The following is a 42,502-nucleotide window of genomic DNA, read 5'->3' as shown; positions in this document are numbered from 1 at the left end:
ACCGCGCGACCGTTCTCGGTCACCAGTTCGCCATTGATCAAATGCGGGATAACGCTCATCGAACACTCCTGAATTCTTGTGCGCAGACGCCCGCTACAGACACCTGCTAATTGCATAGCTATATAGAAGGAAAAATCAGTCGAGCTTGTTCAGCACTTCGCCGACCGCGTCGAACAGACGATCAAGGTCTTGCGGCTTGCTGTTGAAGGTTGGGCCGAACTGCAGGGTGTCGCCGCCGAAGCGTACGTAGAACCCGGCTTTCCACAAGGCCATGCCCGCTTCGAAAGGACGCACGATGGCATCACCGTCGCGCCCGGCAATCTGGATCGCGCCGGCCAGGCCGTAGTTGCGGATGTCGATGACGTTCTTCGAGCCTTTCAGGCCGTGCAGCGCGTTTTCGAAATGCGGCGCGACTTCGGCGACGCTCTGCACCAGGTTTTCCTTTTGCAGCAGGTCGAGTGCGGCAAGGCCAGCGGCACAGGCCACCGGGTGTGCCGAATAGGTGTAGCCGTGAGGGAATTCCACGGCGTATTCCGGCGTCGGCTGGTTCATGAAAGTCTGGTAGATCTCGGAGCTGGCAATCACCGCGCCCATCGGGATCGCGCCGTTGGTGACTTGCTTGGCGATACACATCAGGTCCGGGGTTACGCCGAAGCTCTCGGCGCCGAACATCGAACCGGTGCGGCCGAAACCGGTGATCACTTCATCGAACACCAGCAGGATGTTGTGCTGATCGCAGATTTCGCGCAGACGCTTGAGGTAACCCTGTGGCGGAACCAGTACGCCGGCGGACCCGGCCATCGGTTCAACGAACACCGCAGCGATATTGGAAGCGTCGTGCAGTTCGATCAACTTGAGCAGCTCATCGGCCAAAGCAACACCGCCCTGCTCCGGCATGCCGCGGGAAAACGCATTGCTCGCCAGCAGTGTGTGCGGCAGGTGATCGACATCCATCATCGCCTGACCGAACATCTTGCGGTTGCCGTTGACGCCGCCGAGGCTGGTGCCAGCGATATTCACGCCGTGGTAGCCACGGGCGCGGCCGATCATCTTGGTCTTGGTCGCCTGGCCTTTCAGGCGCCAGTAGGCACGGACCATTTTCACCGCAGTATCGGCGCACTCGGAACCAGAGTCGGTGAAGAACACGTGGTTCAGATTGCCCGGGGTCAGTTCAGTGATTTTCTCTGCCAGTTGGAACGACAACGGATGGCCGTACTGGAAACCCGGTGAGTAATCGAGAGTGCCCAGCTGTTTCGCAACGGCTTCCTGAATTTCTTTGCGGGTGTGCCCGGCGCCGCAGGTCCACAGACCGGACAGCGAGTCGTAGATCTTGCGGCCCTTGTCGTCGAACAGCCAGCTGCCTTCAGCGCCGACGATCAGACGCGGGTCGCGTTGAAAGTTGCGGTTGGCGGTGTACGGCATCCAGTGCGCGTCCAGCTTCAGTTGACTGGCCAGTGGCGACGGCGCGTTTTCAGGCATGTTCATCGGGCAAAACCTCGCAGGGCATAAGCGTCAGGGAGATGGAAAGCGTTGTTGCAGCTAAATTGCCACGGCGATAAAGTCGGTGAAATCCAACTCTTCTAACCTTCAGTTAGATCATCGCTAAACAAAGAGAACAAAAAATGAGCAGCCGCCGCGCCGATCCACTGGCTCAGGTCAGTGACTTTGATATCCGTCTGCTGCGGATTTTTCGCAGTGTCGTGGAATGTGGCGGCTTCTCCGCAGCGGAAACAGTGCTCGGCATCGGCCGTTCGGCGATCAGCCAGCAGATGAGCGATCTGGAACAGCGCCTCGGCTTGCGCCTGTGTCAGCGTGGCCGGGCCGGATTTTCCCTGACCGAGGAAGGTCGTGAGGTGTATCAGTCGGCACTACAGCTGTTGAGTGCACTGGAGAGTTTTCGCACTGAGGTCAACGGACTGCACCAACACCTGCGCGGCGAGCTGATCATCGGCCTCACCGACAACCTCGTCACCCTGCCGCACATGCGCATCACCCATGCCCTCGCGCAGTTGAAGGAGCGCGGGCCGGACGTGCAGATCCAGATCCGCATGATTGCGCCGAACGAAGTTGAACAAGGTGTGCTCGACGGGCGCCTGCACGTTGGCGTGGTGCCGCAGGCCAGCGCCTTGTCGGGACTGGTATATCAGCCGTTATACAGCGAGCGTTCGCTGCTGTATTGCGCGGTGGGTCATCCGCTGTTTTACGTCGACGACAAGCAACTCGATGATCAACGCCTCGACAGTCAGGACGCGATTGCGCCGACCTTTCGTTTGCCGGCGGAGATTCAGGCGCACTATCAGGCGCTCAATTGCACTGCCAGTGCTTCGGACCGCGAGGGCATGGCATTTCTGATTCTGACCGGGCGCTACATCGGTTATCTGCCGGATCACTACGCCAGCCTTTGGGTGCAGCAGGGGCGTTTGCGTGCGCTCAAGGCCGGCACGCGTTATTACGATTTGAGTCTGGCATCGGTCACGCGTAAGGGGCGGCGCCCTCATTTGGTGCTGGAAAGTTTCCTGGAGAGTCTGGCCGCGACGCGATAGATAAGCGCGCAGAGCCCAGCCCGGCAGGGCCTCATCGACAGAATCCAGGAATAACCTGAGCAAGTGGACAGGTTTTTGCACAGAAGGGATAACTCTCCTTCAAGAAGCCAAAGCCATGCAGCCAGATTCCGATTCGTCCAGTGAACTGATCTACGGCCTCAACGACCGCCCCAAACCACTCGCCGCCATTCTCGCCGCGCTGCAACACGTGCTCGCGAGTTTCGTCGGCATCATCACCCCGCCACTGGTGATCGGTTCCGCGCTCGGGCTGACCGCGCATCTACCGTACCTGATCAGCATGGCACTGATGGTCTCGGGCGTTGGCACTTTTATCCAGGCGCGGCGACCGTTCGGCATTGGCGCGGGGATGATCTGTCTGCAAGGTACCAGCTTCGCGTTTCTCGGTGCGGTGCTGTCGGCCGGGTTTCTGGTCAAGCAGCGCGGCGGCAGCCCGGAAGATATCCTGGCGATGATTTTCGGCGTGTGCTTTTTCGGCGCAATCGTGCAGATCGTGCTCAGCCGTTTCATCGGTCAGTTGCGCCGAGTGGTCACACCGCTGGTGACCGGCATTGTCATCACGCTGATCGGCATCAGCCTGATCAAGGTCGGCATCACCGATCTGGGTGGCGGCTTCAATGCCCCGGACTTCGGCGCGCCGGGCAATCTGGCCTTGGGCGTGTTCGTGCTGCTGACGATCATTCTGCTCAACCGTTCGAACACGCCTTGGGTACGACTGTCGGCGATCATCATCGGACTGGTGCTCGGCAGTCTCGCTGCGTGGTTCAGCGGAAAATTAGTGCCACAGCCGTTGCCTGACTTGCCGCTGGTGAGTTTTCCTACGCCGTTCAAGTTCGGATTCAACTTCGACTGGACCGCTTTCCTGCCGGTCGCTCTGATTTACCTGATCAGCACCATCGAAACCGTCGGCGACCTCACCGCCAACTGCATGCTCGCCCGCCAACCGATCAGCGGCCCTTCTTATATAAGCCGCTTGCGCGGTGGCGTGCTCGGTGACGGCGTGAGCTGCATGATCGCGGCGACCTTCAGCGCTTTCCCCAACACAACGTTCGCGCAGAACAACGGCGTGATCCAATTGACCGGCGTTGCCAGCCGCTACGTCGGTCTGTACATCGGCGCGATCCTGTTCTGCCTCGGCCTGTTCCCGATGATCGGTGCGGTGCTGCAACAGATTCCGAAACCGGTGCTGGGCGGCGCAACGCTGGTGATGTTCGGCGCAGTGGCGGCGGCGGGCGTACGCATTCTCGCGCAGTCACCGCTGGACCGGCGCAGCATGTTGATCATCGCCACTTCGTTCGGCGTCGGCCTTGGCATCGCCGCGCAACCGAACCTGCTGCACCTGTTGCCGAAACTGGTGCAGAACCTGTTCGACTCGGCGATCACCAGCGGCGGGCTGACGGCAATCGTCCTGTGTCTATTGTTGCCGGAAGGCAAAACTGCTGAGACAAAAAGCCCCGCGTCATTGAACAAGATCGAACAGGCGTAACTGTTTTTCCGCGCTAGGACTTGTCGGATGCCTGTGGGTGCGCTATCAACGCAACTGGTTGCACCCACAGACAATCCCGGAAGTGCCTATGACCTTTGAAGTCCCAGCCCACGGCGGCAAACCCGCCAGCCGCATTCGTCAGAAGAACGAAGAGACCATTCTCAAAGCCGCCGAAGACGAGTTCGCCCGTCACGGGTTCAAAGGCACCAGCATGAACACCATCGCGCAGAATGCCGGGCTGCCCAAGGCCAACCTGCATTACTACTTCACCAACAAGCTCGGTTTGTATGTGGCAGTGCTGAGCAACATCATCGAGTTGTGGGACAGCACCTTCAACACCCTCACTGCCGAGGATGATCCGGCCGAAGCGCTGACCCGCTACATCCGCGCGAAGATGGAATTCTCGCGGCGCCAGCCACAGGCTTCGCGAATCTTCGCCATGGAAGTGATCAGCGGCGGCGAATGCCTGAGCGAATATTTCAATCAGGATTACCGCACCTGGTTCACCGGGCGCGCGGCGGTGTTTCAGGCGTGGATCGATGCGGGCAAAATGGACCCGGTCGACCCGGTGCACCTGATTTTCCTGCTGTGGGGCAGCACTCAGCATTATGCCGACTTCGCCACGCAGATCTGCCGCGTCACCGGGCGCAGCAAGTTGACCAAGCAAGACATGGAAGACGCCGGCAACAACCTGATCCGCATCATTCTCAAAGGCTGCGGCCTCACTCCTTCTCTATAAGACGTTTATGCCTTTCACCCTCAGCGGTTTTTGCGAATACCGCGAAGAGATTCGCAAAAGCCGCTTCATCACTCTGGCGACGCCGATCAGCAGCCCTGCCGATGCACAGGCGTTTTTCGAGCAGCACAGCGATTTGAATGCCACGCACAATTGCTGGGCGTGGAAACTCGGCGCGCAATACCGCAGCACTGACGACGGCGAACCTGGCGGCACCGCAGGGCGCCCTATTCTCGCGGCGATCGAAGCGCAGGACTGCGATCAGGTCGCGGTGCTGGTGATCCGCTGGTACGGCGGCATTCAACTGGGCACCGGCGGCCTGGCCCGGGCCTACGGCGGTGGCGCCAACAAGTGCCTGCAAGCGGCGGAAAAAATCGAGCTGATCAGCCGCGTGCCGCTGAGTTGCGCCTGCGGATTTGCCGAGTTGGCGCTGGTGAAGTTGCGCGTGGCGGATCTCGGTGGATTGGTGGTGGAGGAAAACTTCACGGCCAATGGGGTTGAGTTGAAATTGGCGGTAGGAGAAGCGCAGATCGAAGTGCTGCAAAGTCAGTTGGCGGATCTGAGCCGGGGGCGGATTTTGTTGCAGCGCTAATCCAAGATCAAAAGATCGCAGCCTTCGGCAGCTCCTACAGGGGGATCGCATTCCAATTGTAGGAGCTGCGGAACGCTGCGATCTTTTTGGGGCATTACATGCATTCCATTTTCTGCCGACTTGCCCACATCGGCTGTGCACCCGACTGTGGATAACCTGAGCACACACCGCTGTAACCCTTCTGTCATGCGGCTTTGCGCGATTTGTTCACTTTTCGTTCAATTGATCCGACGAAACGAAAAATCAGCGTAAAAACAGATAGTTAACATCGTTTATCACCATTAGAAGAAAGCATCGCAGTGCTTATGCCCGACCTCGGCGCTTGCGCACAATTACTGTGGAACAACCTGTGGATAAGCCGTTCATGACCGTCGCTGTCGCTGGATCTGCCTAGGCCCCAAGTGATTGCTCGTTTTTTAACCAACGTAGCACGAGCAAAACTGGAGCCTGTTCAATGGCTTTGCGCTGAATTGGTGCTCGATAGAAAGACAAAACGCCCGCTGATGCGCTGCTGTCGGCACTTGCGGACCGGCTCCGCAAGCGTTCCTGACTCAATGGCCAGGAAATTGCTTTATCCACAGGCACAACTCCAAGTCAGTCGAGCCTGTCATGTCCATCGCCCCTTCCCCGCCGCGCCTGCAACTGCGCCAGATCAGCAAACGCTACCCCGGTTGTCTGGCCAACGACGCCATCGACCTGAGCATCGCGCCGGGTGAAATCCATGCCCTGCTCGGTGAAAACGGCGCGGGCAAAAGTACGTTGATGAAGATCATTTACGGGGTCACCCAGTGCGACAGCGGTGAAATGCTCTGGCAGGGGCAGCGCGTGCAGATGCGCAACCCGGCACAGGCGCGGCAGTTGGGCATTGGCATGGTGTTCCAGCATTTCTCCCTGTTCGAAACCCTCAGCGTGGCGCAGAACATTGCCTTGGCGATGGGCGCGGCGGCCGGCACGCCGAAGCAACTGGAACCGAAAATTCGCGAAGTATCGCGGCGTTACGGCATGGCGCTGGAGCCGGAGCGACTTGTCCACAGCCTGTCGATCGGCGAGCGGCAGCGGGTGGAAATCATCCGTTGCCTGATGCAGGACATCCGCCTGTTGATTCTCGACGAGCCGACCTCGGTGCTGACGCCGCAAGAGGCGGACGAATTGTTCATCACCCTGCGGCGCCTTGCCGACGAGGGCTGCAGCATTCTGTTTATCAGCCACAAGCTCGGTGAAGTGCGGGCCTTGTGCCACAGCGCCACGGTGCTGCGCGGCGGTCGGGTAGCCGGGCATTGCCTGCCGGCGCAATGTACGGATCAGCAACTGGCACAACTGATGGTCGGCGAAGCGGCGGCATTGATTGGCGAGTATCCGAAAGTCAGCGGTGGCGCGGCGTTTCTGCAGGTGCAGGGTTTGAGCTGGCACAACCCGGATCCGTTCGGCTGCTCGCTGACAGACATCGACCTGCAAGTGCGCAGCGGTGAAATCGTCGGCATCGCCGGGGTCGCGGGCAATGGTCAGGATGAGCTGCTCGCCCTGCTCAGCGGCGAGCAGCCCTTGCCTCGTGCGCAAGCGGCGACCCTGCGCTTCGCCGAGCGAAACGTCGCTGACCTGCGCCCGGACGCGCGGCGCAAACTCGGTCTGGCCTTCGTGCCGGCCGAACGCCTCGGCCACGGCGCGGTGCCGGAGTTGAGTCTGGCCGATAACGCCCTGCTCAGTGCTTTCCAGCAAGGACTGGTGAGCCACGGGTTGATCCAACGCGGCAAAGTCGAAACCCTCGCGCAGCAGATCATCCAGCGTTTCGGCGTGAAGACCCCGGACACGCAAACCGCTGCGCGCAGCCTGTCCGGCGGCAACCTGCAGAAATTCATCCTCGGCCGGGAAATTCTTCAGCAACCGAAACTGCTGATCGCCGCGCACCCGACCTGGGGCGTCGACGTCGGTGCCGCCGCCACCATCCATCGCGCCTTGATTGCCCTGCGCGATGCCGGCGCGGCGATTCTGGTGATTTCCGAAGACCTCGATGAGCTGTTCCAGATCAGCGATCGCCTCGGCGCGCTATGCGGCGGGCGTCTGTCGGCACTGCAAGACACCGGCCTTACACAACTGAGCGATGTCGGCGCGTGGATGGCCGGCCAGTTCGATCACTCACCTCGCGCCGCTTCGGTTTAACGGAGTTTCAACATGCTGCTTTCCCTCGAACCCCGTGGCCAGCAATCGCGCCTGATGCTGTGGTGCTCGCCGTTATTGGCGGCGGCGCTGACCCTCGGCTGCGGCTCGCTGTTGTTCATCGCACTGGGCCACGACCCATTGCAAACCTTGCACACACTGCTGATCGCGCCCGTCAGCGATTTGTATGGAGTGTCCGAATTGCTGGTCAAGGCGCTGCCGATTCTGCTCTGCGCACTCGGCCTGGCGGTGGCCTATCAGGCGCGGATCTGGAACATCGGCGCCGAAGGCCAACTTCTACTTGGCGCATTGGCCGGCAGTGCTCTGGCAGTGAACGTTATCGACATGCAAAGTCGCTGGGCGCTGGTGCTGATTCTGCTGACCGGCACGCTGGCGGGCGCCGCATGGGCCGGGCTCACCGCATGGCTGCGCACGCGCTTCAATGCCAATGAAATCCTTACCAGCATCATGCTCAATTACATCGCGCTGAACCTGCTGCTGTTCTGCGTGCACGGGCCGTTGAAGGATCCAGCGGGCTTCAATTTCCCGGAGTCGGCGATGTTCGGCGACGCCAGTCGTTTGCCGCTGCTGCTGGAGGACGGCCGCGTGCATGCCGGCGTGTATTTCGCCCTGCTCGCGCTGGTTGCGGTGTGGGTGCTGTTGCAGAAAAGCTTCATCGGCTTCCAGATCAAAGTGCTCGGGCTGGACAAACGTGCGGCAGGTTTTGTCGGCTTTCGCGAGAAGCGCCTGATCTGGCTGGCGCTGTTGATCAGCGGTGCTCTGGCCGGGCTCGCCGGGGTCTGCGAAGTGACCGGGCCAATCGGCCAACTGGTGCCGCAGGTGTCGCCGGGCTATGGCTACGCGGCGATCACCGTGGCGTTTCTGGGACGGTTGAATCCGCTCGGCATTCTGTTCTCCAGTCTGCTCATGGCGCTGCTGTACATCGGCGGCGAGAGCGCGCAGATGTCGCTCAATCTGCCGCAAGCGATCACCCAATTGTTCCAGGGCATGATGCTGTTTTTCCTGCTCGCCTGTGACGTGCTGATTCTCTATCGGCCACGCCTGAAACTGCGCTGGAGCCGGCGCGCCTCGACCCCTGCCGTAACCGCCGGAGCGCTGTGATGGATATCGATCTGTTGAGCAATATTTTCTATGCCATGGTCCGCTGCGGCACGCCGCTGTTGCTGGTGGCATTGGGTGAGTTGCTCTGCGAGAAAAGCGGCGTCCTCAACCTCGGCCAGGAAGGCATGATGCTGTTCGGTGCGGTGATCGGTTTTATCGTCGCGCTGAACAGCGGCAACCTGTGGCTGGGTGTGCTGTTGGCGATGTTGGCCGGGATGTTGTTGTCGTCACTGTTTGCCCTGGTCGCGCTGGTGTTCAACGCTAATCAGGTGGCCACCGGGTTGGCGCTGACGATCTTTGGTGTCGGACTTTCGACGTTTGTCGGCGCGGCATGGGTGGGTAAGCCGCTGGCGGGTTTCGAGCCTCTGGCGATTCCGTATCTGAGTGAGATCCCGCTGATCGGGCGGATGCTGTTTGCCCAGGATCTGCTGGTGTATCTATCGTTCGCGCTGTTTGCGCTGGTGGCGTGGGTGATCATCAAAAGTCGTGTCGGCCTGATCATTCAAGCGGTCGGTGAAAACCCGGATGCGGCCAGCGCGATGGGCTTGCCAGTGCTGACCGTGCGTACCTTGGCGGTGTTGTTCGGCGGAGCAATGGCCGGGCTGGCCGGGGCCTATCTGTCGCTGGCGTACACGCCGATGTGGGCGGAAAACATGACCGCTGGGCGCGGCTGGATTGCCCTGGCACTGGTGGTGTTTGCCAGTTGGCGGGTGTGGCGGTTGTTGCTCGGGGCGTATCTGTTTGGCCTCGCCAGCATCCTGCACTTGGTGGCACAGGGATTGGGACTGGCGATACCTTCGAGCCTGCTGGCGATGCTGCCGTATGTGGCGACGATTTTGGTGCTGGTGTTGCTGTCCCGCGATGCCGTGCGCACTCGGTTGTATGCGCCGGTTTCGTTGGGGCAGCCGTGGCAATCGGGACATTAGTTGATGTCAGAGCGGGCGTCTTCGCGAGCAGGCTCGCTCCCACAGGGGATCTGAGTGAACGCGGGCATATGTGGGAGCGAGCCCGCTCGCGAAAGCGTCCGCACAGGCAACACTTGAACCACGCCCCGCAACTATTTCTGATCAAACACCCTCGAGAAACTCAAGACGCCTGGAGTATGCTCCGGGATCAAAGCCTGTTTTCGCCAAGCGCTGCAACTGTGGCTCGGTCAGGCGTGTCCATTGAAACCTGAATGCTGACTTTCAAGGAAACCCATCATGTCTCAGGCAAAAAACGCACTGATCATCGGCGCCTCCCGGGGCTTGGGCCTCGGTCTGGTGAAGACCCTGCTGGGCGATGGCTGGCAAGTGACCGCGACGGTGCGCAATCCGCAGAAGGCCGAGGCGCTGCAAGCGCTGGGTGACGTGCGCATCGAGAAGCTCGACATGGACGATCAGCAAGCGGTGATCGCTCTGAGCCAGAAGCTCAAGGGCGAAACCTTCGATCTGTTGTTCGTCAACGCCGGGGTCAAAGGCCCGGACGTGCAGACGCCGGGCGGCGCGACCCTGGCCGAGGTCGGGCAACTGTTTTTCACCAACGCGGTGGCGCCGATCAATCTGGCCCAGCGCTTCGTCGGGCAGATTCGCGACGGCAGCGGCGTGCTGGCGTTCATGAGTTCGGTACTCGGCAGCGTGACCATGCCCGATGCGCCGGAGCTGGCGCTGTACAAGGCGAGCAAGGCGGCGCTGAATTCGATGACCAACAGTTTTGTCACGCAACTGGGCGAGCAGAAACTCACCGTACTTTCGCTGCACCCGGGCTGGGTGAAGACCGACATGGGCGGCGAAGGCGCCGATCTCGACGTCGAGACCAGCACCCGTGGGCTGATTGACCAGGTCAATGCGTTCACCGGCAAGGGCGGGCATCACTTCGTCAATTACAAGGGTGAAACGATTGCCTGGTAAGCACTGAAAATCCCGATGTGGGAGCGAGCCTGCTCGCGAATACGAGCTGTCAGGTAAATCTGTATCGACTGGCATGACGCCTTCGCGAGCAGGCTCGCTCCCACAGGGGGATGATGGTGAATGGTCGGGTGGCGCTTGCCCGGCGCGGCGATTTGTTTGAAACTGCGCGCCTCGTCCTTCGCGGCGACCCTGGATCAGCAGACAGGGCAACACTGAGCTGGCAACCCTGAACCCAACTTTCAGAGGAGCCGGCCACAATGCCTGCGACCCGTACCTGGTTAAAAAATCCCCTCGCCATTTTCACCTCCAACGAGCTTGATGCCCGTGGCGGTCTAGTCGTGCAAGACGGTGTGATCGTCGAAGTCCTCGCTGCCGGTCAGCAGCCGTCGGCGCCATGCAATGAAGTGTTCGATGCCCGCGAGCATGTGATCCTGCCGGGCCTGATCAACACTCACCATCACTTCTATCAAACCCTGACCCGCGCCTGGGCGCCGGTGGTCAATCAGCCGCTGTTCCCGTGGCTGAAAACCCTGTACCCGGTATGGGCGCGGCTGACCCCGGAAAAACTCGCCCTCGCCACCAAGGTGGCGCTGGCCGAATTGCTGCTCTCAGGTTGCACCACGGCAGCCGACCATCACTATCTGTTCCCGGACGGTCTGGAAAACGCCATCGACGTGCAGGTCGAAACGGTGCGCGAACTGGGCATGCGCGCCATGCTCACGCGCGGCTCGATGAGCCTTGGCGAGAAGGACGGCGGTCTGCCTCCGCAACAAACGGTGCAGGAAGGTCAGGTGATTCTCGACGACAGTCAGCGGCTGATTCACGAGTATCACGAGCGTGGCGACGGCGCGCAGATCCAGATCGCTCTGGCGCCATGTTCGCCATTTTCGGTGACCCCGGAAATCATGTCGGCCAGCGCTGATCTGGCGAACAAACTCGATGTGCGTCTGCACACCCACCTCGCTGAAACCCTCGATGAAGAAGACTTCTGCCTGCAGCGTTTCGGTCTGCGCACAGTCGATTATCTGGACAGCGTCGGCTGGCTCGGCCCGCGAACCTGGCTGGCCCACGGCATCCATTTCAACCCCGACGAAATCGCCCGCCTCGGCCAGGCCGGCACAGGCATCTGCCACTGCCCAAGCTCGAACATGCGCCTGGCGTCCGGCATCTGCCCGAGCATCGAGCTGACCGACGCTGGCGCGCTGTTCGGTCTAGGCGTCGACGGCTCGGCGTCCAACGATGCCTCGAACATGATCCTCGAAGCGCGTCAGGCGCTGTACATCCAGCGCCTGCGCTACGGCGCCGAAAAGATCACCCCGGAGCGCGTGCTGGGCTGGGCGACCAAAGGTTCGGCGAGCCTGCTCGGTCGCACTGACATCGGCGAAATCGCCGTGGGCAAACAGGCGGATCTCGCGTTGTTCAAGCTCGATGAACTGCGCTTCTCCGGTAGCCATGATCCGATTTCGGCGTTGCTGCTGTGCGGCGCCGATCGGGCAGATCGGGTGATAATCGGGGGCAAGTGGCGTGTGGTTGATGGGCAGGTCGAAGGGTTGGATCTGAAAGGTTTGATTGCCGATCACAGCCAGGCGGCTCGGCAGTTGATTGCCGGCACCTGAGTCACCGCCGTTCAAAACTGTGGGAGCGAGCCTGCTCGCGAAGAGGGAGTGTCAGACAACATGTTTGTTGGATGACACACCGCTTTCGCGAGCAGGCTCGCTCCCACATGGGTATCAGCCAGCCCTAAAGGCCCAGTAGCGACAGCATGATAAAGGTCGCAAACAGCACAAAGTGCGTCATGCCCTCAATGGCGTTGGTCTCGCCGTCATTGAGGTTGATTGCGCTGACGATCAGGGTGATGAAGATCATCACCGTTTGCACCGGGGTCATCGCCATTTGAAACGGCTGGCCGGTGTACAGCGCCATCGCTTCCATCACCGGTACGGTCAGAATCACCGTCGACAGTGACGCCCCCATCGCAATGTTGACCACCGACTGCATGCGATTGGCCAGTGCCGCACGCAGTGCAGTCAGAATCTCCGGCGCGGCGGAAATCGCTGCCACCAGAATCGCCGTGATCACCGGCGGCGCGCCCGTGCCTTCCAGGCCCAGATCGAGGGTCTTGGACATCACCTCGGCCAGTGCGCCGATGATCACCACCCCCGACACCAGAATGCCGATCGACAGCGCCAGGCTGACCGGCTTCGGCTCCTGCTCGACCGGCTCTTTCTTGCGACGTTTGTCCGGGTAGCTGTAGCTGAAAAAGTAACTGTGCGGGCCGACCTGCATGCGCAGGAACAGCGCGTAGAGCACCATCATTGCGCCAATGGTGAACGCCGAATACATCTTCCAGTTGGCCTCGGGAATGAATTCCGGCACCACCATCGACACGCCCATCGCGGTAAGGATCATCACGCTGTAGCTGCGCGCCGAATCGTCGTTGTAGGACTGCTCGCCGTGTTTGATCCCGCCCATCAAAGCGGCGAGGCCGAGGATGCCGTTGATGTCGAGCATGACCGCTGAATAGATCGTGTCGCGCACCAGCGTCGCCGAGGCCTCGTTGCTCATCATGATCGCCAGGATCACCACTTCGACCAGCACCGCCGAGAGCGTGAGGATCATCGTGCCGTAGGGATCACCGACTTTTTCCGCCAGCAGTTCAGCGTGATGAGCGACGCGCATCGAGGCGGCGACAATAAAGGCGATCAGCAGCAGACCGCCGACCAGCGCGACGATCTGGCCGTTGTGCAGCAGCCAGTGTTCCAGTGGATAAGCAACGCACGCGGCAAGGACTGCCAGCAGCAGGAAGCTTTCTTGTTTGAGGGTCGAGAGCATGACGGGCCTTTTGCCGAAAAGAGCTGATGAAGCTACTGACTGCCGCGCGCCGCTAACGTTTCGTTACATCTTTACGCACCACGCGATGGCAGCTGGATTCAGGCATGCACTTTTATTGGCCTTGCCGGCCTCTTCGCGAGCAGGCTCGCTCCCACATTGAAATGCGTCCCTGTGGGAGCGAGCCTGCTCGCGAAGGCCGCACCGCGTTTTCAAATGAGTTTGTTGTCCTGTTGGTCAGCAATTTGCATTGGCCCTGAGCACACACAACAAAATGGAGTTCGGGTTCATGCCAATACGTCCGCTGCACAAACTGCTGTACGCCGCCATCGGTCTGGGAATCAGCCTGAGCGCCAGCGCTGCCGATCCGCTGAAGGTCGGTTTCGTCTACATCGGCCCGATCGGTGACCACGGCTGGACGTATCAGCACGAACAGGGGCGCAAGGCCCTGGCGGAAAAACTCGGCACGCAGATCACCACCAACTACGTGGAAAACGTCGCCGAGGGCGCCGACGCCGAGCGGGTGATCCGCAACATGGCCAAGGACAAATATGACCTGATCTTCACCACGTCTTTCGGCTACATGAACCCGACAGTGAAAGTCGCCAAGCAATTTCCCAAGGTGACGTTCGAACACGCCACAGGCTACAAGCAGGACAAGAACCTCGGCACTTACCTGGCACGCACTTACGAGGGCCGTTACGTCGGCGGTTTCCTCGCGGCGAAGATGACCAAGACCAAGAAGATCGGCTACGTCGCCTCGTTCCCGATTCCGGAAGTGATCCGCGACATCAACGCCATCCAGTTGGCCCTGAACAAGTACAACCCTGGCACCGAAATCAAAGTGGTGTGGGTCAACTCCTGGTTCGATCCGGGTAAGGAAGCCGACGCCGCCAACGCGCTGATCGATCAGGGTGTTGATGTGGTGTTCCAGCACACCGACAGCCCGGCGCCGATCCAGGCTGCCGAACGGCGCGGCGTGTATGCCGTGGGCTACGCCTCGGACATGGCCCACTTCGGCCCGAAAGCGGTGCTGACCTCTATCGTCAACGACTGGGCGCCGCACTACATTCAGGCGACGCAGAGCGTGATCGATCACACCTGGAAATCCCAGGATTACTGGGGCGGGTTGAAGGAAGGCACGGTGGAACTGCCGATCAGCGACCTGGTGCCGGCGCCGGTGAAAGCCGAAGCCGAGCAGTTGATCGCCGACATCAAGAGCGGCGCATTGCAGCCGTTTACCGGGCCGATCAAGGATCAGGCCGGTGTAGAAAAAATCCCGGCGGGCGTGAGCGCGACCAATGCGGAACTGGCTTCGATGAATTATTACGTTGAGGGCATGAAGGCCGAGATGCCGAAGTAGTCCCCCGATTCACCACACAAAACCCTGTGGGAGCGAGCCTGCTCGCGAAAGCGGTGTGTCATTAAACAAAAATGTTGTCTGACACTCCCTCTTCGCGAGCAGGCTCGCTCCCACATTGGAAACACAGCGTATTCAAGGATTGTGTATGGATCAGCTTCCGATCATTGATATCAGCCCGCTCTACAGCACCGATGAAAATGCCTGGCCCGCCGTGGCCGAGCAGATCGACCAAGCCTGCCGCGAGTGGGGCTTTTTCTATATCAAGGGCCATCCGATCTCGGCGCAACGCATCGACGATCTGCTCGGTCACGCCCAGCGCTTCTTCGCCTTGCCCGCCGCAGAAAAACTCAAGATCGACATCACCCAGACCCGCCATCATCGCGGCTACGGTGCGATTGCCACAGAGCAACTGGACCCGGACAAACCCAGCGATCTCAAAGAAACTTTCGACATGGGCCTGCATCTGCCGGACGAACATCCCGAGGTGCTCGCGGAAAAACCCTTGCGCGGCCCCAATCGGCACCCGGCGCAACCCGGCTGGGAAACGCTGATGGAGCAGCATTACCTCGACATGCAGGCGCTGGCGCAAACCCTGCTTCGAGCGATGACCGTTGCGCTGGGCATCGAGCGCGACTTCTTCGATACGCGTTTTGTCGAACCGGTCAGCGTGTTGCGCATGATCCATTACCCACCGCGTCACACCGCCAGCTCCGCCGAGCAACAAGGTGCCGGCGCCCATACCGATTACGGCTGCATCACCCTGCTCTATCAGGACAGCGCCGGCGGTTTGCAGGTGAAGAACGTCAAAGGTGAATGGATCGACGCGCCACCGATTGACGGCACGTTCGTGGTCAACCTCGGCGACATGATGGCGCGCTGGAGCAACGACCGTTATCGCTCGACGCCGCACCGGGTGATCAGCCCGCTGGGCGTGGATCGCTATTCGATGCCGTTCTTCGCCGAACCGCACCCGGACACGCGCATCGAATGCCTGCCCGGTTGCCAGGACACGCAGCATCCGGCGAAATATCCGACCACCACCTGCGCGCAATTCCTGCTGTCGCGTTTCGCCGATACCTACGCCTATCGTCGCGAGCAAGAGGCGGTTTGATCGATCACCTGGTCAGGTTTTGCCAATTGTTGCGGCCAGCCTCTGTAGAATGCCGGCATTGCACCTGATGAGAAAAGACTATGTACGACTGGCTCAACGCCCTGCCCAAAGCCGAACTGCACCTGCATCTGGAAGGTTCGCTGGAGCCTGAACTGCTGTTCGCCCTGGCCGAACGCAACAAGATCGCCCTGCCGTGGAGCGACGTCGAAACCCTGCGCAAGGCCTACGCCTTCAACAATCTGCAGGAATTTCTCGACCTGTATTACCAGGGCGCCGATGTGCTGCGCACCTCGCAGGACTTCTATGACCTGACCTGGGCCTACCTGCTGCGCTGCAAAGCACAGAACGTGATCCACACCGAACCGTTCTTCGATCCACAGACCCACACCGACCGGGGCATCCCGTTCGAAGTGGTGCTCAACGGCATCGCCGCCGCGCTCAAGGATGGCGAGACGCAACTGGGCATCAGCAGCGGTTTGATCCTCAGCTTCCTGCGCCACCTCAGCGAAGACGAAGCGCAGAAAACCCTCGATCAGGCGCTGCCGTTCCGTGATGCGTTTGTCGCGGTCGGGCTCGACAGTTCCGAGATGGGCCACCCGCCGAGCAAGTTCAAACGCGTCTTCGATCGCGCCCGCGACGAAGGCTTCCTCACCGTCGCCCACGCCGGTGAAGAAGGCCCGCCGGAATACATCTGGGAAGCCATCGACCTGCTGAAAATCCAGCGCATCGACCATGGCGTGCGCGCCATCGAAGACGAGCGCCTGATGCAGCGGATCATCGACGAGCAGATCCCGCTGACCGTGTGCCCACTGTCGAACACCAAGCTCTGCGTGTTCGATCACATGTCACAGCACAACATCCTCGACATGCTCGAGCGCGGCGTGAAGGTCACGGTCAACTCCGATGACCCGGCGTATTTCGGTGGGTACGTGACCGAGAACTTCCATGCGCTGCACGAGCATCTGGGCATGACCCAGGATCAGGCCAAGCGCCTGGCGCAGAACAGCCTGGATGCGCGGTTGGTAAAACCGTAAGCAACACCGCAAAACCAATGTGGGAGCGAGCCTGCTCGCGAAGAGGGAGAGTCAGTCAACATTTACGTTGAATGACACACCGCTTTCGCGAGCAGGCTCGCTCCCACATTCATATCGATGTTCACTCGGTAAGCTCTTCCAGGGTCTTGCCCCGCGTCTCCATCCCGAACAGCCACACCACGCCCGCCGCAATCGCGAAGCACGCCGCGCCGAGCGCGAACACCCCGCCCTGCCCGGTAATCGGGAACACCAGCCCGGTCACCAATGGCCCGAGCAGAGAGCCGACGCGGCCGATGGCCGAGGCGAATCCCGAGCCGGTTGCCCGTGCGGACGTCGGGTACAGCTCTGGCGTGTAGGTGTAGAGCACCGCCCACATGCCGAACAGGAAAAACTGCATCAACAGCCCGGTGCCGATCAGCAACGCCACGTTGCCGCCGAACACCGCACTCTGCCCATACAGAAACGCCATCACCCCGCCGCCCAGCAGGGTGACGATGCACACCGGTTTGCGCCCCCAACGCTCGACCAGCCACGCCGCCATGAGGAAGCCGGGAATCCCGCCGAGCGAGATCAGCACCGTGTAGTACACCGACTGCGTCACGGCGAAACCCGACTGCTGCAGCAATGCACTGAGCCAGGAAGTCAGCCCGTAAAAACCCAGCAATGCGAAGAACCACAGACTCCAGATCATCGTTGTACGCTGGCGATATTGCGGCGACCAGATCTGCTTGAGTGCCGAGAAGAAATTACCCGGTGGCGTCACCGTGCGTGGCAAACGAACCGGCTCCGGCAAGTCTGCACCGCCCAGCGAAGCACGCACTCGCGCTTCGATGCCGTTCAACACCTTGTCCGCGTCGACGTCGCGCCCGGCCTGTTCCAGCCAGCGCGGCGACTCAGGGATGAAAAAGCGGATCGCCAGAACGAACACCGCCGGCACCGCCAGTACCAGGAAGATATCGCGCCAGCCAATCAGCGGCAGCAGGAAGTACGAGAGCACGCCCGCTGCGACAAACCCCAGCGGCCAGAAGCCGTCCATCAGGGCGATGTAGCGCCCGCGCCGTTGTGCTGGAATCAGCTCCGAGAGCATCGACTGTGCGATGGGAAACTCCATGCCCATGCCAATTCCGAGCAGGATGCGAAACAGCGTCAGCGTCTCCACCGTTTGCGCCGTCGAACACAGGTAACTGGCCACGCCCCACAGCACGATGCTCCACTGAAACACCGGTTTGCGCCCGAAGCGGTCGGCGAGCATTCCCGACAGCGACGCGCCGAGCACCATGCCGAAAAAGCTCGAACTGGCCAGCAACCCCGCTTGCGCACTGCTCAGGCCGAACTCGGCTTTGATCGAGCCGAGCAGGAAAGTCATCATCGCCAGATCCATGGAATCGAAGAAAAACGCCAAGGCGATGATGATGAAAATGACGCGGTGATAGCCGCTGAGCGGCAGCCGTTCCAGGCGTTCAGCCGCACTGAAGCGTTGTGTATTCATGTTGTGCTCCCCCATCCGGAAAATCCCCGGATCGAGTGTGCGCGATGGTCATACAGAGGTCGTACTGGATGCGACCTGTTCACAGCCGTGGACGACGTCAGCCTTCAGCTCATCGCCGAGCAACGCTCTAGAACGCTGTTTCCAGCTCGGTTTCCTTGGCAAAGCGATGGATTTCGCGCTGGCCGGTGGCGGTCAACTGCAAGGCGCGGGAATCGTTGGGCAAGGTCAGCCAGCCGGACTGCATGAACAACTGCAACAGCGCCGCGCCCAGTGAGCCGCCCATGTGCGGACGGCGCTCGCTCCAGTCCGGGCAGGCGCAGGCGACCTGCACGTTGCGGTGGGCCAGGGCCTGGATGAACACTCCGCGCTGCGCCAGTCGGGTGGAGCCCTTGTGCGTCACCACCACCCGCTGCTCAAGCTGTTCGATCCAGCCGGCGTCGAGCAGGCGCTGATACAGGTCGGCCGCCAGGGTGCCGCCCAGATGATCGTCGCAGAACCGCGCGCGCAACAGCGAAGACGGCGCCGCCTGCGGCCTGACCATGGGAGTCGTGCGTTTCAGCGCATCAGGGATTTGCCGTGGCGCGCTGGCAATGGTGGCGCTGGCCAGTGCTTCGATCGCCGCGCCGATTTCCGGTGCCGCCAGGCGAAAGAAGCGTTTGCGCCCACGCATTTCGATGTTCAACAGCCCCCCTGCGGACAGGCGTCCCAGATGCGCACTGGCCGACGACGGCGAGAGCCCGGCCAGCAGCGCCAGCTCTTCGGCTTGCCGCGCCGAGCCATCCATCAACGCCCACATCATCGCGCTGCGCTTGGGGTCGGCCAGCAATGTCGCGATCTGGCTGATGCACGGTGCATGTTCCATATGTTCACTCCCTGTTGAATCGTATCGTCTACCGCTCGGAGACATCCTGGCCGGTTATGGGGCATCGGCCAACACGCGAAAATCGCCCGGGATCGGTGGCAAGGGATGCCACCGACACCAGCTGCTCCGGCACACAACCTGGCAGCAGAAGTAGCAACCGTCACCAAAAGCCGGCAACGCGTTACGGGGTCTGCGCGCCGGGTGTCAGTGCAGGCATGAGGCGGGCGCTAGTATAAGCGGGTTAAGCCAGACGTCCTGCGCCTGGGCCTGGGCAGGTGGCGATTGTTCCTGACAGAAATTTCTCTAATTGCCTGCGACTAATGATCAACTTTGAGGAAACCGGGAAATTGGCTACTCAATTCGGCGCATCGGCTGGCGAGCATCTCTCTCAGAAGGTTCACCGGCTTACTCAATTGTGCGCGATGGGCGCACAACAGATTCAGCGGTGCGCGCTCACACAGCAGTTCCGGCATCAGCACTTTGAGGCGTCCGGCGAGCACATCGGCGCCGACGTCGAGCCAGGACTTGTAAGCGATACCGGCACCGGCCAGCGCCCACAGCCGCACGACGTCGGCGTCATCGCTGAAGCGATCGCCGCTGACGGTCAGGCCGACTTCGCGCTTGCCATCGTGAAAACTCCAGTGGTCGTGGACGCGGCTGCCGAGCATGTACAAAAGGCAGTTGTGCTGGGCCAGTTGCTCGAGCTGGCGCGGCTCGCCATGCCGGGCCAGATAGTCGGGGGATGCGCACAACACCCGGCGATTGTGTGGGGCGATGGGCAAGGCGATCAGGCTGGAATCTTCCGGCTCGCCGTAGCGCAGGGCGATGTCCACCGGTTGCCGGAACAGGTCGGCGATGCGGTCGCCAAGCAGCAGGCGCACCGTCAGTTTCGGGTGTTCACGCTGGAACGCGTCGAGCCACGGCAGCAGCAGATTGCGACCGAAGTCCGAGGGCGCCGAAAGCTGCAAAATCCCGCTGACCTGATCCTGACCGCTGGCGAGCAGGCGACGCCCTTCGTCGAGATTGCTCAGGGCGGCGCGGGCATACTCAAGGAAGCCTTCGCCCTCGGCGGTGAGGCGCAGGCTGCGGGTCGAACGCGCCAGCAGCCGCGCACCGAGTTGCTGCTCGATGCGCTTCAACGCCGCGCTGGCCACCGCCGCGGACATGTCCATCACCCGTGCCGCCGCCGACAGGCTGCCCAGATCCGCCGCGCGGACAAACAACTGCAGGTCATCAAAACGCAGCATGCGCAGCCTCGATTATCAAAAAAATATTGAAAGAGACTGCTCTTTTAGCCGGTTTTATCGCGCAGAGAAATAGCCAATGATGGCCTCCATCGAATTCATCCCGATTCTGGAGTCCGCGCATGTCCCAGCCCTTTACCGCTATCGCCACCCTGACCGCCAAACCCGGTCAGCTGGACGTTCTCGAACAGGCGCTGCGCGCCCTCGTCGAACCGAGCCGCGCCGAGCCCGGTTGTGGCCAGTACGACCTGCACCGCGACCTTGCCGATCCGCAGGTTTTTTATGTCATCGAACAGTGGGCCAGTGACGAGATTCTTGAGGCGCACAACGCCAGCGCGCATTTTCAGAAGTTTCAGGCCAGCGCCGGCCACACCATCGAACACTTCCAGCTCAAACGCCTCGGCAAGATTGCCTGAATCCTTCTTCTATCAACTGTACGGAGCCACTTATGAAAGCCATTGCCTATTACGCGTCCCTGCCGATCAGCGACACCAAGTCCCTGCAGGACATTGAACTGCCAGAACCGGGCGCAGGCCCGCGCGACCTCTTGGTGGAGGTCAAAGCCATTTCGGTCAACCCGGTCGACACCAAAGTGCGGCAGAACATGGCGCCGGAAAACGGCGCGGCGAAAGTGCTGGGCTGGGACGTTGCCGGTGTGGTGAAAGCCGTGGGCAGCGACGTCACCCTGTTCAAGGCCGGTGACAAGGTGTTCTACGCCGGTTCGATCGCCCGGGCCGGTGGCAACAGCGAGTTGCACGTGGTCGATGAGCGCATCGTCGGTCACATGCCCAAGTCCCTCGGTTTTGCCGAAGCCGCCGCGCTACCGCTGACCGCCATCACTGCGTGGGAATTGCTCTTCGAGCGCCTGCAAATCAGCGAGGGCAGCAGCGATGAAGGCCAGAGCCTGCTGATCGTTGGCGCGGCGGGCGGAGTGGGCTCGATCCTTACCCAATTGGCCAAGCAGTTGACCGGCCTGAAAGTGATCGGCACCGCTTCGCGCCCACAGACCCGTGACTGGGTCAGCGAACTCGGTGCCGATCTGGTCATCGATCACAGCCAGCCACTGAGCGAAGAATTGAAGCGCGCCGGCATCGCCAGCGTGACCCACGTCGCCAGCCTGACCCAGACCGATCAGCATCTGGCGCAACTGGTCGAAGCCCTCGCGCCGCAAGGCAAGCTGGCGCTGATCGACGATCCGAAGTCACTCGACATCAGTCTGCTCAAGCGCAAGAGCCTGTCGCTGCACTGGGAGTTCATGTACACCCGCTCGCTGTTCGAAACGCCGGACATGATCGAACAGCACAAGCTGCTCAACCGCGTCGCCGAACTGATCGACGCCGGCACTTTGAAGACGACTTTGGGCGAGCACTTCGGTGTGATCAACGCAGCCAACCTGCGACGTGCCCATGAGCTGCTGGAAAGCGGCAAGGCCAAGGGGAAAATTGTTTTAGAAGGTTTCTAAAAAAATAAAGCCTCGCAACCGCTCGTGATGCCAGAGCGGTTGCGGGGCTTTTTGCCGTCAGTCGGTTGCTTGACCCTTGTCACAATTACGCGGGTATCGAGGTCTACAATCGAAGCCTCTGCGATACATCTTTTACGCAAGGGAGGTCAGCAATGAAGATCCTGATAAAAGAAGTGGCAAAGTCTCAATGGCAGGTGCGCCTGGACCAGCACGTCGTAACCTTTCGCAGTGAAGCCGAGGCTCTGGCCTTCACTCGCACCCTCGAAGCGCGACTCTGCGCGCCCCACCGAATCCCCGAACCCAGCCAGCAGCGCGCCGCCGGCTGAGCTCCAAAGTCGAGCGTTCAGACCTGGGCTTGCGCCAACGCCCGGGCATTCTGCAAACGCCGGGTGAGCAGCGCGACGCTCACCACCAGCAAACCGCACAGGCTGATGACCATCGCCATCGGCACGGCGCTGCCATCGTGCAACACCCCCACCAACGCGGCGGCACCGGCGGCGATGCTGAATTGCAGGCAACCGAGCATTGCCGATGCACTGCCGGCACGGGCGCCCTGACCGTTCATTGCGCAAGCTGAGGCGTTGGGAATGATGCAGCCGAGGCTGGCAATGCAGATGAACAGCGGAATCAGCAACGGCCACAACGCCTCTGGACGCATCGCGCTGACCGCCAACAGCGTCAGCCCGGCGAGGAAATACACCCACACCGCGCGCACCAGCAAGAACGCCGGGCCACGCTTGGCCAGCAGACGCGCATTGACCTGCGCCACCAGAATGAACCCCGCCGCGTTGGTGCCGAACAGCCAGCCAAAATGCTCGGCGGGTACACCGTAGAGCTTGATGAACACAAACGGTGAGCCAGCGATGTAGGCGAACATGCCGGCGATCGCGATGCCGCCGGTCAGGGCGTGGCCGAGGTAGACCGAATCCTTGACCAGTCGCGCGTACTGGCGCAACGCACCGGACAACGGCTGGCGCGGCACGTGGGCCGGCATGCTTTCCGGCAGCCCCAACGCCACCGCCAGACCCGCCGCCGCACTGAACCCGGTGAGCACCAGAAAGATCGACTGCCAACCCGTGGTATTGACCAGCAGCCCACCGAGCATCGGCGCCAGAATCGGCGCCAGGCCCATCACCAGCATCAATTGGGAAAACACCTTCGCCGAGCCCACCGCGTCGCACTTGTCGGCAACCACCGCGCGGGAAATCACCATCCCCGCACAGCCACCGAGTGCCTGGACGAAACGCGCGCCGATCAGCCATTCCAGGCTCGGCGCGTAGGCGCAGGCCAATGACGCCAGAGTAAACAGGGCGACACCGCTGAGCAGCGGAATGCGCCGGCCGAAACGATCGGAAATCGGTCCGTAAGCCAGTTGGCCCAGCGACAGACCGAGGAAGTACGCCGCCAGCGTCAGCTGGACATGCTGCTCATCGGTGCCGAACGCCAGCGCCATGGCCGGGAAGGCAGGCAAATAGAAGTCGATCGCCAAAGGACCGAAGGCGCTCAAGGCGCCGAGTATCAAAATCGTGCGGAAATTCATCAGGCATCCAGGTGGGCAAGTCGCAGCCCGACAGTCTAGCCGCGCCCGGACGCCTTGAACATTCCGATAGCTCGCTAACGATCAATTTCAGACGAGCTTCACCTCATAACCCTCTTCGCGAATCGCTGCGATGACCTGATCGGCACTCAGCGCGCTCTCGACGCCGACTTCCCTGGCCGCCAGATCGACGCGCACGCTGGCTGCCGGATCCAGCGCCTGCACCGCAGTGGTGATGGCTTTGACGCAATGACCGCAGGACATGCCTTGAACGTTGAACACTTGCATGGGAAGACTCCTTTGAGTGAGGTTGCCGGCAGTCTCGAGCTTGCCACGATGGCAAGGTCAAGTTCTGCGAAAAACTGCCGGGCTGGCAATCGGCGCCGCGCTCGGCCAAGCTGCATGTATCAATGACTGAAATTCAGGAGATTCAGCCATGCGCTGGTCAGCTTTGGGCCTGTTTGGCTTGCTCAGCCTTTTCGCCGCCGTCCCGCAGGTGCAAGCCGCCGGCGAGGATTACGCGGTACTGATCATTTCCCGCGAGCGCCTCGAAGTGGCGACCTCGTGCGAGATCGGCGTGTACATCCAGGACCAGCTCTCGGCGCGCCTGTTCCAGGAGCAGAGCACGTCGTTCAACTTGCCGCCGGGCAAGGTTTCGCTGCGCTTGAAACTGCTGCCGGGCCAGGCGCCGGGTTGTAATCCCGGGATGCTCGCACCGGGCTCGCAGGAAGTCGTGCTGCATGCCGGGGATGTGCTGAAGTTCCGCCTGGCGATGAATGCCGAAGGCGTGTACCTGAAGCCGGCCGGCCTCGGTTACTGAGCCAAGCGCCGACCCGTTGCCGATCGTTCCCACGCTCTGCGTGGGAATGCAGCCATGGACGCTCTGCGTCCCGAAGCGTGACGCGGAGCGTCACAGGAGGCATTCCCACGCGGAGCGTGGGAACGATCAAGCAGGCTCGCTCCCACAAGAATGGTGCTTGACCTTGCCCGCATGGCAAGGTTGATCCTGTAGACATCCACTACAGGGAGCGCGACCGATGTCCGAATCCACCACTTTCGATCTGCCGATTGCCGGCATGACCTGTGCCAGCTGCGCCGGGCGTGTCGAGCGAGCCCTGCGCAAGGTCAGCGGCGCCAGAGCCGTCAGCGTCAACCTCGCCACCGAACAGGCGCGGGTACAGGCGCCCGGCGACAGCCTGCCGGCGCTGATGCAAGCCGTGGAGCGCGCCGGTTACAGCGTGCCCCGGCAAACCGTCGAATTGAGCATCGACGGCATGACCTGCGCCTCCTGCGTCGGTCGCGTCGAACGCGCCCTGAGCAAAGTCCCAAGCGTGAGCAGCGTCAGCGTCAATCTGGCCAACGAACGTGCGCACATCGAATTGCTCGGCCAGGTCGATACGCAAACCCTGCTCGACGCGGTGAGCAAGGCCGGTTACTCGGCCAACGTCTGGCAAGCTGAACGGCCACAGTCCGATGACCAGCAAAAACGCCTGCACCGCGAGCGCTGGGCATTGATCTGTGCGATCGCCCTCGCTCTGCCGCTGGTGTTGCCGATGTTGCTGCAGCCGTTCGGCATTCACTGGATGCTCCCGGCCTGGGCGCAATTCGCCCTCGCCACCCCCGTGCAATTCATCTTCGGTGCACGCTTTTATGTGGCGGCGTGGAAAGCCGTGCGCGCCGGCGCCGGCAACATGGACCTGCTCGTCGCCCTCGGCACCAGCGCCGGTTATGGCCTGAGTGTCTATGAATGGACCAGCGCCGCCGGACGCATGCCGCATCTGTATTTCGAAGCCTCGGCCGTGGTCATTGCCCTGGTATTGCTCGGCAAATATCTCGAGAGCCGCGCCAAACGCCAGACCGCCAGCGCCATCCGCGCTCTTGAAGCGTTGCGGCCGGAGCGGGCGATTCAAGTCATCGACGGGCGTGAGCAGGACGTTGCGATCAGCGCCCTGCGCCTCGACGATCTGGTGCTGGTCAAACCCGGCGAACGCTTCCCGGTGGATGGCGAAGTCGTTGAAGGCCAGAGCCACGCCGACGAAGCGCTGATCAGTGGCGAAAGCCTGCCAGTGCCGAAACAGCCGGGCGACAAGGTCACCGGCGGCGCGATCAATGGCGAAGGTCGTTTGCTGGTGCGCACCCAGGCGCTCGGCGCGGAAACCGTGCTGGCGCGGATCATTCGTCTGGTCGAAGACGCGCAAGCGGCGAAAGCTCCGATCCAGAAACTGGTGGACAAGGTCAGCCAGATCTTCGTGCCGACCGTGTTGCTGATCGCCCTGGCCACGCTGATCGGCTGGTGGCTGTACGGCGCGCCGCTGGAAACTGCGCTGATCAATGCCGTCGCCGTACTGGTGATCGCCTGCCCGTGCGCCCTCGGCCTCGCCACCCCGACGGCGATCATGGCCGGCACCGGCGTCGCCGCACGCCACGGCATTCTGATCAAGGATGCCGAAGCGCTGGAGCGCGCCCATGAAGTCAGCAGTGTGGTGTTCGACAAGACCGGCACGCTGACCTCGGGTACGCCGCGTATCGCGCACTTCAGCGCGGTCGATGGTGACGAAAACAATCTGCTGACACTGGCCGGTGCCTTGCAGCGCGGCAGCGAGCATCCGTTGGCCAAAGCCGTGCTGGATGCAGCCGCCGAACGCGGCTTGAACGTGCCCGACGTCAGCGACAGCCAGTCGCTGACCGGGCGCGGCATCGCTGGCACGCTGGATGGCCGGCGCCTGGCGCTGGGCAACCGGCGGATGCTCGACGAAAGCGGGTTGGGTGCCGGTGAATTGAGCTCATCCGCCGAGGCTTGGGAAAGTGAAGGCCGCACATTGTCGTGGTTGATTGAGCAAAGTCCCGAGCCGAAGGTGCTTGGTCTGTTCGCCTTCGGTGACACGCTGAAACCCGGCGCTCTACAAGCGGTGCAACAACTCGCCGCACGGGATATCCAGAGCCACCTGCTGACCGGCGACAATCGCGGCAGCGCACGGGTGGTGGCCGAGGCCTTGGGCATCCGCAATGTTCACGCCGAAGTGCTGCCTGCCGACAAAGCCGCGACGGTGGCCGAGCTGAAGAAAACCGGCGTGGTTGCCATGGTCGGCGATGGTATCAACGATGCCCCGGCCCTCGCCGCTGCCGACATCGGCATCGCCATGGGCGGCGGCACCGACGTCGCCATGCACGCGGCCGGCATCACGTTGATGCGCGGCGATCCGCGACTGGTGCCGGCGGCGCTGGAGATCAGTCGCAAGACCTACGCGAAGATTCGCCAGAACCTGTTTTGGGCTTTTGTCTACAACCTGATCGGCATTCCGCTGGCGGTGTTCGGCTTCCTCAATCCGGTGCTGGCCGGTGCGGCGATGGCGTTGTCGAGCGTCAGCGTGGTGAGCAATGCGCTACTGTTGAAAACCTGGAAACCCAAGGACCTGGAGGAACACCGATGAACATCGGCCAAGCAGCCCGGCAGAGTGGCCTGAGTGCAAAAATGATTCGTTACTACGAGTCGATCGGTTTGCTCAAAGCGGCCAATCGCACCGACAGCGGTTACCGCGTATACGGCAGCGATGACCTGCACACGCTGGCGTTCATCAAGCGCTCGCGGGATCTGGGCTTTTCCCTGGAAGAGGTCGGCAAGCTGCTGACCCTCTGGCAGGATCGCCAGCGCGCCAGCGCTGATGTGAAAGCACTGGCGCGCCAGCACATCGACGAGCTGAACCAGAAGATCCGCGAGCTCGGCGAGTTGCGTGACACCCTGCAGGACCTGGTCGAGCATTGCAGCGGCGACCATCGCCCGGACTGCCCGATCCTCAAGGAACTGGCGTCGGGCTGCTGCGCGCAACCCGCCCGCGCCTGATCCGCAAAAGCGTCACCACGCACAACGTACCCAGGGGAATGCCGTGGAACAGCATGACCACGGCCCCCGGCGTCCACCACGCATAGAACGGCGCAGCGACCAACATGCCGATGCCGAAACCGCTCATCTGCAGCAAGGTCAGCACGCTGAAAATCGGCAGGCGCAACGCCGCAGGTTCCCGTTGTAGCCGTGACATCAGGCTGACTTCGGAAACCCCGTCGCCAAGCCCCGCCGGCAAGGCGAACACCAGCAGACCGTAGAGGCTGTGCTGCTGGAACATCAGAATGAAACCGCAGGACATCAGCGCCACGCCGCAGAAAAATCTTCTTTCGAGGTGGCTGTTCTCCGAGCCCTTGAGGTGACTGGCGATGCGTGCGCCGAGCAGTTTGCCGCTGGCCCATACCGCAAGCGCCAGGCCCAAGGTCGTACTCGCCGCCTCCGGCGTGAGCAGTTTCGAAATGATCGGGAAGCCGACGTTGTGCGCGGCGCTGCCCAAGGTATCAGCCATAGTCACCGCGAGCATGGCCGCGACCACAGGCGCCGAACGCAGGCCCTGCCGTAGCGCAAACCATTCACCGCGCTCCGGCTGTTCGATGACATCGTTTTTTTCGAAACGCAGCGGCACGATCAGCAGAGCCGCGAGCACATAGGTCAGCGCGTTTAGGGCGAAGACCGTTTCGAAACCAAAAGCAGCCACCAGCAACCCCGACACCAGACTGCCGCCGACCATGGCGGCTGAAGAGGCTGAAGTGATCCAGGCGTTGGCCTTGAGCAACTGCGCCGGCTCGATCAAACGCGGCAACTGGCTGTTGAGGCCGATGGCGAACATCGAATTGCCCAAGCCGAGGCCGAAGGCAATCAACGGCAACAGCCACGCCTGCTGACTCGCCGGAGTGATCAACAGCAGCCCCAGCAGCGCCGCACGCAACAGATCGAACGCAATCAGCGGCGCGCGGCCCTGCCAGCGTCGGTAGAAGCGTGTGCCAATCAGACTGGCGAAGATTCCGCCACCGACGCGGCTGGCAAGGAAAACGCCGACGCTCATGGCGCTGTTGCTTAACAGATAAACGTAGGTGGCCAGCGCGACCATGTTGAGGAAGGCGCCGAAATCGGAGATCAGCCGGGCGGTTACGATCAGGTGGGTGTTGCGTGGGGTGGTCACATTCAGTCCTTGAGTGTGGTTGGAGCGCTGGACAGTAGACGCGAATAAGCCAGGATCCGAAAGCCCCCTCACCCTAGCCCTCTCCCAAAGGGAGAGGGGACCGATTGGGGGATATTTGGGAGATACACCGACCTGAACGTTTTTCTTTGAATCCATAATCGACTCGGTTTTTTCAGGTCGATGTATGGCTAAAGACACCTCGGTCGGCCCCCTCTCCCCTCCGGGAGAGGGCTGGGGTGAGGGTACTTTTTGACTCAAACAAAAAACCCGGCCGAAGCCGGGTTTTTCATCACGCGATCACTGCATCCACGGCGGTGGAGGCGGTTCTTCGGGTTTGCCTTTCGGCGCGTCGTCCGCCGCGCGAATGGCCTGCTTGCGTTCCTCGTCGAGGCGCGCCGCTTCGATTTCGCGCAGCACCCCGCCGACATCCGCCAGGTCCTCCGGATCGTCGAACTCACCGGTCAGCACACTGTTCGGGTGCAAGGTGCCGGCTTCGTACAACGCCCACATTTCCTTGGCGTACTTGGTCTTCTTCAATTCCGGCGCGAAGCGACCGAAGTACGAAGCCATGTTGCCAACGTCACGCTCGAGCATGCTGAACGCGTGGTTGTTGCCCGCTGCGTCGACTGCCTGGGGCAGGTCAATAATCACCGGACCGGTCGGGGTCAGCAGCACGTTGAACTCGGAGAGGTCACCGTGCACCAGACCGGTACACAACATCAGCACGATCTGCGAAATCAGGAAGGCGTGATACTCGCGCGCCTGATCAGGCTCCAGCACCACATCGTTCAGACGCGGCGCGGCGTCGCCGAATTCGTCGGCCACCAGCTCCATCAACAGCACGCCGTCGAGGAAGTCATAGGGTTTGGGCACTCGCACGCCGGCGCCGGCCAGACGGAACAGCGCCGCCACTTCGGCGTTCTGCCAGGCGTCTTCGGTCTCTTTGCGACCGAACTTGGACCCCTTCGCCATGGCCCGCGCCTGACGACTGTTACGAACCTTGCGGCCTTCCTGATACTCGGCCGCCTGGCGGAAACTGCGTTTATTCGCCTCCTTGTAGACCTTGGCGCAACGTAACTGATTGCCGCAGCGCACTACATAAACAGCTGCCTCTTTGCCACTCATCAGTGGACGCAGCACTTCGTCGACCAGACCGTCCTCGATCAGGGGTTCAATGCGTTTTGGAGTCTTCATCAGCTTTTATTGTGGGTCCTTTATTACCAAACACGCGAATGTCACTCGTTATACGGCAATCCTCGCCCGACGGGGAGGGGTTGCCGACCTGTGAACCTTGAGGATGCACACACTGTGCCGGATCAATCGCAGCGACCCGGGCGAATCATAGCCGAGACCGTGGCATTGATTGGTATCGGTCGGCAAGGGCATTTGCGACAGAATCTGACATGCACATGCACCGGAGCACCTGTGGGAGCGAGCCTGCTCGCGAAAGCGCTCTGTCAGCAGAGAATGATGGCGACTGACACGGCGCCTTCGCGAGCAGGCTCGCTCCCACATTGGAATACTGCTTAGCGTTCAATGATCGCGGTGACACCCTGCCCGCCCGCCGCACAGATCGAAATCAACCCTCGCCCCTTGCCCGCCGCATCCAGCAGCTTGGCCAAATTCGCGACAATGCGCCCGCCCGTTGCGGCGAACGGATGCCCCGCCGCCAGCGAACTGCCTTTTACATTGAGCCGACTGCGATCAATCGAACCCAGCGGTGCCTCGAGCCCCAGGCGGGTTTTGCAATATTCGGGATCTTCCCAGGCCTTGAGCGTGCACAGCACTTGCGCGGCGAAGGCTTCGTGAATTTCGTAGTAATCAAAATCCTGCAACGTCAGCCCATTGCGCGCCAGCAAGCGTGGCACGGCGTACACCGGCGCCATCAGCAGGCCCTCGGCACCGTTGACGAAATCCACCGCCGCCGCTTCACCGTCGCGCAAGTAGGCAAGAATCGGCAAACCGCGCTCTCTGGCCCATTCTTCACTGCCGAGCAACACCACCGAAGCGCCATCGGTGAGCGGCGTGGAATTGCCCGCCGTCAGCGTGCCCTTGGCGCTTTTCTCGAAGGCCGGTTTCAGCGCGGCGAGTTTTTCCAGGGTCAGGTCCGGGCGCAGATTGTTATCGCGGGTCAGGCCGAGGAATGGCGTCATCAGATCGTTGTGCCAGCCTTCGCTGTAGGAAGCGGCGAGTTTGTGGTGGCTTTCGAGGGCCAGTTGATCCTGTTCTTCGCGGGGGATATTCCAGGTCTGCGCCATCAGTTCGCAGTGCTCGCCCATCGACAGGCCAGTGCGTGGCTCGCCGTTGCGCGGGAATTCGGGGATCAGGTGCTGGGGGCGCAACTGCAAAAGGGTTTTCAGTTTGTCGCCGGTACTCTTGGCGCGGTTGGCGTGCAGAAGAATCCTGCGCAGGCCTTCGCTGACGCTGATCGGCGCGTCGGAGGTGGTGTCGACGCCGCCGGCAATGCCGCAGTCGATCTGGCCGAGGGCGATCTTGTTCGCCACCAGCAACGCCGCCTCCAGACCGGTGCCGCAGGCTTGCTGGATGTCATAGGCCGGTGTCGTCGGAGACAAGCGCGAGCCGAGCACACATTCGCGGGTCAGGTTCATATCCCGTGACAATTTAAGCACAGCGCCCGCCACTACCTCGCCGATGCGCTGGCCGTGCAGGTTGTAGCGCTCGATCAGGCCTTCCAGCGCGGCGGTGAGCATCGCCTGATTGCTGGCCGTGGCGTACGGCCCGTTGGAGCGGGCGAAAGGGATGCGGTTACCGCCGATGATCGCGACGCGGCGCAGCTGGGTCATGGATAACTCCTGTGGAATTTGCGGATTCACATGGAAACCTGTGGGAGCTGGCTTGCCAGCGATGGGGGCGGCACTCCCAACCCTTCAGCGGCTGACACTCCGCCATCGCGGGCAAGCCCGCTCCCACAGGGTCAGTGGTCTACTCTGCTAAACCAGCGTAGGCCTTATTGCGCCGATCGAACGATTGATTGCCGTAGACAGTCCACACTTTGAACCCCAACTTCTGGAGAGCGTTCCATGTCTGACCGCTATATCGACTTCGCCAACTCATCCTTCGGCCATCGTCTGGTCGGGGCCTTGGGCCTGCCGTCGCCGGTGCGGCTGGAACGCTGGCAGGCGGGGCGTCTGCGGCCGATCGAGGGCGCCCTGTTGATCGGTGGCGGGCCGCTGGCCGAACGGATCAGCGTGTTTGCCAATCGCTTGACCGACGCGATCTACAGCTACGGCACCGAGCCCTCGCTGGCCACCGCGTGGATCCCCGGCCACGGGCCGAAACTCAAAGCGGTGGTGTTCGACGCCAGCGATCTGCAACACACCGACCAGCTCAAGCAGTTGCGCGAGTTCTTCCAGCCATTGATGAAGAACCTCGACCATAGCGCGCACCTGGTGATTCTCGGCCGCGCGCCGGAAACCTTGGGTGATCCGTTCGCCTCCAGCGCGCAGCGAGCACTTGAAGGCTTCTCGCGCTCGCTGGCCAAAGAGCTGCGCGGCGGTGGCACCTTGCAGTTGATCTACGTCGGCGAAGGTGCCGAGGATCAATTGGAAGGCCCACTGCGATTTTTCCTCTCGCCGAAAAGTGCATTCGTTTCCGGCCAGGTTATTCGCCTGACCGCGTGCGCCACGCCAGTGACCGACTGGACCCGACCGCTGGCCGGGCGCAAGGCGCTGGTCACCGGTGCTGCGCGCGGCATCGGCGCGTCGATTGCCGAAACCCTCGCCCGCGATGGCGCCGAGGTTATCCTCCTCGATGTGCCGCCGGCCAAGACCGACCTCGAGGCCCTTGCCGCGCGCCTCGGCGGCCGGGCGATCACCCTCGATATCTGCGCCGATGACGCCGCCGCGCAATTGATCGAACAGCTGCCCGACGGCCTCGACATCCTCGTGCACAACGCCGGCATCACCCGCGACAAAACCCTGGCCAACATGACCCCGGAATTCTGGGACGCGGTGCTGGCCGTCAATCTCAACGCGCCGCAAGTGCTGACCAAGGCGCTGCTCGACAGCGGCACCCTGCGCGACAACGCACGGGTGGTCCTGCTCGCCTCGATCAGCGGCATCGCCGGCAATCGCGGGCAGACCAACTACGCAGCGAGCAAGGCTGGCCTGATCGGTCTGGCCCAGGCATGGGCGCCAACGCTGCTGGAACGCGGCATCAGCATCAACGCCGTGGCCCCCGGTTTTATCGAAACCCAGATGACCGCGCACATTCCGTTCGGCCTGCGCGAGGCCGGGCGGCGCATGAGTTCGCTGGGCCAGGGTGGCTTGCCGCAGGACGTCGCCGAAGCCGTGGCGTGGCTGGCGCAACCGGGCACGGGCGCGTTCACCGGCCAAGCGCTGCGGGTTTGTGGGCAAAGTGTTCTGGGGGCATAAAGATGAGCATCGAATGGCACACGCTGGATCGCGAACCGAGTCTGCCGGGGCTTTATTCGCGCGCAGCGACGCGACGCAAAATCACCGGTACGCAACTGCCCGACAGCGGCCTGCGCTGCTGGGTTGATATCGACGGCAAGCGGCTGGCGGCTTATCGCAAGGTCTGCGGTTTCGTCGATGACGGCCTGCTGCCGCCGACCTATCCACACATCCTCGCCTTTGCCTTGCAGATGCAATTGCTCACGGCCAAGGATTTTCCGTTCCCGCTGCTGGGGCTGATTCACCTGAGCAACCGCATCCGCGTGCTGCGGCCGATGGGCGCGATCAGTCGCGGGCAAGTCAGCGTGCGTGTGCACAACCTGCAACCACATGCCAAGGGCGCGACGTTCGATCTGTTGACCACCCTCGACGATCAGCTCGGGCCGCTGTGGGAAGCCGAGAGCCGCATGCTCTGTCGCGGGGTAAAGCTCGAGGGCGAGGCGCTGGCTCACGACTGGCAGCCGTCGCAGGATTTGCTTGAGGTGACGCGCTGGACTGCACCTGCTGATATCGGTCGCCAGTATGCGAAAGTCTCCGGCGACTACAACCCGATTCACCTCAGTGCGGCGAGCGCCAAACTGTTCGGGTTTCCCACCGCGATCGCCCATGGACTGTGGAACAAGGCACGGACACTGGCGGCACTCTCCGATCACCTGCCCAAAGCCAACCTGGAAATCGCCGTGCACTTTCGCAAACCGGTGCGCCTGCCCAGTGAAGTGATATTGCTGGCCAGTGCCGCGGGCTCCAGCGGTGAGTTGCGTCTGATCGGTGCCGGCGACCTGGAACATATGGTCGGTCAGTGGCAACCGATCGCCTGATCTGGCGGGGCGGAAAAACCCGTTAATTGTGTATATATCACTTAAGTTTTTCCGCGCCCTGCCCGCTGCTTTGCAAAAAACCGAGCCTTGAATTTCAAGGCTTTTTTTTGCCCGTTTATTACCGGGGTATTAGTCCTTCGGCATAGCGCCGAGCCCTCTATATAAAGGGGTTAATACCAACTTGAGAATGGTGAAAAACCTGCCCTCGACTGAGATTACAGCCACGGACGAGGCATCGCCGACGACAGATCGGCGAGCCATCGAAGGCAACGTAACGTTGTGACAGGTGCAGGAATCTCAATCATGAAAACTCAAGTGATGTGGTCCAAATCGGCAATCGCGCTGGCACTGATTCTTTCGGTCGGCCTCGTCGGCTGCAGCAGCGGCGGTGGCGGTCATCGCAGCAGTTCGGGCAGCTCGACGGCGGACGGCACGGCGGGCACCGATGGCAGCGGTGGCGCGGGCGGCGGGACCGGCGGCGATACTGCCGGCACTGGCGGCACTGGCGGCGGAACCGGTGGTACTGGCGGAACCGGCGGCGGCACCGATCCGACCAATCCAACCAATCCGACAGACCCGACCGATCCCACCAACCCGACCAATCCCGCTGCACCTTCGCTGGTGACCACAACACTTGTTCAGGATGTCGGCAAAACCGTCAGCGGTGTCGGCGATGGCGTCGGCCAGATCGGCGATTCGCTGAGCACTGTTCCGGTCGCTGGCGGCATCGTGCAAAGCCTGGCCAACACCACCGGCAACGTGGTCAGCACCTTGGGCGATGGCGTCACTGATGGCATCGGCAAACTGGCCACTGACCCCAATGGCCTGACCACCACCGTCGCCTCGGTTGGCGGCGTGGTTTCCGATGTTGGCGACGGCGTGTCGGACCTCAGCGTCAAACTCAACACAGCGACCCGCAGCGTTCCTGTCGTTGGCGGTGTAGTCACCCGCGTGGCGCCGCTGGTCGATGGCATCGGCGAAAAAGTCACCATGCTTGGCGACACCCTCAACACCTCAATGACCAGCGGCCCGACCAGCCAGTTGACCGACAAGGTCGGCAGCGGCCTGGTACCGGTGATCGCCATGGTCGAAAGCACCACCGACAAACTCGGCGATGCCACCGGTCTGGGTGATCCGCTCAAAGGGGTGATCTCCAAGGTGGGCGGCACGGTGAACAGCCTTGGCGGCAAAGTCACCGACGCAGGCAGCGGCAATGCCCTGACCAACACCCTCGGCGGCGCCCTGAGCAACACCGGCACGGCGGTCGGCAAAGCGGGTGGTCTGGTGTCCAATGGCACTGGCTCGGGCAGTGGCGGCATCGGTGGCGGGCTGGGCGGCACCGGTCTGCTGCAAACTGTCGGTGGTGCGGTGGTCAACGTCGGCAGCGGTCTGAATGCCGGCAGCACCAGCGGCGTGGTCAGTGCCGGCGGCGTCACCGCCGGCGGGCTGGGCAACACGATTGCTTCGATCAACACCGTACTCGGTGGTTCGGGCACACCGATTACTGCATCCACCTCGCCGCTGGCCAGCGTCGGCGCCGCAGTCGGAGCCGGCCTCAATCCGGTCACCAGCGCGGTGACCACTGTCACTCAACAGGTCGGCGCCGCTACCGGTCTCGGCACTCCGGTGGCGGGTATCACAAGTCAGGTCGGCGCTGCGGTGGGCAATCTCGGCGGGGCGATCGCCGCAACCAACAACCCGGTCACCACAGCGGTCGGCGGTCTGGTTACCAACGTCGGCGGCACCGTGGCAGCGGTCGGTGGTCTGGTCAACAGCGGCACTGCCACTGGCGGCGGCACGGCAACCGGTGGCCTGGGCGGGGTACTCGGCGGCCTGACCGGCGCGCTGGGCGGCAACAAACGCTAAATTGCACCTGGCCGATTCGACGGCCTTACCTACAGCGCCTACGCTTGGTTGAGGGCGGAAGATTCCCACGAGTCTTCCGCCTTTTTTCTAAGGAAAAATCTGCCCTGTGCTGTGTTCTGACCATGGAGTGTCCTATGCGCGTACTGGCATCCCTGCTGTGCCTGAGCCTCAGTTCCGCTGCCCTCGCCGACACCTTGCCCAGCTTTCTCAACAGCAACGAAACCATCCGCAACCTGCCCGTTCCCAACCTGCCCGCCGACGCCTATCGCCCGAGCGCGGCGCCGCTGCAAGTGCCGGACCCGGGTGCGACCGCCGCGCAGCCACTGCTGATGGAAACCAAGGTCAACCTGAAGACCGTGCAGATCGAAGGCGGCACGATCTACCCGCTCAACGAACTCGCGGAAATCTACAAGCCCCTGATCGGCCGTCAGGCCAGCCTTGCCGAACTGATCGAAGCCACGCGCAACATCACCCGTCGCTATCAGCAGGACGGCTATCTGTTGTCCTACGCGTTCCTGCCGCAACAGAACTTCGATGATGGCGTGGCCCGCGTGGTGCTGGTCGAGGGCTACGTGCGCGATATCCAGATGCAGGGCGACATCGGTCGGGTCAAAGGCCTGCTTGATAAACTCGCCGCGAAAATCCAGGCCGAACGCCCGCTGACGCGCAAGACCTTCGAGCGCTACACCACGCTGATGAGCCGCATTCCCGGCGTGACGATTCAAGCGCAAGTGCCACCGCCGGGCACCACCGATGGCGCGACCACCCTGGTTGCCCAGGCCAGTCGCAAACCGTTCACCAGCACCCTGAGCACCACAGAAGACAACCGTAACGGCCCGCAGGCGTTGCTCGGTGTCAGCAGCAATTCGCAGACCTCGATGGGCGAACAGTTGAGCCTCAGCGGCCTGTTCCCACCGGGTGACGACAAAGAGCATTACTACCGTCTCGACTACAGCCAATTCCTCGATACCGAAGGCACGCAGCTCAACGTCTCGGCCTCGCGTTACCGCGCCGACCCGGACACCGAAGTGCTGGTCGGCGGTGGCGGACGCCTGAGTACCCACCGCGAGAACGATCGCTACTCGATCGGCTTCAGCACGCCCCTGATCGCCTCCGCCAACGAACTGCTGACGGCCGGCTCACGTCTGTATGCGGTCGATGACAAGACGCGCTACGACGGCATCAACTTTCCCTTCAGCACCGAACTGCGCACCGATGTCCGCGCCCTGGCTTTCGAAGGCGACTGGCGCAAGGCCGACGCCCGCCAACTGCGCATCCTCAGTGCCGGCGTCTACCAGGGCTTCGACAGCCTCGGCGCACACACCAACTACGACGACATCGACCTGGATTTTTTCCGCGTCAGACTCTCCGGCGTGCAGAGCGACAAGTTCCTCGACAACTGGCAAGGCGTGCTCTCGGCGGCGCTGTACTGGAGCGACGACACCTTGCCCGACAGCGAACGCGCCGTATTCGGCGGACAGAACTTCGGCCGTGGCTACCCCGACGACCAGGCCTCGGGCGACAAGGGTTGGGGCGTGGCCTACGAGGTCAACTACAGCTTCAACCGCGACGGCAACTGGGTGCGCATCCTGCAACCCTACGTCGTTGTCGACCGCTCGCGCAGCTGGTTCAACCAACTGCCGGTGCAGGCCAACAACCTGTCATCGACCGCCGTCGGGCTGCGCTTTGGTGATGCCAAGTATTACAACGTGGCGCTGGAAGTGGCGAAGGCGATGTCGGATGAAGCACTGGATACGTTCAATCGCAAGCCTCGGTACAGCATCAGTTTCAGTTATCAGTTGTGATGGTCGAGCGGTGTGTCAGTCAGGATTTTTTTGACTGACGCACCGCCTTCGCGAGCAGGCTCGCTCCCACAGATTCGGCGGTGTTCATGGTTGCTGAGTACAACCGCCGTCCCTGTGTGAACGAGCCTGCTCGCGAAAGCGTTCGGCTATTCAACCGATTTATCGCAGCGCTTAAACCAGCCGTTTAAACACAGGCCACGCTACCTCGCAACAGGCTACAAATCCTTGCGCCATTGCCTACGGCTACGCCAGAATCCGCCGGCTTGTGCGCCTGGGGCGCGGGTTCTATCGTTTGCCTGCCACTGCTCATCAGTGGTCGGGTTTAGTCGCCCGCTTGTCCACGACGCACAGGTTCCTGTCAGCCAGGTATTGCATACCTGCACTTGATGGTGGCTGTGCGCAGGGCGCCTTCGGGCGCGCCGATTTCGTGGCTCATCGGTCGACTAACCTGCGTGCAGCTGCCTCCCTTTCGTTTAGTCGCGAACCGGTTGCGGCCCTACTCCATCAGGAGACTGAGCCCGTGAAGAAGATAACGCCCGATCCACCCCTTGCCGATCCGACTTTCGCCGACCCGCTCGTCGAAGCGCAAAAACTCAAGGAAGCCGCCGACCGCGCCATCGATTACTACCTCAACCCCCGCCTCATCAAAGACCCCGCCGCACCGCGCAAACCCAGCACCCTGTTCATCGTCGACCCGGCTGCGGACAACGAAACCCTGTTGGTCCATGCCTGCGAATCACTGGCCTCGGCGAGCATCATGGCCAGCGACCTCGCCGGATTTATCGATGGACCACAGCGCAACTCCCTGTTGGGAATACAGCAGGTGATCATGCTGGGCGAACTGGCGGTCAACCGCGTACTGGACAGGCTTGTGCCGGAGTGACAAGAGCAAGGGGCTGGTTGCGAAGGTGGTGAGACAGGCAGAGCGTTGTTGGCTGACTGGCCGCCATCGCTGGCAAGCCAGCTCCCACAGGATTCATGTACATCAGGCAGGAATGGGTTGGCTGCCAGGGCGCTATCGCGAGCAGGCTCACTCCTACAGTTTTGATCGTGGGTGTTCAGTGAGAGACTGGTGGCTGGCAGGGCGCCTTCGCGAGCAGGCTCGCTCCCACAGTTTGAATCGAGTACATCAGTGAGAGACAGGTCGGCTGGCAGGCCGCCTTCGCTGGCAAGCCAGCTCCCACAGGATTGATGTACATCAGGAAGAAAATGGTCGGCTAGCAGGGCGCAATCGCGAGCAGGCTCACTCCTACAGTTTTGATCGTGGGTGTTCAGTGAGAAACAGGTCGGCTGGCAGGGCGCTTTCGCGAGCAGGCTCGCTCCCACAAAAGCAAAAGCAAAAGCAAAAGCAAAAGCAAAGCAGCGCAGCTGCCCGCGGCGAAGCCGCACCACTCAACAATGAGCGCAAGCTCGAGTGCTCTTGATCTTGATCCACCGGCGACGTCGGAAGGCTGAGTGGAGGGATTGATCCGGGCGTGGGAGCGCAGCGACCGTTCGACGAAGTCGAACACAGCGAGTGTAGGTGCAGCGAAGCAAACCGGAGCCGCTGCGCCCGGATCAGTCCCGGAGCGAAGGAACCCGAGCCTGCGAGGGCCGAACGCAGGAGCTAGCGTTTTTTGCTTACTTTTTTAGGCGCTTGTAAAAAAGTAAGTCGCCGTCAGGCGAAACCGCCAGCCGCAGCACCCGAAGCAACGGATACTCACCCAAACCCCCACCAACACGGTCGGCCCAAAGGCCGCCGAGTTCACCCACCCTGAACCTTAGGCTTGGGAAAAAGATTATCGAGAGTCTCCAACAACCGAACGTGATAAATCGGCTTGCGAAAAAGATCCAGCACCTGCAACCGCAACATATCGCTGACATCCTCCATATCCGCATGCCCCGACATCACAATCACCGGCAAATGCGCCCGCGACGTATGCTCACGCAACCGCCTGATCAGCGACATGCCCGACTCCTCCGGCATACGCAGATCAGTAATCACCAAAGCAATATCCGGATGCCGGGTCAGATGATGCAGCGCGAGCTTCACCGACGTCGCGGTATGACAGACAAACCCCTCCCCCTCCAGCAACTCCGCCAACTCCAGCAACGCGTCTTCTTCATCATCAACCAGAAGCAGCTGTTGGCGGGGCGACGAAGACGCGTTCATAGGCAATACCTGAATACTGAAAGGTAAATCCAGTGTAGTGCGATATCAGCCAGGTGCAGTGTTCACAAGATCAGGGCGTTGGCCGAGTCACAGCCGTACCATCGAGCGAGGTCAGAATATTGTTGAAGATCGCCAATACCCTGTCTCCAAGCGGAGTGACGAACGCCACAACCACCACAGCCACCATCGCCACCACAATCGCATACTCGATCGCCGAAGCACCCTCTTCACTGCGGGCAAACGCGCGAGCCTTGGCGATCACATAATCAAAAGTCATACGAAACATAGGTCCACTCCTTCGCGCCTCTGGCGCCGACATCACCACCGCGGCAAGGTTCCACCGTGCCACCTGAGCATTGTCAACAAACCCCCGCCCAACAACTGTAAGAACGCATTAATCACAAAGCATTAATCCCATCGTTTTTCCGCCGTTTCCGGCTGTTAAGGGGCCAAAGTCATACTTTGGTACGGTTATTTCGCCTGTCACTAATGGCGCTTTTGCTTGGATCAGCTAGCTTGGAAATAGCGAAATAGTTGCATGTTCATAGCTGCCGATTCAGTCCGCCTTTCGCAAGCAAATGCAGTCGGTTGTGCAGCAGGAAAGGGAGAGCCGTCATGAACAGTCGCGTCACCATGGGCCTAGCCACGTTGCTGTTGCTCGGCGCGGTTTTGGTCGGTTACTGGGGGCTGGTGCTCAGTCGTCAGCCGGCCCCGGTCGCCGAGGCGCCCGTCGCCCCAGCGGTCAGCATTGAACAGACTGTCGCGATTGCCGAAGACCAGACCCGCCAACCGGTGGTGGTGCTGCTCCACGATGTAGCGCCGTTCACGCCGTTGACCGCCGCCGATGTGACCGTGGAAAAACTGCGCAGCGCACCGGCCGGCAGCCTGACCAGCATCGAACAAGCAGTCGGCCGCACGCCTTGGCGCCACCTCAGCGCCGGCACCTGGCTCAATGACGAAAGCTTTCAGGCCGGCGGCGCGCTGGCACGGATGATTCGCCGCGACGAGCGCGCGCTCACCGTGGCCGTCGATGAAGTGATCGGTGGTGCCGGGCAATTGCTGCCAGGCGATTACGTCGATGTGCTGCTGTATTTGCGCGAGGACGCGAGCAATCTGCAGCAGTCGGCGCAGATCGCCGTTCCGGCTTTGCGCGTGCTCGGGGTCGGCGATCAGTACGGCCTGACCAACGACGGCCAACCGGCAACGCCCAGCCTCAGCGCCGAAGAAAAACTCAAACAGGACCAGCGCCGCATCGCCGCGCGGACTGCGGTGCTGGCGGTGCCGGAACAACTGCTCAGCCGCCTGATGCTTGCCACTCAAGTCGGCACATTGCGCCTCGCGGTGCGCAGCAGCGAAGAACAACGGCTGGCCAAATATTGGGCCGGCGAAGCGCAATCGCCCGCGCATCTGGACCGCGCCAACAGCCAGCTCTTCCAGTTCACTCAACTAGCCCTGGGCAGCGCGCAAAGAGCACCTGCCACCGCCAGTGCCGGCGCGGCGCCCAGGCCTGCGGTGGAAATCATTCGCGGCAACCAGATCAGCCAACAAACCCCATGACTGCGCAAGGATTCACGTGCATGCAGAGTCGACTCAGACCGACATTGAAACCGGCGCTCCGGGCCTTGCTGTTGTTGGGATTGACGATGGATACCGCCCTCGCTGCGGTGGGCAATTGCTCGGCGCTGCCGCGCCTGCCCTCGGTGATCGAGATCGGTGAAGGCTTCCAGCAGGACATGCAGTCACCGGTGGCAATCACTCGGCTGGCAGTGGGCGACCCGAAAATTGCCGACGTGCATGCCAATGGCGGTTCGTCCTTTTTGCTCACGGGCGTCGGCCCCGGCGCGACCAGCCTGATGGTCTGGACCGCCTGCTCGGCGCAGCCGCAGCAAGCCATGGTCTTTGTCCAGGGCGCGGCGACCACGGCGCTGACCAGCAGCGTGCCGTCCGACGATCCGACGCTGCCATCGCAGGTGCAGACCGACATCCGCTTCGTCGAAGTCAGCCGCACCAAACTCAAGGAAGCCACGGCGTCGCTGATCGGCACGCGCGGCAATTTCCTGTTCGGTTCGCCCGGCACGCTGCCACCGATCGACGGCGTGCCGCAGCCGCGCCTGCCGGTGGATAACTCGCTGTTCAATTTCTCCTGGGTCGGCGGCAAGACCATGGCGATCATCAACGCCCTGGAAACCAGCGGCTTCGCCTACACCTTGGCGCGGCCGAGTCTGGTGGCGTTGAACGGGCAGAGTGCGAGCTTCCTGGCCGGCGGGGAAATCCCGATTCCGGTGCCCAGTTCCGGCAGCGACAGCGTGTCGATCGAGTACAAGGAATTCGGCATCCGCCTGACCCTGACGCCAACCATCATCGGCCGCGACCGCATCGCGCTGAAGGTCGCCCCGGAGGTCAGCGAACTGGATTTTGCCAACGCGGTGAACATCGCCGGCACCACCGTTCCGGCGTTGACCATCCGCCGGACCGACACCAGCGTGTCGCTGGGTGATGGCGAAAGTTTTGTCATCAGCGGTTTGATCAGCACCACCAACAGCTCGCAAGTGAACAAGTTTCCCGGCCTGGGTGACATTCCCGTCCTCGGGGCGTTCTTCAAGGGTTCGCAGATCAAGCGCGAGGAGCGCGAACTGCTGATGATCGTCACCCCGCACCTGGTCCAGCCACTGGCGGCGGACGCGCGACTGCCGTCGTTGCCGGGCGAGAAACTGCGCAATTACGACCCGAATTTCTATCGCATGTTCTTCCTCGAGAACGGCAACTTCGACAAGCGCAGCGGGTTGTCGCAATGAACCAGAATCTCAGCCAGACCTTCCTCGCCATCACCCGCAACAGCACCGATCTGGAATGGCTGCAAAGCGCACTCGCGCCACTGGGCCAGGTGGTCAGCGCCGGTGCCGGCAGCCTCGACGAACTGCTCGCACTGGTCGATGTGACGTTCGCCAATCTGG

At 61.7% G+C, this 42,502-nt stretch carries 39 protein-coding genes (2 of these 39 cut by a window edge); 26 read left to right on the top strand and 13 right to left on the bottom strand.

Translation table 11 applies throughout. The features are described from left to right. Together AB4O45_RS16760 and aptA are read right to left on the bottom strand one after the other, a co-directional pair. Positions 1-59 carry the beginning of a CoA-acylating methylmalonate-semialdehyde dehydrogenase gene (locus tag AB4O45_RS16760; RefSeq protein WP_041479657.1) on the bottom strand. Its footprint begins 1,435 nt before the window's first position, so the window shows 59 of its 1,494 coding nt (coding positions 1-59); it begins with the start codon at positions 57-59; the stop codon falls past the left edge of the window. Positions 60-135: 76 nt separating this feature from the next. Then, entirely contained in the window at positions 136-1,485 is a 1,350-nt protein-coding gene (gene aptA, locus AB4O45_RS16755) for an omega-aminotransferase AptA (RefSeq protein WP_150638104.1), read from the bottom strand. A gap of 137 nt (positions 1,486-1,622) precedes the next feature. On the opposite strand from aptA, the gene AB4O45_RS16750 reads away from it, so the two are divergent. The 9 genes from AB4O45_RS16750 to AB4O45_RS16710 all read left to right on the top strand — a co-directional run bounded on the left by AB4O45_RS16750 (position 1,623) and on the right by AB4O45_RS16710 (position 12,156). After that, positions 1,623-2,543 carry a LysR family transcriptional regulator gene (locus AB4O45_RS16750; protein WP_460160325.1) on the top strand — a complete coding sequence of 307 codons (921 nt, stop codon included), beginning with the start codon at positions 1,623-1,625 and terminating at the stop codon, positions 2,541-2,543. Between the two features lie 115 nt (positions 2,544-2,658). After that, on the top strand, positions 2,659-4,047 hold the full coding sequence (locus tag AB4O45_RS16745; protein ID WP_041479656.1) for a uracil-xanthine permease family protein: 1,389 nt from the start codon (positions 2,659-2,661) through the stop codon (positions 4,045-4,047). Positions 4,048-4,135: 88 nt separating this feature from the next. Beyond that, positions 4,136-4,786, top strand: coding sequence for a TetR/AcrR family transcriptional regulator (locus AB4O45_RS16740; protein ID WP_016771809.1), 651 nt, complete (start codon positions 4,136-4,138; stop codon positions 4,784-4,786). Positions 4,787-4,793: 7 nt separating this feature from the next. Continuing rightward, positions 4,794-5,375, top strand: coding sequence for an IMPACT family protein (locus AB4O45_RS16735; protein ID WP_125917571.1), 582 nt, complete (start codon positions 4,794-4,796; stop codon positions 5,373-5,375). A 609-nt stretch (positions 5,376-5,984) separates the two neighbouring features. After that, positions 5,985-7,532: an ABC transporter ATP-binding protein gene (locus AB4O45_RS16730; RefSeq protein ID WP_460160324.1), complete on the top strand. Its 1,548-nt coding sequence runs from the start codon at positions 5,985-5,987 to the stop codon at positions 7,530-7,532. A 12-nt stretch (positions 7,533-7,544) separates the two neighbouring features. Then, positions 7,545-8,651 (top strand): ABC transporter permease, encoded by a 1,107-nt coding sequence (locus AB4O45_RS16725; protein WP_056787784.1) that lies wholly within the window; start codon positions 7,545-7,547, stop codon positions 8,649-8,651. Next, positions 8,651-9,577 (top strand): ABC transporter permease, encoded by a 927-nt coding sequence (locus tag AB4O45_RS16720; RefSeq protein WP_460160323.1) that lies wholly within the window; start codon positions 8,651-8,653, stop codon positions 9,575-9,577. The genes AB4O45_RS16725 and AB4O45_RS16720 overlap by 1 nt, the downstream gene beginning before the upstream one ends. 276 nt (positions 9,578-9,853) lie before the next feature. Further along, entirely contained in the window at positions 9,854-10,540 is a 687-nt protein-coding gene (locus tag AB4O45_RS16715; protein ID WP_039764086.1) for an SDR family oxidoreductase, read from the top strand. 257 nt (positions 10,541-10,797) lie between these two features. Next, on the top strand, positions 10,798-12,156 hold the full coding sequence (locus tag AB4O45_RS16710) for an 8-oxoguanine deaminase (RefSeq protein WP_460160322.1): 1,359 nt from the start codon (positions 10,798-10,800) through the stop codon (positions 12,154-12,156). 124 nt (positions 12,157-12,280) lie between these two features. Here AB4O45_RS16710 and AB4O45_RS16705 read toward each other — a convergent pair whose 3' ends face one another. Next, positions 12,281-13,372: a calcium:cation antiporter gene (locus tag AB4O45_RS16705; protein WP_460160321.1), complete on the bottom strand. Its 1,092-nt coding sequence runs from the start codon at positions 13,370-13,372 to the stop codon at positions 12,281-12,283. 286 nt (positions 13,373-13,658) lie between these two features. On the opposite strand from AB4O45_RS16705, the gene AB4O45_RS16700 reads away from it, so the two are divergent. From AB4O45_RS16700 to AB4O45_RS16690, 3 genes are all read left to right on the top strand, one after another. Further along, positions 13,659-14,732, top strand: coding sequence for a BMP family ABC transporter substrate-binding protein (locus AB4O45_RS16700; protein ID WP_016771815.1), 1,074 nt, complete (start codon positions 13,659-13,661; stop codon positions 14,730-14,732). Positions 14,733-14,877: 145 nt separating this feature from the next. Beyond that, entirely contained in the window at positions 14,878-15,843 is a 966-nt protein-coding gene (locus AB4O45_RS16695; protein WP_460160320.1) for a 2-oxoglutarate and iron-dependent oxygenase domain-containing protein, read from the top strand. A gap of 80 nt (positions 15,844-15,923) precedes the next feature. Then, positions 15,924-16,877, top strand: coding sequence for an adenosine deaminase (locus AB4O45_RS16690; RefSeq protein ID WP_024011466.1), 954 nt, complete (start codon positions 15,924-15,926; stop codon positions 16,875-16,877). Positions 16,878-16,998: 121 nt separating this feature from the next. Here AB4O45_RS16690 and AB4O45_RS16685 read toward each other — a convergent pair whose 3' ends face one another. The 3 genes from AB4O45_RS16685 to AB4O45_RS16675 all read right to left on the bottom strand — a co-directional run bounded on the left by AB4O45_RS16685 (position 16,999) and on the right by AB4O45_RS16675 (position 20,475). Further along, positions 16,999-18,366, bottom strand: coding sequence for an MFS transporter (locus AB4O45_RS16685; protein ID WP_256811731.1), 1,368 nt, complete (start codon positions 18,364-18,366; stop codon positions 16,999-17,001). A 127-nt stretch (positions 18,367-18,493) separates the two neighbouring features. Continuing rightward, positions 18,494-19,228: an ArsR/SmtB family transcription factor gene (locus AB4O45_RS16680; RefSeq protein ID WP_041479646.1), complete on the bottom strand. Its 735-nt coding sequence runs from the start codon at positions 19,226-19,228 to the stop codon at positions 18,494-18,496. A 317-nt stretch (positions 19,229-19,545) separates the two neighbouring features. Next, positions 19,546-20,475, bottom strand: a complete 930-nt coding sequence (locus AB4O45_RS16675) for a LysR family transcriptional regulator (RefSeq protein ID WP_016771820.1) — start codon at positions 20,473-20,475, stop codon at positions 19,546-19,548. A gap of 119 nt (positions 20,476-20,594) precedes the next feature. On the opposite strand from AB4O45_RS16675, the gene AB4O45_RS16670 reads away from it, so the two are divergent. The 3 genes from AB4O45_RS16670 (at position 20,595) to AB4O45_RS16660 (ending at position 22,260) form a co-directional block, all read left to right on the top strand. Beyond that, positions 20,595-20,888, top strand: coding sequence for a putative quinol monooxygenase (locus tag AB4O45_RS16670; RefSeq protein WP_460160319.1), 294 nt, complete (start codon positions 20,595-20,597; stop codon positions 20,886-20,888). A 32-nt stretch (positions 20,889-20,920) separates the two neighbouring features. Then, on the top strand, positions 20,921-21,934 hold the full coding sequence (locus tag AB4O45_RS16665; RefSeq protein ID WP_460160318.1) for a zinc-binding alcohol dehydrogenase family protein: 1,014 nt from the start codon (positions 20,921-20,923) through the stop codon (positions 21,932-21,934). A 152-nt stretch (positions 21,935-22,086) separates the two neighbouring features. After that, positions 22,087-22,260 carry a hypothetical protein gene (locus AB4O45_RS16660; protein WP_016771823.1) on the top strand — a complete coding sequence of 58 codons (174 nt, stop codon included), beginning with the start codon at positions 22,087-22,089 and terminating at the stop codon, positions 22,258-22,260. Positions 22,261-22,277: 17 nt separating this feature from the next. Here AB4O45_RS16660 and AB4O45_RS16655 read toward each other — a convergent pair whose 3' ends face one another. Further along, positions 22,278-23,474 (bottom strand): multidrug effflux MFS transporter, encoded by a 1,197-nt coding sequence (locus AB4O45_RS16655; protein ID WP_150741600.1) that lies wholly within the window; start codon positions 23,472-23,474, stop codon positions 22,278-22,280. 87 nt (positions 23,475-23,561) lie between these two features. Further along, complete coding sequence (locus AB4O45_RS16650; protein ID WP_150638131.1) at positions 23,562-23,759, bottom strand: cation transporter; 198 nt, start codon at positions 23,757-23,759, stop codon at positions 23,562-23,564. A 148-nt stretch (positions 23,760-23,907) separates the two neighbouring features. On the opposite strand from AB4O45_RS16650, the gene AB4O45_RS16645 reads away from it, so the two are divergent. From AB4O45_RS16645 to cueR, 3 genes are all read left to right on the top strand, one after another. Beyond that, positions 23,908-24,291: a hypothetical protein gene (locus AB4O45_RS16645; protein ID WP_024011458.1), complete on the top strand. Its 384-nt coding sequence runs from the start codon at positions 23,908-23,910 to the stop codon at positions 24,289-24,291. A gap of 217 nt (positions 24,292-24,508) precedes the next feature. Continuing rightward, entirely contained in the window at positions 24,509-26,902 is a 2,394-nt protein-coding gene (gene cueA / locus AB4O45_RS16640; protein WP_460160317.1) for a copper resistance metal-translocating P1-type ATPase CueA, read from the top strand. Further along, on the top strand, positions 26,899-27,312 hold the full coding sequence (gene cueR, locus AB4O45_RS16635; RefSeq protein WP_016771827.1) for a Cu(I)-responsive transcriptional regulator: 414 nt from the start codon (positions 26,899-26,901) through the stop codon (positions 27,310-27,312). The genes cueA and cueR overlap by 4 nt, the downstream gene beginning before the upstream one ends. Here cueR and AB4O45_RS16630 read toward each other — a convergent pair. From AB4O45_RS16630 to AB4O45_RS16620, 3 genes are all read right to left on the bottom strand, one after another. Continuing rightward, positions 27,266-28,474: an MFS transporter gene (locus AB4O45_RS16630; RefSeq protein WP_460160316.1), complete on the bottom strand. Its 1,209-nt coding sequence runs from the start codon at positions 28,472-28,474 to the stop codon at positions 27,266-27,268. The two genes, cueR and AB4O45_RS16630, sit on opposite strands and share 47 nt — an antisense overlap. Before the next feature lie 297 nt (positions 28,475-28,771). Beyond that, on the bottom strand, positions 28,772-29,668 hold the full coding sequence (locus AB4O45_RS16625) for a PA4780 family RIO1-like protein kinase (protein WP_016771829.1): 897 nt from the start codon (positions 29,666-29,668) through the stop codon (positions 28,772-28,774). 332 nt (positions 29,669-30,000) lie between these two features. Next, complete coding sequence (locus AB4O45_RS16620) at positions 30,001-31,278, bottom strand: acetyl-CoA C-acetyltransferase (RefSeq protein ID WP_460094258.1); 1,278 nt, start codon at positions 31,276-31,278, stop codon at positions 30,001-30,003. A gap of 237 nt (positions 31,279-31,515) precedes the next feature. Between AB4O45_RS16620 and AB4O45_RS16615 the strand changes: the two genes are divergently transcribed. From AB4O45_RS16615 to AB4O45_RS16595, 5 genes are all read left to right on the top strand, one after another. Then, positions 31,516-32,868 carry a 3-oxoacyl-ACP reductase gene (locus tag AB4O45_RS16615; protein WP_460160315.1) on the top strand — a complete coding sequence of 451 codons (1,353 nt, stop codon included), beginning with the start codon at positions 31,516-31,518 and terminating at the stop codon, positions 32,866-32,868. 2 nt (positions 32,869-32,870) lie between these two features. Beyond that, a complete protein-coding gene (locus AB4O45_RS16610; RefSeq protein ID WP_150638144.1) occupies positions 32,871-33,725 on the top strand; it encodes a MaoC family dehydratase in 855 nt (284 codons plus the stop codon). A 303-nt stretch (positions 33,726-34,028) separates the two neighbouring features. Next, positions 34,029-35,591 carry a collagen-like triple helix repeat-containing protein gene (locus AB4O45_RS16605; protein WP_315436076.1) on the top strand — a complete coding sequence of 521 codons (1,563 nt, stop codon included), beginning with the start codon at positions 34,029-34,031 and terminating at the stop codon, positions 35,589-35,591. A gap of 134 nt (positions 35,592-35,725) precedes the next feature. Then, complete coding sequence (locus AB4O45_RS16600) at positions 35,726-37,396, top strand: ShlB/FhaC/HecB family hemolysin secretion/activation protein (RefSeq protein WP_056787743.1); 1,671 nt, start codon at positions 35,726-35,728, stop codon at positions 37,394-37,396. A gap of 520 nt (positions 37,397-37,916) precedes the next feature. Next, a complete protein-coding gene (locus AB4O45_RS16595; RefSeq protein ID WP_016771835.1) occupies positions 37,917-38,279 on the top strand; it encodes a DUF6124 family protein in 363 nt (120 codons plus the stop codon). A gap of 861 nt (positions 38,280-39,140) precedes the next feature. On the opposite strand, the gene AB4O45_RS16590 is transcribed toward AB4O45_RS16595, so the two are convergent. Both AB4O45_RS16590 and AB4O45_RS16585 read right to left on the bottom strand, forming a co-directional pair. Beyond that, on the bottom strand, positions 39,141-39,548 hold the full coding sequence (locus AB4O45_RS16590; RefSeq protein ID WP_041480644.1) for a response regulator: 408 nt from the start codon (positions 39,546-39,548) through the stop codon (positions 39,141-39,143). Between the two features lie 70 nt (positions 39,549-39,618). After that, positions 39,619-39,834 (bottom strand): Flp family type IVb pilin, encoded by a 216-nt coding sequence (locus AB4O45_RS16585; protein WP_370593582.1) that lies wholly within the window; start codon positions 39,832-39,834, stop codon positions 39,619-39,621. Positions 39,835-40,163: 329 nt separating this feature from the next. Here AB4O45_RS16585 and cpaB point away from each other — a divergent pair, with 329 nt between their 5' ends. The 3 genes in view from cpaB to AB4O45_RS16570 are tightly spaced (at most 20 nt apart) and all read left to right on the top strand, a layout consistent with a single transcriptional unit that may run on beyond the window. Then, positions 40,164-41,105, top strand: coding sequence for a Flp pilus assembly protein CpaB (cpaB, locus tag AB4O45_RS16580; RefSeq protein ID WP_460094262.1), 942 nt, complete (start codon positions 40,164-40,166; stop codon positions 41,103-41,105). Positions 41,106-41,125: 20 nt separating this feature from the next. After that, entirely contained in the window at positions 41,126-42,343 is a 1,218-nt protein-coding gene (locus AB4O45_RS16575; protein WP_281881566.1) for a type II and III secretion system protein family protein, read from the top strand. Continuing rightward, positions 42,340-42,502, top strand: partial view of a pilus assembly protein gene (locus AB4O45_RS16570; RefSeq protein ID WP_095180896.1) — the 5' end (the start) only. 1,028 nt of this gene lie beyond the right edge of the window; the window shows 163 of its 1,191 coding nt (coding positions 1-163); it begins with the start codon at positions 42,340-42,342; its stop codon lies beyond the right edge, outside the window. Before AB4O45_RS16575 ends, AB4O45_RS16570 begins: the two co-directional genes overlap by 4 nt.

The sequence above is a fragment of the Pseudomonas sp. S2_B10 genome (assembly GCF_054668425.1).
Note: the sequence above shows the minus strand (reverse complement) of the source record. Positions and strands in the feature narration are given on the sequence as shown.

Coding starts and splice junctions, on each gene's coding strand:
- aptA (WP_150638104.1), bottom strand. CDS start 1,485: ATGAACATGCCTGAAAACGCGCCGTCGCCACTGGCCAGTCAACTGAAG.
- AB4O45_RS16750 (WP_460160325.1), top strand. CDS start 1,623: ATGAGCAGCCGCCGCGCCGATCCACTGGCTCAGGTCAGTGACTTTGAT.
- AB4O45_RS16745 (WP_041479656.1), top strand. CDS start 2,659: ATGCAGCCAGATTCCGATTCGTCCAGTGAACTGATCTACGGCCTCAAC.
- AB4O45_RS16740 (WP_016771809.1), top strand. CDS start 4,136: ATGACCTTTGAAGTCCCAGCCCACGGCGGCAAACCCGCCAGCCGCATT.
- AB4O45_RS16735 (WP_125917571.1), top strand. CDS start 4,794: ATGCCTTTCACCCTCAGCGGTTTTTGCGAATACCGCGAAGAGATTCGC.
- AB4O45_RS16730 (WP_460160324.1), top strand. CDS start 5,985: ATGTCCATCGCCCCTTCCCCGCCGCGCCTGCAACTGCGCCAGATCAGC.
- AB4O45_RS16725 (WP_056787784.1), top strand. CDS start 7,545: ATGCTGCTTTCCCTCGAACCCCGTGGCCAGCAATCGCGCCTGATGCTG.
- AB4O45_RS16720 (WP_460160323.1), top strand. CDS start 8,651: ATGGATATCGATCTGTTGAGCAATATTTTCTATGCCATGGTCCGCTGC.
- AB4O45_RS16715 (WP_039764086.1), top strand. CDS start 9,854: ATGTCTCAGGCAAAAAACGCACTGATCATCGGCGCCTCCCGGGGCTTG.
- AB4O45_RS16710 (WP_460160322.1), top strand. CDS start 10,798: ATGCCTGCGACCCGTACCTGGTTAAAAAATCCCCTCGCCATTTTCACC.
- AB4O45_RS16705 (WP_460160321.1), bottom strand. CDS start 13,372: ATGCTCTCGACCCTCAAACAAGAAAGCTTCCTGCTGCTGGCAGTCCTT.
- AB4O45_RS16700 (WP_016771815.1), top strand. CDS start 13,659: ATGCCAATACGTCCGCTGCACAAACTGCTGTACGCCGCCATCGGTCTG.
- AB4O45_RS16695 (WP_460160320.1), top strand. CDS start 14,878: ATGGATCAGCTTCCGATCATTGATATCAGCCCGCTCTACAGCACCGAT.
- AB4O45_RS16690 (WP_024011466.1), top strand. CDS start 15,924: ATGTACGACTGGCTCAACGCCCTGCCCAAAGCCGAACTGCACCTGCAT.
- AB4O45_RS16685 (WP_256811731.1), bottom strand. CDS start 18,366: ATGAATACACAACGCTTCAGTGCGGCTGAACGCCTGGAACGGCTGCCG.
- AB4O45_RS16680 (WP_041479646.1), bottom strand. CDS start 19,228: ATGGAACATGCACCGTGCATCAGCCAGATCGCGACATTGCTGGCCGAC.
- AB4O45_RS16675 (WP_016771820.1), bottom strand. CDS start 20,475: ATGCTGCGTTTTGATGACCTGCAGTTGTTTGTCCGCGCGGCGGATCTG.
- AB4O45_RS16670 (WP_460160319.1), top strand. CDS start 20,595: ATGTCCCAGCCCTTTACCGCTATCGCCACCCTGACCGCCAAACCCGGT.
- AB4O45_RS16665 (WP_460160318.1), top strand. CDS start 20,921: ATGAAAGCCATTGCCTATTACGCGTCCCTGCCGATCAGCGACACCAAG.
- AB4O45_RS16660 (WP_016771823.1), top strand. CDS start 22,087: ATGAAGATCCTGATAAAAGAAGTGGCAAAGTCTCAATGGCAGGTGCGC.
- AB4O45_RS16655 (WP_150741600.1), bottom strand. CDS start 23,474: ATGAATTTCCGCACGATTTTGATACTCGGCGCCTTGAGCGCCTTCGGT.
- AB4O45_RS16650 (WP_150638131.1), bottom strand. CDS start 23,759: ATGCAAGTGTTCAACGTTCAAGGCATGTCCTGCGGTCATTGCGTCAAA.
- AB4O45_RS16645 (WP_024011458.1), top strand. CDS start 23,908: ATGCGCTGGTCAGCTTTGGGCCTGTTTGGCTTGCTCAGCCTTTTCGCC.
- cueA (WP_460160317.1), top strand. CDS start 24,509: ATGTCCGAATCCACCACTTTCGATCTGCCGATTGCCGGCATGACCTGT.
- cueR (WP_016771827.1), top strand. CDS start 26,899: ATGAACATCGGCCAAGCAGCCCGGCAGAGTGGCCTGAGTGCAAAAATG.
- AB4O45_RS16625 (WP_016771829.1), bottom strand. CDS start 29,668: ATGAAGACTCCAAAACGCATTGAACCCCTGATCGAGGACGGTCTGGTC.
- AB4O45_RS16620 (WP_460094258.1), bottom strand. CDS start 31,278: ATGACCCAGCTGCGCCGCGTCGCGATCATCGGCGGTAACCGCATCCCT.
- AB4O45_RS16615 (WP_460160315.1), top strand. CDS start 31,516: ATGTCTGACCGCTATATCGACTTCGCCAACTCATCCTTCGGCCATCGT.
- AB4O45_RS16610 (WP_150638144.1), top strand. CDS start 32,871: ATGAGCATCGAATGGCACACGCTGGATCGCGAACCGAGTCTGCCGGGG.
- AB4O45_RS16605 (WP_315436076.1), top strand. CDS start 34,029: ATGAAAACTCAAGTGATGTGGTCCAAATCGGCAATCGCGCTGGCACTG.
- AB4O45_RS16600 (WP_056787743.1), top strand. CDS start 35,726: ATGCGCGTACTGGCATCCCTGCTGTGCCTGAGCCTCAGTTCCGCTGCC.
- AB4O45_RS16590 (WP_041480644.1), bottom strand. CDS start 39,548: ATGAACGCGTCTTCGTCGCCCCGCCAACAGCTGCTTCTGGTTGATGAT.
- AB4O45_RS16585 (WP_370593582.1), bottom strand. CDS start 39,834: ATGTTTCGTATGACTTTTGATTATGTGATCGCCAAGGCTCGCGCGTTT.
- cpaB (WP_460094262.1), top strand. CDS start 40,164: ATGAACAGTCGCGTCACCATGGGCCTAGCCACGTTGCTGTTGCTCGGC.
- AB4O45_RS16575 (WP_281881566.1), top strand. CDS start 41,126: ATGCAGAGTCGACTCAGACCGACATTGAAACCGGCGCTCCGGGCCTTG.